General features: G+C 36.6%; 56 protein-coding genes and 1 pseudogene (2 of these 57 only partly in view). 31 read left to right on the top strand and 26 right to left on the bottom strand.

Annotated features, from left to right (window positions below):
• Positions 1-103 carry the end of a DUF5686 family protein gene (locus G530_RS17920; RefSeq protein WP_340139851.1) on the top strand. 413 nt of this gene lie to the left of the window's left edge, so 103 of the gene's 516 nt are visible here — the last part of the coding sequence; its start codon lies off the left edge, out of view; its stop codon occupies positions 101-103.
• Between the two features lie 414 nt (positions 104-517).
• On the opposite strand, the gene G530_RS0107520 is transcribed toward G530_RS17920, so the two are convergent.
• From G530_RS0107520 to ruvX, 4 genes are read right to left on the bottom strand one after another with little or no spacing between them, the layout of a single operon-like run.
• A complete protein-coding gene (locus tag G530_RS0107520) occupies positions 518-955 on the bottom strand; it encodes a DUF5606 family protein (RefSeq protein ID WP_026933943.1) in 438 nt (145 codons plus the stop codon).
• A 57-nt stretch (positions 956-1,012) separates the two neighbouring features.
• Positions 1,013-1,603 carry a peptide deformylase gene (gene def, locus G530_RS0107515; RefSeq protein ID WP_026933942.1) on the bottom strand — a complete coding sequence of 197 codons (591 nt, stop codon included), beginning with the start codon at positions 1,601-1,603 and terminating at the stop codon, positions 1,013-1,015.
• Positions 1,604-1,633: 30 nt separating this feature from the next.
• Entirely contained in the window at positions 1,634-1,993 is a 360-nt protein-coding gene (locus G530_RS0107510; RefSeq protein WP_026933941.1) for a four helix bundle protein, read from the bottom strand.
• 40 nt (positions 1,994-2,033) lie between these two features.
• The gene (gene ruvX / locus G530_RS0107505; protein ID WP_026933940.1) at positions 2,034-2,441 is read right to left on the bottom strand and encodes a Holliday junction resolvase RuvX; all 408 of its coding nucleotides are present in this window, start codon (positions 2,439-2,441) and stop codon (positions 2,034-2,036) included.
• An 86-nt stretch (positions 2,442-2,527) separates the two neighbouring features.
• On the opposite strand from ruvX, the gene G530_RS0107500 reads away from it, so the two are divergent.
• The 4 genes from G530_RS0107500 (at position 2,528) to G530_RS0107485 (ending at position 6,666) form a co-directional block, all read left to right on the top strand.
• Positions 2,528-3,343, top strand: a complete 816-nt coding sequence (locus tag G530_RS0107500) for a 2,3,4,5-tetrahydropyridine-2,6-dicarboxylate N-succinyltransferase (protein WP_026933939.1) — start codon at positions 2,528-2,530, stop codon at positions 3,341-3,343.
• A 9-nt stretch (positions 3,344-3,352) separates the two neighbouring features.
• Positions 3,353-4,420: a glycosyltransferase family 9 protein gene (locus G530_RS0107495; protein WP_026933938.1), complete on the top strand. Its 1,068-nt coding sequence runs from the start codon at positions 3,353-3,355 to the stop codon at positions 4,418-4,420.
• The gene (locus G530_RS0107490) at positions 4,417-5,481 is read left to right on the top strand and encodes a CDP-glycerol glycerophosphotransferase family protein (protein ID WP_026933937.1); all 1,065 of its coding nucleotides are present in this window, start codon (positions 4,417-4,419) and stop codon (positions 5,479-5,481) included. Before G530_RS0107495 ends, G530_RS0107490 begins: the two co-directional genes overlap by 4 nt.
• A 195-nt stretch (positions 5,482-5,676) precedes the next feature.
• Positions 5,677-6,666: a Stealth CR1 domain-containing protein gene (locus G530_RS0107485; RefSeq protein WP_026933936.1), complete on the top strand. Its 990-nt coding sequence runs from the start codon at positions 5,677-5,679 to the stop codon at positions 6,664-6,666.
• A gap of 127 nt (positions 6,667-6,793) precedes the next feature.
• On the opposite strand, the gene G530_RS0107480 is transcribed toward G530_RS0107485, so the two are convergent.
• Positions 6,794-7,561 (bottom strand): lipopolysaccharide kinase InaA family protein, encoded by a 768-nt coding sequence (locus tag G530_RS0107480; protein ID WP_026933935.1) that lies wholly within the window; start codon positions 7,559-7,561, stop codon positions 6,794-6,796.
• A 371-nt stretch (positions 7,562-7,932) separates the two neighbouring features.
• Positions 7,933-8,691, bottom strand: a complete 759-nt coding sequence (locus G530_RS0107470; protein WP_026933934.1) for a hypothetical protein — start codon at positions 8,689-8,691, stop codon at positions 7,933-7,935.
• Positions 8,692-8,928: 237 nt separating this feature from the next.
• Between G530_RS0107470 and G530_RS0107465 the strand changes: the two genes are divergently transcribed.
• From G530_RS0107465 to G530_RS0107440, 6 genes are all read left to right on the top strand, one after another.
• Positions 8,929-10,053: a glycosyltransferase family 4 protein gene (locus G530_RS0107465; protein WP_051199730.1), complete on the top strand. Its 1,125-nt coding sequence runs from the start codon at positions 8,929-8,931 to the stop codon at positions 10,051-10,053.
• A complete protein-coding gene (locus G530_RS0107460) occupies positions 10,040-10,609 on the top strand; it encodes an L-threonylcarbamoyladenylate synthase (RefSeq protein WP_026933932.1) in 570 nt (189 codons plus the stop codon). The genes G530_RS0107465 and G530_RS0107460 overlap by 14 nt, the downstream gene beginning before the upstream one ends.
• A gap of 4 nt (positions 10,610-10,613) precedes the next feature.
• Positions 10,614-12,056, top strand: coding sequence for a CCA tRNA nucleotidyltransferase (locus tag G530_RS0107455; protein WP_026933931.1), 1,443 nt, complete (start codon positions 10,614-10,616; stop codon positions 12,054-12,056).
• Positions 12,049-13,065 (top strand): COX15/CtaA family protein, encoded by a 1,017-nt coding sequence (locus tag G530_RS0107450; protein ID WP_026933930.1) that lies wholly within the window; start codon positions 12,049-12,051, stop codon positions 13,063-13,065. Before G530_RS0107455 ends, G530_RS0107450 begins: the two co-directional genes overlap by 8 nt.
• A 33-nt stretch (positions 13,066-13,098) precedes the next feature.
• Positions 13,099-13,611, top strand: a complete 513-nt coding sequence (locus tag G530_RS0107445) for an IS1096 element passenger TnpR family protein (protein WP_026933929.1) — start codon at positions 13,099-13,101, stop codon at positions 13,609-13,611.
• Positions 13,612-13,709: 98 nt separating this feature from the next.
• Entirely contained in the window at positions 13,710-14,768 is a 1,059-nt protein-coding gene (locus G530_RS0107440) for a nucleoid-associated protein (protein WP_026933928.1), read from the top strand.
• A 61-nt stretch (positions 14,769-14,829) separates the two neighbouring features.
• Here the strand turns inward: G530_RS0107440 and G530_RS0107435 are convergent, their stop codons facing one another.
• Complete coding sequence (locus G530_RS0107435) at positions 14,830-15,894, bottom strand: hypothetical protein (protein WP_026933927.1); 1,065 nt, start codon at positions 15,892-15,894, stop codon at positions 14,830-14,832.
• Positions 15,895-15,987: 93 nt separating this feature from the next.
• Between G530_RS0107435 and G530_RS0107430 the strand changes: the two genes are divergently transcribed.
• From G530_RS0107430 to G530_RS0107410, 5 genes are all read left to right on the top strand, one after another.
• Positions 15,988-16,893 (top strand): ABC transporter ATP-binding protein, encoded by a 906-nt coding sequence (locus G530_RS0107430; RefSeq protein ID WP_026933926.1) that lies wholly within the window; start codon positions 15,988-15,990, stop codon positions 16,891-16,893.
• Complete coding sequence (locus G530_RS0107425; protein WP_026933925.1) at positions 16,893-17,729, top strand: ABC transporter permease; 837 nt, start codon at positions 16,893-16,895, stop codon at positions 17,727-17,729. Before G530_RS0107430 ends, G530_RS0107425 begins: the two co-directional genes overlap by 1 nt.
• Before the next feature lie 21 nt (positions 17,730-17,750).
• Complete coding sequence (locus G530_RS0107420; protein ID WP_026933924.1) at positions 17,751-19,349, top strand: T9SS type B sorting domain-containing protein; 1,599 nt, start codon at positions 17,751-17,753, stop codon at positions 19,347-19,349.
• Positions 19,350-19,505: 156 nt separating this feature from the next.
• A complete protein-coding gene (gene uvrB, locus G530_RS0107415; protein WP_026933923.1) occupies positions 19,506-21,509 on the top strand; it encodes an excinuclease ABC subunit UvrB in 2,004 nt (667 codons plus the stop codon).
• A gap of 90 nt (positions 21,510-21,599) precedes the next feature.
• Positions 21,600-22,817, top strand: a complete 1,218-nt coding sequence (locus G530_RS0107410) for a hypothetical protein (protein ID WP_026933922.1) — start codon at positions 21,600-21,602, stop codon at positions 22,815-22,817.
• A gap of 53 nt (positions 22,818-22,870) precedes the next feature.
• Here the strand turns inward: G530_RS0107410 and G530_RS0107405 are convergent, their stop codons facing one another.
• Entirely contained in the window at positions 22,871-23,314 is a 444-nt protein-coding gene (locus G530_RS0107405) for an Hsp20/alpha crystallin family protein (protein WP_026933921.1), read from the bottom strand.
• Between the two features lie 194 nt (positions 23,315-23,508).
• On the opposite strand from G530_RS0107405, the gene G530_RS0107400 reads away from it, so the two are divergent.
• On the top strand, positions 23,509-24,804 hold the full coding sequence (locus G530_RS0107400) for a DUF2254 domain-containing protein (protein ID WP_026933920.1): 1,296 nt from the start codon (positions 23,509-23,511) through the stop codon (positions 24,802-24,804).
• Between the two features lies 1 nt (position 24,805).
• Positions 24,806-25,042, top strand: coding sequence for a DUF1456 family protein (locus G530_RS0107395; RefSeq protein ID WP_026933919.1), 237 nt, complete (start codon positions 24,806-24,808; stop codon positions 25,040-25,042).
• A gap of 77 nt (positions 25,043-25,119) precedes the next feature.
• On the opposite strand, the gene ettA is transcribed toward G530_RS0107395, so the two are convergent.
• The 3 genes from ettA to G530_RS0107380 form a co-directional block, all read right to left on the bottom strand.
• Positions 25,120-26,811 carry an energy-dependent translational throttle protein EttA gene (gene ettA / locus G530_RS0107390; protein ID WP_026933918.1) on the bottom strand — a complete coding sequence of 564 codons (1,692 nt, stop codon included), beginning with the start codon at positions 26,809-26,811 and terminating at the stop codon, positions 25,120-25,122.
• 67 nt (positions 26,812-26,878) lie between these two features.
• Positions 26,879-27,358, bottom strand: coding sequence for a DinB family protein (locus G530_RS0107385; protein ID WP_026933917.1), 480 nt, complete (start codon positions 27,356-27,358; stop codon positions 26,879-26,881).
• A gap of 10 nt (positions 27,359-27,368) precedes the next feature.
• A complete protein-coding gene (locus G530_RS0107380) occupies positions 27,369-27,548 on the bottom strand; it encodes a CAL67264 family membrane protein (protein WP_026933916.1) in 180 nt (59 codons plus the stop codon).
• A gap of 186 nt (positions 27,549-27,734) precedes the next feature.
• On the opposite strand from G530_RS0107380, the gene G530_RS0107375 reads away from it, so the two are divergent.
• From G530_RS0107375 to G530_RS0107360, 4 genes are all read left to right on the top strand, one after another.
• Entirely contained in the window at positions 27,735-29,363 is a 1,629-nt protein-coding gene (locus G530_RS0107375) for an acyl-CoA carboxylase subunit beta (RefSeq protein ID WP_026933915.1), read from the top strand.
• 3 nt (positions 29,364-29,366) lie between these two features.
• Positions 29,367-30,248, top strand: coding sequence for a hypothetical protein (locus G530_RS0107370; RefSeq protein ID WP_026933914.1), 882 nt, complete (start codon positions 29,367-29,369; stop codon positions 30,246-30,248).
• Positions 30,241-31,878 (top strand): M1 family metallopeptidase, encoded by a 1,638-nt coding sequence (locus G530_RS0107365; protein ID WP_026933913.1) that lies wholly within the window; start codon positions 30,241-30,243, stop codon positions 31,876-31,878. The genes G530_RS0107370 and G530_RS0107365 overlap by 8 nt, the downstream gene beginning before the upstream one ends.
• A gap of 90 nt (positions 31,879-31,968) precedes the next feature.
• Positions 31,969-32,391, top strand: coding sequence for a DoxX family protein (locus G530_RS0107360; RefSeq protein ID WP_026933912.1), 423 nt, complete (start codon positions 31,969-31,971; stop codon positions 32,389-32,391).
• Positions 32,392-32,403: 12 nt separating this feature from the next.
• Here G530_RS0107360 and G530_RS0107355 read toward each other — a convergent pair whose 3' ends face one another.
• The 8 genes from G530_RS0107355 to holA all read right to left on the bottom strand — a co-directional run bounded on the left by G530_RS0107355 (position 32,404) and on the right by holA (position 40,187).
• Complete coding sequence (locus G530_RS0107355; protein WP_026933911.1) at positions 32,404-33,735, bottom strand: M24 family metallopeptidase; 1,332 nt, start codon at positions 33,733-33,735, stop codon at positions 32,404-32,406.
• Positions 33,736-33,762: 27 nt separating this feature from the next.
• Positions 33,763-34,248: a CIA30 family protein gene (locus G530_RS0107350; protein ID WP_240472137.1), complete on the bottom strand. Its 486-nt coding sequence runs from the start codon at positions 34,246-34,248 to the stop codon at positions 33,763-33,765.
• Positions 34,249-34,302: 54 nt separating this feature from the next.
• Entirely contained in the window at positions 34,303-35,400 is a 1,098-nt protein-coding gene (locus G530_RS0107345) for an AMP-binding protein (RefSeq protein ID WP_026933909.1), read from the bottom strand.
• Between the two features lie 143 nt (positions 35,401-35,543).
• The gene (locus G530_RS0107340) at positions 35,544-36,458 is read right to left on the bottom strand and encodes a CPBP family intramembrane glutamic endopeptidase (RefSeq protein ID WP_026933908.1); all 915 of its coding nucleotides are present in this window, start codon (positions 36,456-36,458) and stop codon (positions 35,544-35,546) included.
• Positions 36,459-36,465: 7 nt separating this feature from the next.
• The gene (locus tag G530_RS0107335; RefSeq protein ID WP_026933907.1) at positions 36,466-37,500 is read right to left on the bottom strand and encodes an o-succinylbenzoate synthase; all 1,035 of its coding nucleotides are present in this window, start codon (positions 37,498-37,500) and stop codon (positions 36,466-36,468) included.
• 3 nt (positions 37,501-37,503) lie between these two features.
• Positions 37,504-38,184: a metal-dependent hydrolase gene (locus G530_RS0107330; RefSeq protein ID WP_026933906.1), complete on the bottom strand. Its 681-nt coding sequence runs from the start codon at positions 38,182-38,184 to the stop codon at positions 37,504-37,506.
• Between the two features lie 92 nt (positions 38,185-38,276).
• Positions 38,277-39,179, bottom strand: coding sequence for a 1,4-dihydroxy-2-naphthoate octaprenyltransferase (menA, locus tag G530_RS0107325; RefSeq protein ID WP_026933905.1), 903 nt, complete (start codon positions 39,177-39,179; stop codon positions 38,277-38,279).
• Between the two features lie 3 nt (positions 39,180-39,182).
• Positions 39,183-40,187: a DNA polymerase III subunit delta gene (gene holA / locus G530_RS0107320; protein WP_026933904.1), complete on the bottom strand. Its 1,005-nt coding sequence runs from the start codon at positions 40,185-40,187 to the stop codon at positions 39,183-39,185.
• 83 nt (positions 40,188-40,270) lie between these two features.
• On the opposite strand from holA, the gene G530_RS0107315 reads away from it, so the two are divergent.
• From G530_RS0107315 to G530_RS0107300, 4 genes are all read left to right on the top strand, one after another.
• Entirely contained in the window at positions 40,271-40,717 is a 447-nt protein-coding gene (locus G530_RS0107315) for a type I restriction enzyme HsdR N-terminal domain-containing protein (protein ID WP_026933903.1), read from the top strand.
• Positions 40,717-41,715: a glycosyltransferase family 2 protein gene (locus tag G530_RS0107310; protein ID WP_026933902.1), complete on the top strand. Its 999-nt coding sequence runs from the start codon at positions 40,717-40,719 to the stop codon at positions 41,713-41,715. Before G530_RS0107315 ends, G530_RS0107310 begins: the two co-directional genes overlap by 1 nt.
• A gap of 92 nt (positions 41,716-41,807) precedes the next feature.
• Positions 41,808-42,653 carry an OmpA/MotB family protein gene (locus G530_RS0107305; RefSeq protein WP_026933901.1) on the top strand — a complete coding sequence of 282 codons (846 nt, stop codon included), beginning with the start codon at positions 41,808-41,810 and terminating at the stop codon, positions 42,651-42,653.
• 130 nt (positions 42,654-42,783) lie between these two features.
• Positions 42,784-43,884, top strand: a complete 1,101-nt coding sequence (locus tag G530_RS0107300; RefSeq protein WP_026933900.1) for a neutral zinc metallopeptidase — start codon at positions 42,784-42,786, stop codon at positions 43,882-43,884.
• 51 nt (positions 43,885-43,935) lie between these two features.
• Here G530_RS0107300 and G530_RS0107295 read toward each other — a convergent pair whose 3' ends face one another.
• The 4 genes and pseudogenes from G530_RS0107295 to G530_RS0107280 form a co-directional block, all read right to left on the bottom strand.
• Positions 43,936-44,772 (bottom strand): alpha/beta fold hydrolase, encoded by an 837-nt coding sequence (locus G530_RS0107295; RefSeq protein WP_026933899.1) that lies wholly within the window; start codon positions 44,770-44,772, stop codon positions 43,936-43,938.
• A gap of 105 nt (positions 44,773-44,877) precedes the next feature.
• On the bottom strand, positions 44,878-45,498 hold the full coding sequence (locus G530_RS0107290) for an L-threonylcarbamoyladenylate synthase (RefSeq protein ID WP_026933898.1): 621 nt from the start codon (positions 45,496-45,498) through the stop codon (positions 44,878-44,880).
• A 62-nt stretch (positions 45,499-45,560) separates the two neighbouring features.
• Positions 45,561-45,731, bottom strand: a pseudogene (locus G530_RS16660) (HVA1 family protein); the annotation flags it as partial.
• A 330-nt stretch (positions 45,732-46,061) separates the two neighbouring features.
• Complete coding sequence (locus G530_RS0107280; RefSeq protein WP_026933897.1) at positions 46,062-48,383, bottom strand: ATP-dependent helicase; 2,322 nt, start codon at positions 48,381-48,383, stop codon at positions 46,062-46,064.
• Positions 48,384-48,538: 155 nt separating this feature from the next.
• Between G530_RS0107280 and G530_RS0107275 the strand changes: the two genes are divergently transcribed.
• The 4 genes from G530_RS0107275 to G530_RS0107260 are packed head-to-tail and all read left to right on the top strand — an operon-like array spanning position 48,539 to position 52,489.
• Entirely contained in the window at positions 48,539-49,075 is a 537-nt protein-coding gene (locus G530_RS0107275; protein WP_026933896.1) for a DsrE family protein, read from the top strand.
• Positions 49,076-49,086: 11 nt separating this feature from the next.
• Positions 49,087-50,361 carry an amidohydrolase gene (locus G530_RS0107270; protein WP_026933895.1) on the top strand — a complete coding sequence of 425 codons (1,275 nt, stop codon included), beginning with the start codon at positions 49,087-49,089 and terminating at the stop codon, positions 50,359-50,361.
• Positions 50,361-51,956 carry an FMN-binding glutamate synthase family protein gene (locus G530_RS0107265; protein ID WP_026933894.1) on the top strand — a complete coding sequence of 532 codons (1,596 nt, stop codon included), beginning with the start codon at positions 50,361-50,363 and terminating at the stop codon, positions 51,954-51,956. Before G530_RS0107270 ends, G530_RS0107265 begins: the two co-directional genes overlap by 1 nt.
• A gap of 11 nt (positions 51,957-51,967) precedes the next feature.
• Positions 51,968-52,489: a DUF7935 family protein gene (locus G530_RS0107260; protein WP_026933893.1), complete on the top strand. Its 522-nt coding sequence runs from the start codon at positions 51,968-51,970 to the stop codon at positions 52,487-52,489.
• Here the strand turns inward: G530_RS0107260 and G530_RS0107255 are convergent.
• From G530_RS0107255 to G530_RS0107245, 3 genes are read right to left on the bottom strand one after another with little or no spacing between them, the layout of a single operon-like run.
• Positions 52,473-53,396: a patatin-like phospholipase family protein gene (locus tag G530_RS0107255; protein WP_026933892.1), complete on the bottom strand. Its 924-nt coding sequence runs from the start codon at positions 53,394-53,396 to the stop codon at positions 52,473-52,475. The genes G530_RS0107260 and G530_RS0107255 overlap by 17 nt on opposite strands.
• Entirely contained in the window at positions 53,396-54,298 is a 903-nt protein-coding gene (locus tag G530_RS0107250) for a patatin-like phospholipase family protein (protein ID WP_026933891.1), read from the bottom strand. The genes G530_RS0107255 and G530_RS0107250 overlap by 1 nt, the downstream gene beginning before the upstream one ends.
• A gap of 1 nt (position 54,299) precedes the next feature.
• Positions 54,300-56,414: a M1 family metallopeptidase gene (locus G530_RS0107245; RefSeq protein WP_035715996.1), complete on the bottom strand. Its 2,115-nt coding sequence runs from the start codon at positions 56,412-56,414 to the stop codon at positions 54,300-54,302.
• A 126-nt stretch (positions 56,415-56,540) separates the two neighbouring features.
• On the opposite strand from G530_RS0107245, the gene recG reads away from it, so the two are divergent.
• Positions 56,541-57,671: the 5' portion of an ATP-dependent DNA helicase RecG gene (gene recG, locus G530_RS0107240; RefSeq protein WP_026933889.1), read on the top strand. Its footprint extends 969 nt past the window's final position; only the first 1,131 of its 2,100 coding nucleotides appear in the window; its start codon is at positions 56,541-56,543; the stop codon falls past the right edge of the window.

Genomic DNA, 57,671 nt, shown 5'->3' with positions numbered 1-57,671 from the left:
CAATATTGGATTTGGCAAATACAGATTTTTAAGACTGGATTATGTAGTTTCAGAAATCAATGGTCAGCGTGATGGAGCTTTTATTTTCGGACTTAAATTCTAGAAAAAACCTTCCCAATAAAAGAGATCTCTCCCTTTGGTCGAGATGACGATGCATTATAAAAAGTTTTCATGATTGGTCATTTCGAAGAATCGAAGTGACCGAGAAATCTCAATATTTGAAAACATATTCTCGTGTTTAAGTGGAAAAAAACCTTGAAATAAATTCAAGGTAAAAATTCCGCGTCATTCTGAACTTGTTTCAGAATCTCATTTATAAAATGGAGAAATTGATAGACCCTGAAATAAATTCAGGGTGACGATCCCAGCAAAATTTCATAACGTTAAGCTGAACTGATTTCAGCATCTCAATTAAAGACCCTGAAATGAATTCAGGGTGACGATTGAAAAATATTGAACATAAAAAAGCCGGAATCATGCGATTCCGGCTTTCTATATATTAAAACGAATTAGATATCTATTCCTCTTCGTCCTTTTTATCATCAGTTTTTTCTACGTTTTCTTCTTCCTTAGAAAAATCGGTGAAACCATTTTCTATTAAAAGATTATACCACTGGAAGATCTTTTTCATATCACTTGCATATACTCTGTCTTCGTCATAGTCTGGAAGTACTTCAGAAAAGTAAGCTTCCATCTCCTTTTTAGAAGATTTGTGACTTATTGCTGCTCCACCATCTTCTTTTTCCTTGATCTTCTGGAAAACTTCCCCAAGCGGAATTTCTTCAGTATAAGTATAAATAGCGATCTCGCTTAAAATACTCACATTATGACGCATATTAACTGCGATCTTCTTTCCATCAAGCATAGACTTTGCAACAAAGCCACCTCTGGTTTGAGCCGTAAGCTCATATAATCCAGGTTTTCCAGAAATAGCAAGAATTTTATCTAATCCCATAGTATTTTTTTATTTAGGTTGGCAAATATCAATTCCCAGAATCAATTATCAAAGCCTTTAACGGGCTTTTTTTGCCAAAGGAAAACGCATTCTATATTCCACATCAATTTTCCCTTTCGAAATATTGGCCAGTTTGCCTTTTATCAACCTCTTCTTCAGGCTGGAAAGCTTATCTGTGAACAATATTCCTTCAATATGATCATATTCATGCTGAATCACCCTTGCGGCTAATCCGGAATAAGTATCAGTATGTTTTTTCCAGTTTTCATCGTAGTACTCGATAGTAATATCTGGTTTTCTAAAAACATCTTCACGAACTTCAGGAATACTAAGGCATCCTTCGCTAAAGGCCCACTCTTCCCCTGTCTCTTCAGTGATCTTAGGATTAATAAATACCTTGCGCATATCTTTTAATGCTGCCTGTTCTGCCTCATCTAATTCCTCATCTTCTGCAAAAGGCGCGGGATCTATCATGAACATCCTAATTGGCAATCCAATTTGTGGAGCAGCAAGACCAACACCGTAGGCGTTATACATGGTATCCCACATATTGTTGATCAATTCCTCCAGTTTTGGATAATCCTTATCTATATCTTTGGCTTTCTTTTTTAAAACCGGATCTCCGTATGCTACAATTGGTAATATCATTTCTAAGGTTTATCGTTTAATATTAAAGGTTTAAATTCTCTTTTCTGTTTTTTCCGCTGTTTTCCTTGAAGAAACAAAAATGGCTGTTAATTCTTTAGCTTCGTTTAGCACTTCACTACAAAGTTCATAAGTCATTAATTTTTCTTCTATTAAAAACTCTAACCAGAAAATACATTCATCTGCCTCCTCTATAACTATACTTAATTTCGCAATGAAGGACTTTTTAGTTTGACCTAGTAATGCTGCCCGATAATTAGCGGCTACAGAAGTTGTACATCGCACCAACTGGTTTCGAATATGGTTCCCTAAATATGTTTGAGGCAACGAAAGAGCAATTTTTACACATTCATGTGCAAATTTATTAGAGCGCAATTTTAAATTTCTTTCCATTAAAGAAAACCTTTAAACTTTATACCTTTAACATTTAGCATTAATCATAAAGCCAGGTCTGCAAGATGATCGTTGCGCTAATCTCATCTACCAGGGCTTTATCACGACGTTTCTTCTTTTTCAGTCCGCCATCTATCATACTCCGCACCGCCATTTTGCTGGTAAAGCGTTCATCTACCCTCTCCAAAGGCATCTCTGGAAACTTCTTAGAGAATTCTTTTAAAAATTCCTGGATATGAACCTCACTTTGAGATGGAGTATCATCCATCCTTTTGGGTTCACCGACCAAAACACGTTCCACTTTTTCGTTTTTGAAATAGTCTTCAAGAAATTTTATAAGATCTGGAGTGAGTACAGTAGTTAGACCTGAAGCGATCATCTTCAGTTCGTCGGTAACGGCTACTCCCGTTCTTTTTGTTCCGTAATCCAGGGCTAAAATTCTGGGCATTTCAAAAATTTACGCAAAGGTAAGGTTTATATTCGTTTGTCCATAAATATTGCCGTATAGCTGTTATATTTGAAAAAAATTAGAATATGGATCAGCTTAAATCGAAAATCGAAGAGGCCTGGGAAAATAGAGACCTTCTTAAAAACACAGAAACTATAGATGCCATTAGAAAAGTAATTGAGCTTTTAGATAAAGGTGAATTACGTGTTGCGGAGCCAACAGCAAATGGCTGGCAAGTAAATGAATGGGTAAAGAAAGGGGTAGTACTATATTTCCCAATTCAGAAAATGGAAACTCTGGAAGCAGGAATTTTTGAATATCACGATAAAATACCTTTAAAGAAAGGCTATAAAGAAAAAGGAATCAGGGTAGTACCCAATGCTGTTGCCAGACATGGAGCCTATATATCTTCCGGCGTGATCATGATGCCAAGCTATGTAAATATTGGCGCTTATGTAGATGAAGGTACTATGGTTGATACCTGGGCTACCGTTGGAAGCTGCGCTCAAATTGGTAAAAATGTGCACCTTAGTGGCGGGGTTGGAATTGGCGGTGTTTTAGAACCATTGCAAGCCGCACCTGTTATAATTGAAGACAATGCCTTTCTTGGATCAAGAAGTATTGTAGTTGAAGGAATCAGGATTGAAAAAGAAGCTGTACTTGGAGCAAACGTTGTGCTTACTGGGTCCACCAAGATCATCGATGTCACCGGAGATGAACCGAAAGAATTTAAAGGTTACGTACCGGCAAGATCTGTAGTGATACCGGGGAGTTATACCAAGAAATTCCCAGCAGGAGAATTCCAGGTACCTTGTGCATTGATAATAGGTAAACGTAAAGAGAGCACTAATAAGAAGACATCTTTAAATGATGCTCTGCGTGAATATAGCGTAGCTGTTTAGAACTAAGAATTGAAAATACTTGTAATACAAATGAAAATGATTGGGGATGTACTTACATCCTCAATCCTCTTTGAAGCTCTTCGAAAGAAATATCCGGAAGCTGAATTACATTATTTAATCTATCCTCATACCAGGCCAGTAATAGAAAATAATCCTTTTATAGATAAGGTCATTGAATACGCGCCCGAGAATGGGAAAAATCCCGTAAAATTCATTGAGTTTTTAAATTTTATTCGACGTGAGTCTTACTCTGAAATAATTGATATCTACTCTAAAATAAGTTCAGGTATTATAGCTAGCTACTCTGGTGCATCTAGAAGACTTGGTTTTCATAAAAATTATACCCGCCCGTTTTATACCCAAACGTTCATTTACAAAGAGAATCCAGATTCACGGGCAGGCCTTGCCATAGAAAACAGAATGCAGGTTTTAAAAGGTCTGGATCAAGATTTTCCTTTAGCTTTAAGACCAAAAATTTATATTTCTTCCGAAGAAAAAGAAGTTTACAGGAACAAACTTCAAAATAAGGGCATCAATTTAAACCAGCCCATAGTTATGTGCGGCGTAATGGGTAGTTCTGATATAAAAAGTTATCCTGAAAATTATATGGCGACCTTATTGGACATGCTGGTGCAAAAAGTACCAAACGCCCAAATCCTCTTTAATTATTTACCCAGCCAAACTTCTCGTGCTAAGAATATTTATGCTCTTTGTAACTCTGAAACCCAATCGCGGATTTTCCTTAATATCTATGAAAATTCGTTAAAAGGTTTTATACTAAATGCTGCAAACTGCGATCTTTATTTAGGGAATGAAGGTGGTGCAGCAAATATTATGAAAGCACTTGAAAAACGAACATTTTCTATTCATTCCCCGATAATTAAAAAGAATTATTGGGCCATCTATGAAGATGATGTCAAACACGCTTCAATACATCTGGAAGACTTTGAACCCACACTTTTTGAAAATTTACCGGCTAGATTAAGTAAACGCAGGAATGCCGAGTTATACCAGAAATTAAAACCTGAACTCATAAAATTAAAATTAGATGAGTTTTTAAAAAATCTAGAAATATGAATTATCGGTTTCTAATATATATCAGTTATACCTACGCATTTCCAATTGGTGAACCTTTGGAAAAGGAAATTCAAAGCCGCGGTTTCCAGGTTAAATGGTTTGCTGATGAACCAGAAACTCAAAAGAAATTCAGTAAAGACAAGGTTGTTTTAAACAATATTCAGGAAGCCATTGATTATGATGCTCATATAATCTTAAGTATAACCAATAGTATAGCCGATTTCCTTCCCGGCTTAAAAGTGCAGGTATTTCACGGGATAGCACCTAGTAAGCGTAATTTCAAAAAAGGTCATTTTAGAATTCGAGGTTTCTTTGATCTATACAGCACCCAGGGACCTTTTACCACTAAGCCTTTTAAGAAACTTCAAAAAGAACATGAACACTTTGAAGTTGTTGAAACCGGCTGGCCAAAGCTAGACCCGTTATTTCCAATAGAGGAAATTCCGCGGGAAAAACCTGGTATTTTGATTTCATCAACTTTTAGCAAAAAACTGAGTTTAGCATATAACGATGAAGTTATTAAAGAAATACAACGAATTTCTGAAACAGGAAAATGGGATTTCAAAGTGGTTCTGCATCCCAAAATTCCACAGGAGCGAATCCAGAAATTCAAAGATATTCAGGGAGAAAATCTCACTTTCTATAATACCACAGATTTGATTCCTTTATTCAGGGAGTCTGATATTTTATTAGCTGACTCCACATCTGTAGTAACCGAATTTTTGCTTCAGGATAAACCGGTCGTAACCTTTAGAAATACACAACCCGGGCCGCATTTAATTAACGTCACCGAAGTTGATGAAATTGAAAATGCACTTGAAAATGCTCTGGATCCAGATGTTCGTTTGCTTGAAGAGATTCAGCAATTCAATGCAAATATGCATCCTTATAAAGATGGGAAATCAAGTGAACGGCTTATTGATGCTTCCATCCAATTTCTACATGCTGATAAAAGCCACCTTAAACCTAAACCCTTAAATCTGGTTAGAAAATTAAAGGTGAGAAAAAAACTTGGTTTCTATTCTCTTAAAACCTTTAGAAGAACACCTAGAATAAAATAGTCTCAGCTAATTTTATAATTATCACAATTTAAATGTAGAAATTATTTTATCCTTTTAAATTTGTAATAAAATTTTAGGTTTTTTAAAATTTCTTCAGGGAAGTATAATTAGGCTATCGAACACCTAAACATTTTTCTGAGTTTTTAATGAATTATTGAAATTGAATCCTTTAGTCCCGGGTTAAACTTATATTGAATGAAAGAAGGTTTAGAAAATTATCCAGTTGATGCCGTTATAACATGGGTAGATGGAAACGATAAAAACTGGCAAGAAAAAATAAATACTTATTCTGAGTCTAAGATAAATTTCTCTTCTAAAAAACATCTTAAGCGATACAATTCCATTGGAGAAATTGAGATTGCAATTAGGTCTATAATCAAGTTCGCACCCTTTATTAGAAATATTTTTTTGGTAACCGATGATCAATCGCCAGAGTCTTTTGATTCTCTAAGATTATTAGCAGAAAAGAAGGGAATGAACTTAAAATTAGTAGATCATAAAGTTATTTTTAAAGGGTTCGAAGAATATCTCCCAACCTTCAACTCGTGCTCTATTATATCTATGTTATTTAAAATCCCCGATTTAACTGAGCATTTTATCATTTTTAACGATGATACTTTTATCATGAAAGAAGTATCGGTGGATGATTTTTTTATTAATGGAGAACCAATTATAAGAGGGGAATGGCAGGAATTTAATGAAAATAAAACCTTAAGAAAATCCTATCATGAAGTATTAAGCTTTTTAGATATTTCCGTTAAAAAAGACAAAATTAGCTTTAAGAAACTACAACAAAATAGTGCCAAATTAGCGGGTATGGAAAAGTATGTTAGACGATTTCATACTCCCGTAAGTGTAAGAAAATCAACCCTGACGAACTTTTTTGAGAATGACTCTCTACTTAGAGAGAATATACGACACAGGTTTAGAAACCAAGATCAGTTTCTTTTATCTTCCTTATCTGAGCATCTGGAAATTAAAAATGAGACTTATCATTACCGGAATTATTCCCAGTTAACCTACTTCAGGTCTTATAAAAACTTATCCTCTACCAGGTTAAAGTTGAAGTGGTTTGAGAAAAATTACAGGAAATTGTTCCTCACATTTCAAACCCTGGATATGGCAGATGATAGAATATTAGATTATATACTGGGTTGGATAGAAAAACGATTAAGGGAAAACTAATTATTTCTGTTTATTAAGCAAATACATATATACATCCTTCAAACAATATATAGGCTTTGGGAAAGATTAGCTTAAGTGAATTACGAAGAAGATTCTAACAGCTAGTAAATTTCAAAGTCGATTAAAATTATTTAAGACCGACCAAGTTTTTAAATTTCTGTTTTCGCTTTCTGCTCTTACCACGATTCACAAAAAAAGAATTCGCGTAAAACCACATTTTCTCGAAAACTTCGTTTTCAGATTTACCGATGAGTTGGGCATACTCTTCAGCCATAATTACAATAATTTCCCTATCCGGGCTTAGGCGGGCAAAATTTTTCATCCGCTGATTAAAATTAAGCGGTTTAAAATTCATTCTATTTAAATCTACGAGATAAAAGAGGTAATCGCCATTATTTATCTGAATAAGAGTATTGCCGGGGCTATGGTCTAAAAACTCTATATTATTTTCGTGAAGTTTAAATGTGAAACGGCTAAATGCACGCAAAATATCCTCGTGCGCTGGTTCTTTCAGGTCTAAATCCCTAAAAGTTAGATCATAATCTAAATGTTCACTAACATAAAAACTTTTGGTAAGTGCAGCCTTATTAGTTTCCTCTGCAAAAGCAATTGGTTTAGGGGTCCCTATTCCCTTTTTAATAAGTTCCTCTGCAAATTTAAATGATCGTTCCGCTTTAGATTGTCTAAAAAACACATAAACATAACGGTTGATGAAATTAGGCTGCTTAAAAGATTTGATATTGAACTTCCTACCCTTTTGTTCAACCACTTTTATATGATTCCTTCTATGTTTCCTACCCGCAAAAAAAGATTGACCTAAAGAATTGAAATTCAAAAGAATTTCTTCAATATTCTTTTTAGATATTTTATGATATTTTGAAATGTATATCTTCATCAACATTTAAAATTATAGCTATTTTATAGAATCCTGACTGCGTGAAATAAATTCGTTTAACACTAAAATATCGCAGTGTAATTTATTATGCGATAGTTTTAAAACTACCTTTTCAAAAACTTAGGTTTATTGTAATTGGCAAATATAACTATTGCATTAACTAAAAAAAGAGAAAGACCAGATGAAAACCCATTAAGGATCGGCAATATACAGGGAGAGAAAATTAAAGCCCCAAATTGTACTGTCTTAGAATTTTATATGTGGTTCTTCCGCATTGATTCAGGAAAAACAATTTTTAATTGAAGTCCTTCATTAGGGATTAGACATACTATGTTTCACTATTCGAAGACCAGGATCAAAAAGAGATCAAACTATTTTTTCCAGAATTTAAATATCTTCTTTAGCTTCTTCTTTCTCTTAAATTTCTCCTGAAATTGGTTCGTATGAAACCACATTCTTTCAAACACTTCAGCTTTAGGCCTTTCAATTAGCGAGGCATATTCATCTGCCATAATCTTTACCATCTCCCTTATTGGAGTTAAACGGGAAAAATTCTGCATTCTTTGTTCAAAAGACAATTCACCGAAATTCATTCGGTTTAGGTCTACCAGATAAAAACGATACTTTTCAGAATCTTTAGCTATTAGAGTATTTCCAGGAGAATGATCTAAAAATTGAATGTTATTCTCATGCAATTCAAAAGTAAACCTTGTAAAAGCTCTAAGAATATTTTCATGATCGGGATAATCGGGGTCCTTCACAAGCTCCCGGTAGGTGAGATCGTAATGCTGATGCAGGCATGCGTAGTAACTATCTCCAAATACTACTCCTCTATTTTCTTCGGCAAACGTCAAGGGATAAGGAGTGCCAATATTTGCACTGAGTAATTTTTGAGCATAGAGAAAAGATCTCTCAGCCTTAGATTTACGAAAATATTTATAGGCAATCTTATTAATTAGGTTAGGCCTTTTAAAGGACTTAACATTAACGGTATAATTATTAATATCAAATATCCTTAAACTGTTTCTGGCTCCTTGTTCAAAAGACCTCCCTTCAGATTCAAAATTTTTAATAACGCCGCTTAACTCTTCCCTGATCTCTTCGCCCTTTTCTGAAAATATATATTTCATTTAGATATTTCTATTATTCTCAATCGTAAAAGACTTTTTATAATCTCCCTAAAATTTTTTAAGTATCTACAGGAAACAATATGCCAATTGATTTATCTTATTTTTGTTGTCTTTAAAGATTATTCTAGAGCTTGATATCACCAATTAGCAACAAATATGCAAATTTCCGATAATTCTATTTCGAATAGGATTCAAAAATAAAAATGGTATATAAATTAAGAAATTCGTCTTTTTTACATGGATAAATGCCAAATTAGAATTCTTCATCTTTCAGCTACAAAAGACTGGGGTGGTGGTGAAAACCACCTTCTCAATTTAGTAACTCATGATATTGCAGACTCACAAGATGAACATTATATACTATGCCCTAAGAATTCTATTGCTCATGCACGATTCAAGGACAAGGGACTCCGGGTATATTCAGCGTTGATGCTGCATAAGCTAAGTTTAAATTATATTCTGAATATTATTTCCCTATGCAAAAAACATAAAATTAACCTTATACACATACATGATACCACGGCTTTAACTTTGGCCGTATTAGCCTCGAAGTTCAGTGATTTACCAAGTTTCATTTTTAGTAAAAAAACCTCCTATTTTATTAAAAACAGAAAAGGTACACTTCATAAGTACAATCATCCCAATATTTCGAAAATCCTTTGTGTATCCAGTAAGACAAAAGAAAATTGCAAAATTTCTATACAAGATCACTCTAAGCTGGAAAAGATTTATCATGGCACGAATATAGAAAAGCTTACAGTTAGAGATGATTATAATATAAGAAAGGAATTAGGCTTTACTGAGAATGACATTATAATAGGGAATATTGCAAATCACTGGAGATCTAAAGATCTCGCGACTTTTCTTGAAACCGCCAATCATGTAGTGAATATTTCAGGGCGTAAAGATTTTCATTTTGTACAGATAGGGCAGTTTACGAAGTACACACCGGCTTTTTTTGAACTTCGGAAGAAATTAAACCTGGAGAAAAACGTGCATTTTTTAAACGAGATCGAAAATGCTTCAGGGCTTATTCCCCAGTTTCAAATAAGCCTTATCACCTCCCAAAGTGAAGGTTTACCACAGTTTATATATGAAAGTAGTTTTCATAAAGTCCCAGTAGTTAGCACAAATGTTGGGGGAATTCCGGAATTTATAGAAAATGGGGAAAATGGAATGCTAACCAATCCTTATGAATCGCAAAGTTTAGCAGATAAATTGATAGCTTTGTCCCGGGATAAAGAATTATGTGAAAAATTCACTGAAAGATCATATCATAAACTGATCGAAAACTTTACTTCCAGGAATATGGCTGAACAAACTTTAGCTGCATATAAAAAAGTGCTTTATGGAAAGAATTGAACAGGAAGTTAGAAATTGTATTGATATCCTTAAAAAAGGTGGTGTCATCTTATATCCTACAGATACTGTCTGGGGAATAGGTTGCGATGCTACAAATGCAAATGCTGTAGATAAGGTCTATCAGTTAAAGAAACGAGAGGAATCTAAAGCACTGATTTGTTTGGTTTCCAATTTTAAGATGCTGGAGCAATATGTTGAGGAAGTTCCGGAAATGGCCTATGACATTCTAAAATATGCAAAAAAACCAACCACAATTATTTATGACAAGCCAGTGCATATAGCTGAAAACTTAGTAGGCGAAGATGAATCTCTAGGAATTCGTGTGGTAAGAGATACATTTTGCTCAGACCTTATAAAAAAACTTAAACGTCCATTGGTTTCTACTTCAGCAAATATTAGTGGTCAACCTACGCCTCAATCCTTTGATCAAATCTCTCCTCAAATTTTAAAAGGTGTAGACTATGTAGTAAATTTGGACCGAAAAAGAAAGTCACCTCGACCTTCTGCCATAATCAAGTTGAGTAATGATGGTCAGGTGAGTGTGATACGCAAATAGACAGATGCCGAAATACCACAATTACAGCAAAGCTTTACATCATAAAATTTTTAATGTTATTTCAGAAGCTGCAGATGAATTATCTGTAGACGCATATGTAATTGGAGGATTTGTACGTGATCATATTCTTGATCGAGGTGATCATAAAGACATCGATATTGTAGCCGTGGGCAGTGGAATTGAACTCGCGCAAAAGGTTGCAGAAAAACTTCCGAACAATCCAAAAGTACAGGTATTTAAGAATTTCGGTACAGCAATGCTACGCTCAGATGATATCGAAATCGAATTTGTAGGAGCCCGTAAGGAAAGTTATCGAAAAGACAGTAGGAAGCCTATCGTGGAAGACGGAACTCTGGAAGACGATCAAAACCGTCGTGATTTTACGATCAATGCGTTGGCCCTCAAATTGAATAAAGATGGATTTGGAGACCTGCTGGATCCTTTCAATGGTTATGAAGATCTCAAGAACAGGGTCATCAAAACGCCTTTAGATCCAGATATTACATACTCTGATGATCCTTTAAGAATGTACCGGGGAATCAGGTTCGCTACTCAGCTTAATTTCATGATCGAAGCTGAATCTTTAGAGGCAATCTCAAGAAATAAGGATAGAATAAAGATCATTTCGAAAGAAAGGATCCTGGACGAACTGAATAAGATCATGCTAAGTGAGAAGCCATCTAAAGGCTTTGCTTTATTATTCAAGACCGGATTACTAAAGAAAATACTTCCTGAGCTTACTGCTCTACAGGGAATAGACGAAGTTGAAGGTCAAACTCATAAAGATAACTTCTGGCATACCCTGGAAGTAGTAGATAACATTTCCAAAAATACAGATGATCTTTGGTTAAGGTGGGCTGCCCTTTTGCATGATATAGGTAAAGCTCCCACAAAGAAGTTTCATAAGAAGATAGGATGGACTTTTCATGGTCATGAATTCGTTGGGGCCAAAATGGTTTTTAAACTTTTTAAACGACTTAGATTACCATTGAATGAAAAAATGAAGTTCGTTCAAAAAATGGTTTTGATGAGTTCCAGGCCCATTGTTATAGCTGATGATAGTGTGACCGATTCTGCCGTGCGAAGACTTATTTTTGATGCCGGTGATAATATCGAAGATCTTATGACCCTTTGCGAAGCCGATATCACTACTAAGAACCCGAAAAGATATAAGAAATATCACAATAATTTCAAGCTTGTCCGCAAAAAGATTGAAGAGGTTGAAGAACGGGATCATGTTCGAAATTTTCAACCACCGGTTAGTGGTGAAGAGATCATGGAAACCTTCGGAATAAAGCCAAGCAGGGAAGTTGGAATGATAAAAGATGCGATAAAAGAAGCAATTCTTGAAGGGGAGATCCCAAATGAATATCAGCCTGCCAGAGATTTCATGCTAGAGAAAGGTGAAAAACTTGGTCTTAAGAAAACTGATAGTAAAGATGTATAGAAGATCTGTAAAAATATCCCTGATCCTGGTTTACCTCGTAATTATTGCGGGTGCTGTAGTTAGAATGACCGGATCTGGAATGGGTTGTCCAGACTGGCCTAAATGTTTTGGCTACTACATCCCTCCTACTGAGGTTTCAGAATTAGAATTTCAACCAAACCGGGAATATAAGGAAGGACAGGTTATTATTGTTGATGAAACCCTGAAGGTTGCAGCCAGCACTTTTACTACAAAAGAGGAGTACAAGCCTTCAAATTGGGTTAATTACGAGAAGCACGATTACTCCATCTTTAATCCAACCCATACCTGGGTGGAATATATCAACCGCCTCTTTGGTGCCCTGGCCGGATTAGCGGTATTAATAATGGCTTTTCTTTCTATCAAAAAATTCCGTTTTCGTAAAAGGATCCCTATCCTGTCCTGGATATGTGTTTTTCTAATGGGATTTCAGGCATGGTTGGGAGCCACGGTAGTATATTCGGTATTAGCACCGGCTAAGATCACTATTCATATGGTTATGGCGCTGGTTATAGTCGCTGTTCTACTTTACCTGCTCAGCATCTCTGCAGAAAAGAGAACAAACCAGTATAAAACAAAAAGCTTTCAGATCTTACTTGGTCTTGCAGTTATTCTTACCCTAATCCAGGTAGTTATGGGCACCCAGGTGAGACAGTTCGTAGATGAACAGATTCGGAGCTTAGGATACGATTCCAGAGATATGTGGCTGGAAGATCCAAATATCACCTTTTATATTCACCGGTCGTTCTCAATACTTGTCTTATTACTCAATTTATTTTTGTGGTGGAAAAACAGAAAACTTAACCTGAACCTCAGCAAAATAAATACTGTAATCATTTTAATTCTTCTGGAAGTCGCTACCGGAGTGGCTATGTATAATTTTGATTTCCCATTCCTTTCACAACCAATGCATCTAGTGATCGCATCCATACTTTTCGGATATCAGTTTTACCTGTTAATGGAAAGTAATTATGCTACAGAGAAGATTTAAAAATTGTAACTTTGACCTCCAAATTTTTTAGATATGGTTTATAGATTCCGAGTAATTCTCGATGCAGATGAAGATGTTTTCAGAGATATAGAAATGCTTCAGGAAAGCACCCTGGAAGACCTACACAATACTATCGTCCAGTCTTTTGGGTTTGATGGTACAGAGATGGCTTCATTTTATATTAGTGATGGAGAGTGGAACCAGGGAGAAGAGATCCATCAGTTCGATATGAGTGGTCATGATACTTCGATCAAATTAATGAATGAAACTACCCTGGATAGTGTACTTTCAGAAAAACAGACTAAACTAATTTACGTTTACGACTTTCTAAAAATGTGGACCTTCTTCGTAGAATTAGGTCAGATAGCAGAAATTGAAGAAGGACGTGATTATCCTAATCTTATGTTCGTACACGGACAGATCCCGGAAAGTGCACCCGAGAAAGAATTCAAAGGTGAGGACGAAGGAATGCTGAACGGTGATTATGATGATGATTTTGATACTGACGGTTACGACGATTTCGAATTTGACGAGAACTGGAACTAATTCTCACACCGGGATTTACTTTTAGTTAATTTCTTCTGATAAAACTTCTTTCAGAAGTCACATTTTTCAACTTTATTTAGTCAAAATTTCAGATATAGATGATCAATCTTTTTAATGCCCAAATTGAATCTCTTTCCATACATCGTGTTGGAAATAAAAATCGTGGCGAGAACATGTTTGTTTCTGCCTCAACTTTTCATTTGAATGATGAAATAAAACCTTTGATCAAGGAATATTTTCTGAAGCCTTTTCGAGAAAAAGAAGAAACTTATTATCGTTTTCATCATGAAAGTGATGTCGAATTCAATGAGTTATACAATTTGGCGAATCAAATTTTTGATGATCCCTTCAATACTCATGAGTATTCAAAAAAGATAGCCACTTTACTATACGAACAATCCACGCATCCTCATATTAAGAGCGGGGAAGTTTATGTGGTGTATTTTGAAGGCATGCAGCTGGATAATGAAAAAATGTCGGCTATTGGAATTTTTAAATCTGAATTGAAACATGAATTCCTTCAGTTCGAGCAAAACCAGAGCAATCTGGAAATGATCGTACAGCAGGGAGTAAACTTGCAAAAACTTGATAAAGGCGCTATCATTTTCAATAAGCATCGAGATGAAGGCTATAAGATACTTTCGGTAGATTCTAATCGTTATGATACAAAATACTGGCTGGAAAACTTCCTGGGAGTAGACGTACTGGCAGATGAGAACTATTTCACAAAGAACTACCTGAATTTCGCTAAAAACTTCGCAAAAGACGTGGTTTTACCTGCTGAAGATAAGAAGCAGGAAGTGATGTTCATGAACCGTAGTATGGATTACTTCGCGAAAAACGATGATTTTGAGGAGAGCAATTATATCAATTCAGTAATTGACAACCCTGCTTTAATTCCTGAATTTCAGAATTACAAAGTTGAAAAAGCTCCAAAATATAAGGTAGAAGATCTTACCAATTTCCCCATTGCGAACAAGGCTGTTACAGATGCTCGTAAGAAGATCAAAAATGTGATCACGCTAGATACGAATATCCAGATAAAGATGGATTTTGTAAACGCCGAATCTGCAGAGAAATTTGTAGAGAAAGGATGGGATGAAGAAAAGCAGATGTATTACTACCTGGTCTATTTCAATAAAGAAGAGAAAAAGTAATAGGATTAAAATTGAATAAAAAAGGGAAGTACATTTATTACTTCCCTTTTTATTTTATAAACTATTCCAGCAATCGCTGCATGTTCACAGTGTCATAGTTACGCTTCACAAAGTCCAGTGCAGTTCTTAAGATCTGCCCCATGGTGCTCGCACGCTTGAACTTCATATCTTTCGAAAAAGCATAAAGGTCGTTTCTTAGCTCTTTCACATTATCTTTAGTAGAAACATGATCGTTGATCATACATCTTATTAATTCCTTATACCTGCTTTGTGTATTTATCATCCTTTTAGCCAGTAGCGATCGCTCCTCTTTTCGATACTGCTCTATAGAAGACTCTTCCAGCTTATCTGAAACCAGCTTTACCATCTTATAATTCTCTTTAAAGAATTGTGGACGATATACTTTTAAATTCCCTTCAAAACACTGCTGATCAAAATCTATAGCCCTTATTTGATATTCTACGTGATCAAAATCATGTGTAGGGATTACCACATAGTTGTAAGATCTCATATCTCCCAGTAACCTTACCGTACAACGTTCGTTGAATTTTACAAACTGTTTGGCTATTTGGGTTTGCGCTCTCAGGTCACATTCCGGCAAATGATCTTCGATAAAAACATCACCCGGAATTCCCGCAATATGCTCTTCTATCAAAGTGTCTTTATAAACCAGAAAATTAATACGGTGAGGAGATAATAAATGTTCGAATTCCAGGCCATAAAGTCTCGAGGCATCTGCTTTTTTCACATAGAAATAAGTAAAACTATCATTTAGAATATTTCGGACTTTTACCCGGAATGGTTTCGAATTACCAAAAGTACAGTAGTCGATCGCATCAACATTCAGGTATTCCAGAGAGTCATCACTACCATCTGAATGCAGAATGGTATAAACCTTTTTAAGGCTATTATCAATCTCTATCCTTTCATGGTCTGGATAATAACAGCGCACCCAGAAAGTATCTTCATCGTGCTGGTCGTAAACCACTATAGAACCTGAAAAACGTAGCAGATCGTCATAGAAAACCGGGATTTTTGTATTGCGATTATATTTAGCAAGATATCTATTGAAGCGTTCATTTACAGGAAATGCAGGCTTCTTCTTTGACATCAGTTTTTCATCCATAGTTATCCTCGTTTGCTCAAAATTAAGGTTATTATAGGGAAACCTGTAACAAAATCCTATTTTAGACGTCGTATTTTAAACACTTAACCAATCTTGGAAACAATTTTAAGTTTAAATAACCTGACCAAAAAATTCGGCAGGATCACCGCTGTCGATGATTTAAGTTTTAGTATAGAAAAAGGAAATGTTTATGGCATCCTGGGCCCTAACGGAAGTGGTAAATCCACCACCCTGGGAATGGTCCTGAATGTAGTAAACAAAACTTCCGGAAATTTTCAATGGTTTGATGGGAAAATGTCAACTCATGAAGCTTTGAAAAAAGTAGGAGCTATTATAGAGCATCCTAATTTCTATCCCTATATGACTGCAGAGCAGAACCTTGCATTGGTTTGTAAAATAAAGGGAACCAATAAAAGTAAGATTCTTGAAAAACTTGAAATTGTAGGGCTTTTAGACAGAAAAGACAGCAAATTCAAAACGTTTTCTTTGGGAATGAAACAACGGCTTGCCATCGCCTCTGCCCTTCTAAATGATCCTGAAATACTTATTCTAGATGAGCCAACTAACGGACTGGATCCTCAGGGAATTCATCAAATTAGAGAGATCATCAGGAAGATCGCATCTGGAGGAACTACTATTTTGCTAGCTTCTCACCTTCTTGATGAAGTTGAAAAAGTCTGTTCTCATGTAGTGATCATTAGAAAAGGTGAGAAATTATATAGTGGGCCGGTAGACCAGATAATTAATAGCTTTGGGTTCTTCGAATTGAAGGCAACAGATATGACAAGACTGGAAGAACTGCTGCAAACTCACCCTAAAATCGGAAAGATCACCACGAATGAAGGTTTTATTACTGCTATACTGGACGATCCTATGGAAGCAGATGAGATAAATAGCTTTCTTTTTGAAAAAGGACTTTCTCTATCGTATTTGAATAAACGTAAAGAGAGCCTGGAAGAACAATTCCTTCAATTAACCAACCAAACTGCCCAAAACTAATGCTACGTTTACTCGAAATAGAATACAATAAATTACGCTATAGCAGATCTGCCAGAATATTAATAATCACCTATTTTATCCTTATCACATTTATCGCGCTTATAGCATCGATAGAATTCAATATTGGACAAATAGAATTCAGAGTTGCAGATCAGGGAATTTTCAACTTTCCCTATATCTGGCACTTTAATAGTTATATCGCTGCGATATTAAAATTATTCCTGGCCATCGTTATAGTTTCAATGATGTCTAATGAATACAGCAACCGAACAATAAAACAGAATCTTATTGACGGGCTAAGCAAAAAGGAATTTATCCTATCCAAATTCCTGACCGTAATTGTATTCTCAGGTATTTCCACTTTATTCCTTTTTGTAGTTACTATGATCCTGGGCTTGTCATTTTCAGATTTTAATGAAGCCTCCATCATATTCTCAGATCTAGAGTTTTTACTGGCCTATTTCGTAAAACTTACTGGCTTTTTTGCTTTCTGTATGTTCCTTGGAATTCTTGTAAAAAGATCAGCTTTCGCGCTTGGTTTTCTAGTGGTATGGGCAATTCTGGAAAAGATCCTCTATGCATTTCTTAATTTCAAGGTTTTCAAGGGTACTGATATTGCTACTGAAATAATGCAGTTCTTTCCTTTAGAAAGCATTAGCAACCTTATTGTTGAACCATTCTCAAGATTGAATGCTGTTCAAACAGCGGCCAGCCAGATTGGAGGCGAATTAGATAAGGATTACGGGATCCACTGGTACCAGCTTTTAATAGTGATTGTATGGATTGTTATTTTTGTTTACGCTTCACTAATTCTTTTAAGAAAAAGAGACCTTTAATCTCACTAGCCATATTATAAAATGAGATTCGTATCGGTTTTAATATTTTTACTCGTCAACATAAATATTATCAACGCCCAGGGTGGTGTCAATGATTGTTCCGGTGCAATTAAAATATGTGGCGACGGAGCAATTTCAAGTAATGCCAATGGCGTAGGAAGTCAGGAATTAACAGGCAGAAATAATTGTTCCAGCCAGGAACATAATAGCCTTTGGCTGGAGATAGAGATCACCAAAGCAGGAACGCTTGGGTTCAACCTTAAACCTACCAGTGGAGCACTGAATATTGATTATGATTTCTTTATATTCGGTCCAAATGCCAGTTGCGGAAATCTGGGTAATGCCATACGCTGTTCTACCACGAACCCTCTAGCATCCAATGCTACTTCCAATCACACCGGCATGAACGATTCTGAACTCGACACCAGTGAAGGACCTGGACCTAATGGCAATAATTTTATTAAATCATTAGATGTTCTTCCCGGTGAAACCTATTTTATTGTAATAGATAGACCCATTGGTAACAGCCCTTTTGAAATCGAATGGACCGGTACTTCTACCGTAGGCAGTTTTCCATTTCCAGAAGGCCCTGAAATAAGTAAACCGGGTGATCTTGAAGCTTGTAATTCTAATGGAGTTTCAGATTTTGATATTTTCAGCACTTCTGCAGAAATTGTATCCCAGAATAATACCAGTTTAACTTACCACGAATCTCTTGCCGATGCTTCAGATAATCAAGGAGCTATCCAGGGAACTTATACAAGTACGCAAGCTCTTAAAACTATATATGCCCGGGTTGAAAATGATTTAACAGGTTGCGCCAGGATCACAGAATTTGACCTGATAATTAATGATGGACCTATAATAAATCAGGATAACTCTATTGAACAATGTGATCTGGATTTAAACGGAAATGAATACTACGTTCTATCAGATCTTAATTCTTCCATTCTTGACGGTAAGGATCCTTCTGATTTTCAGATCCAGTTTTTCAGCAATTTGAATGACGCAAACACAAATCAAAATTCAATTACTTCAGGGTATTCTTCAGAAGGAAATGAAACCGTTTTCACCAAAGTTTCAGAAATCAATAATCCCGACTGCTTTAATATTGCAGAAATAAACCTGATCTTAAATGAACCACCACAAATAGAATCCTACTCTGTGGTTCAGCCTCAAATAAATTCAAACAGTAATACGATAACTCTGGACATCGAAAATGTATCAGATTATGAGTTTTCTTTGGGAAATATAGACGGGCCTTTCCAAACCAGCACCACATTTAATAATGTAAATTCTGGTTTTCAAACCATTTACATCAGAGACCTTAAAGGTTGCGCGATCGTAAGTTCAGAAATTGTCGTTTTAGGTTATGATAATTTTTTCACTCCAAATAATGATGGTGTGAATGACTTCTGGAAATTGAGAGGTATTGATACTGCCGGTAATCTAATCCATATTTTTGACCGTTATGGCAAACTTCTAATCAAACTTCAGGCTTCAGATAAAGGTTGGGATGGAACCTATAACGGTACAGAAATGCCAGCCGATGATTACTGGTTCAGAGTTTCTCTTCAAAACAAACAGGAATTCAACGGGCACTTCTCACTTGTTAGATGATTCCTAAAAAATTGATTTAAGCTGGATAATTGCTTAATTTCGTGAGGCTATGAAATGAGCCTTTATAAATCTCATATAATACTGATTTATAATGGCGAAATATATCTGATCGCTTTTAAACTAGTTTTAGATTAGATGAAAAAGAAAACCTGCTGAATGAAATTCGAAATTAAATCTGATTATAAACCTACAGGAGACCAGCCTAATGCTATTAAGCAATTGGTTTCAGGGATAGACAAAAACGAGCAATACCAGACACTTTTGGGTGTAACTGGCTCTGGAAAAACTTTTACTGTGGCCAATGTCATAGAGGAAGTTCAAAAACCTACTCTGGTACTGGCTCATAATAAGACTCTTGCAGCCCAGCTTTATTCGGAATTTAAGGAGTTTTTTCCTGAAAATGCAGTAGAATATTTTGTTAGTTATTATGATTACTATCAACCGGAAGCATTCATACCATCCTCTGGAACTTATATTGAAAAAGATCTTTCTATTAATGAAGAGATCGAAAAATTACGGCTTAGTACCACCTCTTCTCTTTTAAGCGGAAGAAGGGATGTGATTGTGGTCGCTTCAGTTTCCTGTCTTTATGGTATTGGTAATCCAGTAGAATTCAGGAAAAATGTGGTTTCTATCGAAAGGGATATGCAAATTTCCAGAACCAAGTTTTTACACAGATTGGTTCAAAGTCTATATTCCAGGACCGAAGCAGAGTTTAACCATGGTAATTTCAGAATAAAAGGTGATACAGTAGATGTTTTCCCTAGTTATGCTGATAACGCTTTCAGAATTCACTTTTTTGGAGATGAGATCGAAGAGATCGAAGCTTTTGATCCCGGAACCAATGATATTATTGAAAAATACGATCGGTTAAATATATATCCGGCGAATATGTTTGTGACCTCTCCGGATGTCCTCCAGGGTGCAATTCATGAAATCCAGGATGATCTGGTAAAACAAGTGAGTTATTTTCAGGATATTGGTAAAAACCTGGAAGCAAAACGCCTTGATGAAAGAACCAATTTTGACCTGGAAATGATCAGGGAACTTGGTTATTGTTCAGGAATTGAGAATTACTCCAGATACCTGGACGGTAGAAAACCAGGAACCAGGCCTTTCTGTTTACTGGATTATTTTCCAGATGACTATCTTATGGTAGTTGATGAATCACACGTTACCATCCCTCAGGTTCATGCTATGTTTGGCGGTGACCGTTCAAGAAAAGAAAACCTGGTAGATTATGGTTTCAGATTACCTGCGGCGATGGATAACAGACCTTTAAAATTTGAAGAATTTGAGGCTCTTCAGAATCAAGTGGTATATGTAAGTGCAACCCCGGCAGATTACGAACTTCAAAAAAGCGAGGGGATCTATGTTGAGCAGGTAATACGACCAACTGGTTTACTGGATCCGGTTATTGAAGTAAGACCTAGCTTAAATCAGATCGATGATCTTATAGAAGAAATACAACTTCGAGTTGAAAAAGATGAAAGGATCCTGGTAACTACCTTGACTAAAAGAATGGCTGAGGAGCTTACGAAATATCTCACCAGAATCGATATTCGCTGCCGCTATATACATTCAGATGTAGATACTCTGGAAAGGGTTGAAATTATGCAGGATCTTCGAAAAGGAATTTTCGATGTGCTCGTTGGAGTCAACCTTCTTCGTGAAGGTTTGGACCTACCTGAAGTATCCCTTGTAGCTATTATCGATGCCGATAAAGAAGGTTTCCTTAGAAGTAATCGTTCGCTTACTCAGACCATTGGTCGTGCCGCCAGACACGTAGAAGGAAAAGCAATTCTTTATGCGGATAAGATCACAGATAGTATGCAAAAAACTATCGATCAGACTGAATATAGAAGGAGTAAACAAATAGAATACAATAAAGAGAATAATATTACTCCTACAGCGCTGGTTAAAAAATATAACAATGCCCTCATAAAGGAGAAGCTTGACATCTATGATCACGAAAAACGTCCTGACCTGAAAGCCGCGGAAGAGGAAGCGGAATATCTAACAAAACCTCAGATGGAGAAGAAAGTTAGGGAGAAACGAAAAGCGATGGAGACTGCTGCTAAAGAGCTTGATTTTATGCAAGCTGCGCGACTTCGGGACGAGATTAAAGTTTTACAGGGAAAAATTAGCGAAATGGCCTAATTAAATATCTGAGGATAAATATTTTAAACTATATTTACCTGAACCTAAAGCATTTAACAATACTTGAATGTCAAACTAAATCTGTTTGTCATGAGAACTTTTTATGCTTTTATTCTATTATTCTTCAGTTTTTCACTTACTGCGCAGGTAGGAATAGGAAACTCAGATCCCAAGGCCCAACTTGACATATCTGCAACAAATAAGGACGATCCGGCCAATATTGATGGTATTCTAATTCCACGAATAGAAAAATTCCCGATACAAAATCCTGGAACTGATCAGCATGGAATGCTGGTATTTTTAAGCAAGAACGTTACTGGTTTTAATACAGGATTTTATTTCTGGAATGCTTCAGAGATGAAATGGAAATCACTTGGTTCAGAAATCACAGGTTCAAATTTTTACAAAGCTGGAACAACACAAAGTCCTAATAATATAGTAGACAATATCTTTCGGGAAGGCAGTATTGGAGTTGGCACCGATCTAATTTCTTCCAGGTTGCAAGTTGCGATCGCACCTGGTAAGGATCTCACATTGAAGAAGGCATTTGAGGTGGATAATGCAAATTCAGCCACAGACAATCTTACTACCTATGGAATTGTAAATGATAATCGCAGTCAAACAAATGGCAATAAATACGGGATCAAAACCAATGTAGGCGGAGTTGGAAATGGCATTCATTATGGGATTTTTAATGAGACCTATCAAAATACAGGAACTAACGATATCTACGGAATATTCAACCGTGTTGGCCGAACCTTTGGCGCAAAAAGTAACAATTTTGGTATCTATAGTGAAATAGGAAGTATCCAGGGAGTAGGAAATATATACGGAATCTATAGCATAGCGCTGGGCGACGCTAATAGTAATGTTTTTGCCGGTTATTTTGCCGGTCGGGTGGGAATAGGCAATACACCCGATACCGAATACATACTACCTTCATCCCGTGGAACTGAAGGACAAATTTTAATGACCAATGCTACGGGACAGGTTTCCTGGACAAATGCCAGTGTTGAAAACTACTCTTCTACAACGAGTGCCACAGGGGATTTTGTGATCACAGATGAAATTGGCACATTAAGAATCAACAACCAGGTCACCGGAATTGTAATTCCTGCATCGGCTTCGAATAAAGGAAGGATAATTAGATTAATAAACTGGCCAGGCAATTCAGAAAAGAATTTGGTTTTTCTGGGTGGAGATGATCTATTTGATGTAAGAACCAATTCAAAAGTACTTAGTATTAAACCGCAACAGGTATTAACCATTCAAAGCGCTGGGAACAGATGGATACTTTTAAATCAATAAAAAAAGCACCCGGTTTGGGTGCTTTTTCCTTTAACTAATCAAACTAATCCAGGTTACGAAATATCTATTAATCTTTTCGCCTGAACCTTCGCATCTTCTTTCTTAGGAAGTGCGATCTCCAGAACTCCATTATTATATGAAGCTGAAATTTTTGAATTATCTACCGAATCTGGTAGGCTAAAAGCACGCTTAAAAGTGCGATAGCTAAATTCTTTTCTGGTAAATCTTCCATTCTTATCGGTAGATTCGTTCTCTTTTTTTTCTTCAGAAGAAATCGTTAATACATCATTGTCTAATTCTATATTAAAATCTCCTTTAACCATTCCCGGTGCAGCTACTTCCACATTAAAACCATCTTCAGATTCCATAATATTCACAGCAGGAATACTGGTTCCTATACTGTTTACATTAGTAGTTCCACCAAGCCAGTCAGTTTTGAACATATCATCAAAAACTGAAGGCAACCAATTTGTCTCGTTTCTTTTAATTAAACTCATAGCTTTATGTTTTATGTTAATATATTTTGTTTTCATAAATTCTATAGCAATTCAAAGGCCAGATCAAAATACATGTCTTTTTGTCTTATTTAATTGTTTTTAATCCGACATTTTGTCTCGTTAAGCTAAATAAATATTAAATACTTCCGGCAACCACCAGATTCATTAACTTTAATCTTTGAATTCCCTACTGAATGAAACAACTACTAAATCGCTTTATTTCCTTTTTTAATGTTCTTGAGAGTAAGATTGCTTTCTACCCAACACTACTGGCATTTCTAGGCTTCAATTTTGCATTTTTCATGCTCTATCTTGAAAACAAAGGAGTTTCACGGTATTTAATTGAACATTTTCCTGTTCTGGTCGTTGATAATGGTGATACGGCAATGACCATTCTGAGCTCACTTATTTCCGGTCTTATTTCGATGGTTGTATTCAGTTTTTCCATGGTAATGCTTTTATTAAGCCAGGCTTCTAGTAATTTTTCACCAAGATTGCTTCCGGGTTTAATCAGCGATAAACGACACCAGGTAATCCTGGGGATCTATCTTTTTACCATTCTTTACTGCATTTTTATCTTATTCTCTATCCAACCAACAGGAGATCAATACCAGATACCTGGATTTGCAGTACTGCTGGGAATTTTACAAACTGTGGTTAGTATATATGCCTTTATATATTTTATCCATAATATTTCCCAAAGCATACAAATAAGCAATATCCTTCAGAACATATTCAAGGTGGCTAAGAGAAGATTAGATGAACTTATTGATAATGAAGAACAACAGTTCAACGACTTCCCTACAACTGAAGATTGGGCTGAATACCATAGCGAGAAGAGTGGATACCTCCAGAATATATCTTTTACTAATCTGGTAGGGATTTGCGAGGCAGAAGGTATACAACTACACATTCTCCCTGTAAAAGGAATATTTGTTTTAAGCGGAATTCCTCTTTTCAGATCAAGTAAAGAACTGGATAAGAACACAATCAAAAAGATTCTCACAAATTTCAATTTCTCAAGAGAAGAATTGGTTTCAGATAATTACACTCTTGCCTTTAAACAGATCACCGAAATAATCGTAAAAGCAATGTCTCCTGGTATTAATGATCCCGGAACAGCCATTAATGGAATCGACTATATGACCGAACTCCTCGCCCTAAGAATGAGGAAAAAAGATACCAGTGTAATAGTTCGTGATGATAAAACATACATTAAGCTGAATACAGTTAGTTTTGAGGATTTGCTTCATAACATTATGGCATCCATTCGTACTTATTGCAAGCATGATATTATCCTTGTTCAAAAATTATTACTCATGTTTTATTATCTGGAAAAACAACAGACAAATGAATATTCTTATTCAAAAACTTTAAGACATGAAGCAGAAAATTTACTCAGGGACGCAAAAGAATCAATCAAAAATGAGGATGATATAGAAACTGCAGTTAACTTAGCGGCAAAATTTAATCTTCAGACAGAAAACTAGTATGGCACTAACCAACAATGATATATTCAAAAAATTACGAGTTGCTCATAAACTCACCAATGAAGACATCGTAAAGATCTGTGAACTGGTTGATTTTAAGGTTACCAAAAGTGAGCTGGGGGCAATCTTCAGAAGAGAAGATCATGAAAAATATGTAGAGTGCGGAGATCAGTTCCTGAGAAATTTCCTTGATGGTCTTATTATACACCTTAGAGGCCCAATGCCGAAAAAGAAGTAGAACGTTTGACGTTAATAAAAAAATAAAAAGGAGTTGAAAATAAATTCAACTCCTTTTCTTTTTTCGAATTTTGATTCTTATCGAACCAGTTTCTTGTATTTAATACGCTTCGGCATAATATCTCCACCAAGACGTTTCTTCTTATTTTCTTCGTAATCAGAGAAGCTACCTTCGAAGAAATAAACCTGTGAATCTCCTTCAAAAGCAAGAATATGAGTACAAATCCTATCAAGGAACCAACGGTCGTGAGAAATAACCACCGCACATCCAGCAAAGTTATCCAAACCTTCTTCCAGAGCTCTTAATGTATTTACATCCAGGTCGTTCGTTGGCTCATCCAGAAGCAGTACGTTTCCTTCTTCTTTCAGGGTCATAGCTAAATGCAGTCGGTTTCTTTCCCCACCAGATAGCATATTAACTTTCTTATTCTGTTCGCTTCCGCTGAAGTTAAAACGACTTAAGTATGCTCGTGAATTTACCTGACGGCCTCCCATCATGATTAATTCCTGCTCATCGCTAAAGTTCTGCCAGATAGTTTTTTCCGGATCAATATTCGAGTGACTCTGATCTACATAAGCGATCTGAGCGGTTTCACCAACATTGAAACTTCCTTTATCTGGTTCCTCTTCTCCCATGATCATTTTGAAAATAGTGGTTTTACCAGCACCGTTAGGCCCAATAACACCTACTATTCCAGCCTGCGGAAGGTTGAAATTAAGATCTTCATAAAGCAATTTATCACCAAAGGCTTTACTTACTCCGTTAGCATCGATAACATTGGTACCTAAACGAGGTCCGTTTGGTATATAGATCTCCAGCTTTTCGTCCATCTGCTTTTGATCCTGACTAAGAAGTTTATCATAGTTCTTAAGACGAGCCTTTTGCTTGGACTGTCTTCCCTTCGGACTCATTCTGGACCATTCCAGCTCTCGCTCTAAAGTCTTCTGGCGCTTACTCGCCTGCTTCTGCTCCTGGGCAAGTCTTTTAGATTTTTGATCTAACCATGAAGAATAATTCCCTTTCCAAGGAATTCCTTCTCCTCTGTCTAGTTCAAGGATCCATCCCGCAACATTATCCAGGAAATAACGGTCGTGAGTTACGGCGATCACCGTTCCTTTATATTGCGCTAAATGATGCTCTAACCAATGAACAGATTCTGCATCAAGGTGGTTGGTAGGCTCATCCAATAGTAATACATCTGGCTCCTGAAGCAAAAGTCGGCATAATGCAACTCTTCTTCTTTCTCCACCTGAAAGCACTGAAATCTTTTTATCTGAATCTGGAGTTCTTAAAGCATCCATTGCTATTTCCAGCTTCGTATCAAGTTCCCAAGCATTAGAAGCGTCGATTTTATCCTGAAGTTCAGCCTGCTTATCCATAAGCTTCTGCATTTTGTCTGCATCTTCATAAACTTCCGGAAGACCAAACATATCGTTGATCTTATTGTATTCGTCAAGAATTCCAACAGTTTCAGCAACTCCTTCTTTTACAACCTCGAGAACCGTCTTTTCTTCATCAAGTTCTGGCTCCTGTTCTAACATCCCCACGCTATAGTTAGGTGAAAAAACAACGTCTCCCTGGTAATTTTGATCTTTACCGGCTATGATATTCAATAATGTAGATTTTCCAGAGCCATTAAGACCCAGAATTCCAATTTTAGCCCCATAAAAAAAGCTGAGGTATATATTCTTTAAAACCGGCGTATTTGCATTTTTAAATGTTTTGGTAACTCCAGACATGGAAAAAATTACCTTATTATCGTCTGCCATATATTTTTAGAATTAAAATTTTTATAGATTTTACGAGATTGCAAATATCCTGAATTTTTCACAGAATTCAATTATCATAAACTCCCAATAATCTTTGAATTATCAGTAATTGACCAGTATGATAGGCGGTATGCTCAACAACAAGAAGAATCTCTCTAAATAAGCTGTGCTTTTGAGAATTTATAACAGGTTTACTGAGGTCGTTCTTTTCATCTAAAATAAATTCTTTCAGTAATCTTCGATCTTCAAAGTAATCAGATTTTAGATCTTCCCACGCTTCTTCGCCTGGTGGCTCTGGAGCTGAAGGCCAATAATCTTCTGGCCAGTTGCTCGCCTTATAGTCGCTAGAAACTGAATACTCCAGGATATCCTTTTGCGCAAAGGCCATATGAAAAAAGATCTCATAAAAGGAATAGGGTAAATCGCAAGGCCTCTGCCCAATTTTTTCAAAAGGAATAGCATCAAGAAAACTTTCTAAAGAACCATAAGCAGCGCCTCCTTCTAAATGTTGTACCAATTGATCCCTGTGTTCTTTATTTGAAAACATATATTGAGAATTAGACCCTTCCTTTTAGGGCATTGAAAACCCAGGAGATGAAGAAGAACCCGATCCCGGTTACAGAAAAACCAATTGCATAATCCTTATACTTAAGAACTCCCAGTAACACCAGTGCTGCACCTACAAGAAAAGTTAGAAAAGATGCCCAACCAAAAATGGTATTTTTATTCATCGACATAAACGCTGTTTTTATACAAATATCGGTTAATTTTTAATGCAGCATTTCAAGCCGAGAATTGTTGTGTTTTTGTATTTTAGCCAAAAGCCAATTCTGAGTGAAAATTCACAATATTTATTCAGAAATTAGATTAATTTAAAATTAATCACATTAAAATAAACAAATTATTGTAAAAAGCTCAATATAATGGATATCAACTTCAATAAAAATGAAGATCATAATAAGCTACTGGTTTCTTCTATGAGACAGAAGCTTGCCAAAATAAAATTAGGAGGAGGAGAAAAACGAATCGAAAAGCATCACTCCAAAGGAAAAATGACGGCTAGAGAACGAATTGATTTCCTTCTTGATGATAAAGAAAAGTCTATTGAAATAGGTGCTTTTGCCGGTGATGGGATGTATGAGGAGCATGGCGGATGCCCTAGTGGTGGTGTAGTGGTGAAAATTGGTTACGTTTCTGGCAAACAATGTATAGTGGTCGCTAACGATGCTACTGTTAAAGCAGGTGCCTGGTTCCCAATTACCGGGAAAAAGAATCTAAGAGCTCAGGAAATTGCTATTGAAAACAGGCTGCCAATCATTTATCTTGTAGACAGTGCAGGTGTATTTTTACCCATGCAGGATGAGATCTTCCCCGATAAAGAACATTTTGGAAGGATCTTTAGAAATAATGCCGTGATGAGTAGTATGGGTATTACCCAGATAGCTGCAGTGATGGGAAGTTGTGTTGCTGGTGGTGCCTATTTACCAATTATGAGTGACGAAGCTCTTATAGTTGAAAAGACCGGAAGTATATTTTTAGCCGGTAGCTATTTAGTTAAAGCGGCAATTGGAGAGTCTATAGACAATGAAACTCTTGGTGGAGCAACTACGCACAGCGAAATTAGCGGAGTTACAGATTATAAGGCAAAAGATGATAAGGATGCTTTAACCCGCATTCAGAATATCATGGATAAGATCGGTGATTTTGATAAAGCCGGATATAGCCATAAAAAACCCGCTAAACCAAAGGAAAAACCTGAAGAGATCTACGGAATACTTCCTAAAAAGAGAAGCGACCAGTACGATATGCATAAGATCATTGAAAGACTGGTAGACAATTCAGAATTCGAAGAGTATAAAGAAGGTTACGGTCAGACGATCATTACCGGTTATGCTCGAATTGATGGATGGGCAGTTGGGATCGTTGCAAATCAACGAAAGATCGTTAAAACTAAAAAAGGAGAAATGCAGTTTGGGGGAGTGATCTATTCTGATTCTGCCGACAAAGCAACCCGATTTATAGCAAATTGTAACCAAAAGAAAATCCCTTTGGTATTTCTACAGGACGTTACAGGTTTTATGGTTGGAAGTAAAAGTGAACACGGCGGTATCATTAAAGATGGTGCTAAAATGGTAAGTGCAGTTAGTAATTCTGTGGTACCAAAATTCACGATTATTATTGGTAATTCTTACGGTGCAGGAAATTACGCCATGTGTGGTAAGGCTTATGATCCACGCTTAATTGCTGCCTGGCCAAGTGCTGAGTTAGCTGTTATGGGAGGAACCCAGGCTGCAAAAGTTCTGGCTCAGATCGAGACTGCGTCTATGGAAAAGAAAGGTGAGAAAGTAGATGAAGAAAAGGAAAAAGAGGTTTTTGAAAAACTAAAAGCGAAATACGACTCACAGACTTCAGCCTATTATGCTGCCGCAAGAATCTGGACAGATGCTATCATAGATCCACTAGACACCCGGAAATGGATCTCTATGGGAATTGAAGCAGCAAACCACGCTCCTATTGAAAAGAACTTTAATCTTGGTGTGATTCAAACCTAATCTATGAGATTATTTTTATTGCTATTCATATTTATTCAAGCTGCTCAATTATATAGTCAGGATACCATAAATCCTCGAAATAGTCACCGTTATTTAAACCTGAAAGATTATAAAAAACTGCTTGGAAAGACTTCAGATAGCACCGAATTTATTTACAGAAATGGTGATACCCTGGTAAAGATCCCAAATGATTTTGAACTATTTGGAACTGGATACAGAGTTGAAGTTAAATATAAATATAAAGATTCAGCATTTTTATCCATTTACAAAAATGTAGTTTTTAACCTTGGAAAAGGAAGCAGCGATGCCGAACGCATGAGGTATTGGAAGGATGATGTGAAAATTTTCTTCGATGAAAGTGTCCCTGCCCAACATGCAAATGAATTAATGCAGTTTGCAAAAAAAGCCTCCAGCGGTATAGATTCTTTGAATATTTCAAGAAACTTTCTTCGAGATAAGGCCAATTATATTGTGTATTACCTAAATCGGGAAAATCAAACAGATTATGAACCCAGAATTGCGAATGCTAAAGGTGGTTACTATATAAGCTGGAATAACAAACAACAAATTTACGACGGCAAACTAAAGATTAATACCTCTCTGGTTAAGACCGAAAAATATCAATTAGAGCTTTTAAAATATCATTTTTTAAAATCCCTTGGGCATTTTAAATCTTCAAAAAAGTTGGATTGCAAAAGCTACTTTTCATCCTGTAATTCCACTCGTGAACTTACAGATATAGACCTGGAATTACTTAAATATCATTACTCTTATGGTGTTTGTAAAGGAACAGATTTAAAAAGTTTCACCGAGCTTACCAATTCAATGAATAAAAAACTTGAGGCAGATCCAAATGCTCGATTATACGTAGTTCATTATGAATAAACTCCTTTTCACATTAATCCTCCTATTTTCTTTAAACCATATAAATTCACAGGTAGTTGGATCAAATCACTCTAATTATACTGAAGCTGACACATTAAGAGGCTCCTTAAGGCCCGAAAGGAATAGTTTTGATGTTCAAAAATATCATTTAAAACTTAAGGTGGAACCTGAAAAGAAGTCTATTTCCGGATCCAATGTAATAAGCTTTGAGGTATTAGCGAATATGCCTGTGATGCAACTGGATCTGTTCGAGAATATGCAGATCGACTCAATAATTCATGGTGAAAAAAACCTAATATATGAACGTAGACATAATGCTGTATTTATAGACTTCGAAAAGGAATTAAGTAAAGGAACAACAGATTCTATTGAGTTCTTCTACCATGGAAACCCTGTGGTGGCAAAAAACGCTCCCTGGGATGGAGGTTTTGTTTGGGACGAGGACAAAAATGGAAATCCTTGGATAGGTGTTGCGGTTCAGGGAACGGGAGCGAGTTTATGGTATCCCAATAAAGATCATCAAAGTGATGAGCCAGAGGAAGCACAAATGGACATAGCCGTTCCAAACGGACTTATGAATGTTTCTAATGGTAGATTAATTAGTGAAGAAGATCTTGGAAATGGTTTTACTAAATGGAGCTGGAAAGTAGTTAATCCAATCAATAATTATAATATTATGATCAACATTGGGGACTACGCTCACTTTTCTGAAAAATACAATGACCTGGACCTGGATTATTATGTGCTTTCATATAACCTAGAAAAAGCTAAGGAACATTTTACTGAGGTAAAGGATATGATGGCTTGTTTCTATGAGAAAATGGGACCATACCCATTTGAAGAGGACGGTTTTAAACTTGTAGAAACACCTTACCTGGGAATGGAACATCAAAGTGCTGTGGCCTACGGAAATAAATACTTAAAAGGTTACCTGGGAAATGACCTTTCCGGAACCGGGATCGGGTTAAAATGGGATTTTATAATTATCCACGAATCTGGCCATGAATGGTATGGAAACAGTATCACATCCAGGGATATTGCCGATATGTGGATCCATGAAGGATTTACAAGTTATACCGAAGCTATTTATACCGAATGTCGCTGGGGTAAAGAAGAAGCATTAGAATATATAAAAGGCATAAGGCAAAATATCAGCAATAAAAGTAAAATTATTGGCGACTACGGAGTGAATTCTGAAGGTTCTGGAGATATGTATTATAAAGGCTCCAATCTTTTAAACACTATCAGAAGTATTTATGATGATGATGAATTATGGTGGAACACTTTGAGAGATTATACAAAAACTTTCAAGCATCAAACGATTTCAACTGCAGATACAGAGAATTTTTTCAATAAAGCGACTCAAGTAGATCTTGAACCTGTTTTTGACCAATATCTTAGACATTCAGCTCTACCAGTACTTCAACTAAGGCAGGCTGACGATCAGATTTTATACAGGTGGAAAGCTGATGTGCCGGACTTTAAAATGCCTGTGGATGTTATTATCGATGAAGAGGAAATAAGATTTTATCCTACTTCAGAATGGCAGTCTTATGAGACTGGTGAAGAACTGGACGAACTATCTGTAAACGACCTGGAGTTTTATATTGAAACCGAGATCTTGAAATAGATACTTTTCAGTTGCTTAACTATTTACATTTTCGGTGACATTATTTATTTAATAATCTGATTTTTAGTAACTTAATATAAATTTACCGTTATGTTAAGCATAAAATCACTTAATAAATGGGCCAATGCACATACTTACTACTGGTTAGATCTTTTGAGAGTTGCTCTGGGCGTTTTCTTTTTTATAAAAGGAATCGGCTTTATTTCTCAAACTGAAACGCTGGTAGAATTAATAGAACCTCTTAGAGGTTTTGGAGGTGTCATGCTGGTAGTTCATTATGTTGCTCCCGCACATCTTGTAGGTGGAATCCTGATCGCATTCGGACTTCTTACCAGATGGGCATTAGTCGCACAACTACCCATCCTTTTAGGTGCAATCATCATCAATTTTGTTGGAATCATGAATGCTTCCAGCCTGATCCTCGCACTTTTAGTATTAGCATTTACTATTTTCTTTATTTTCTATGGATCTGGCAAACACTCCGCAGACTATATGATGAAAATGGGATATTAGGCCCTGTAAGCTTCAGTTTTCAGCTTTTTCCCCTGGAATTAGCATTAGATTTCTTTGTCTTTTATTTACATATCTAAATCCATCTTCTCCCCAGAAACCGGCTTCTTCCAGCATAATTCTAACACTTTTATCCCATTCAGCAATCTCGACCTCTGTATTAAGTTCGATCGCATACACCGTATTTTTGTATAAAGGATAATCACCTGTTCCAGAAACTCCTCCCTGTTGATCCCACATACCAATAGTTGGACCGGCAGAATGTCCATAAAGACCTAGAGGATGTGTATAGATCGAAGCTTTTAAACCTTCCTTTTTTGCCTGATCCAGGCTTTTTGAAAGGATCTCATTTCCGCTTAAACCAGTTTCAAAATTTGATGTAAGTATATCCTGTAGTTGATTGCCTTTCCCAAATGCTTCTACAAGATACTCTGGTGCCTCATCTTCATCTGCCTTTAAAACGTAAGCCATTTGTTGACAATCTGTATTCAATCGTAAATATGTAATGCCGAAATCGCAATGAATAAGATCTCCAGGAAGAATTACACTATTCCCTTTCTCATCTGAAAATGCCGTGATATGGTCCACTAGTTTTTCATTGCTTCGCTGGATATCTACGGTTGGATGAAACCAGGTTCCCAACCCCAATTCAGTAACTTTTTGACGCATCCACCACACTACATCATCTGTAGTGGTAACGCCAGGCTGAATGACTTTCGTACTAAAAGCTTCTTCAATAATATCATGAGTCATTTCTACCAGGTCGCTATAAATAACCATTTCTCGAAGGGTACGTGTTTCTATCCAACCTACTGCTAGTTCTTCAGCTGAAACTATTCTTTCTTCAAATTCGTCAGGTAAGACACTCATGAACTCATCGAAATCTGTTTTCACCAATCCATCGGCAATTCCATAATTTTCAGAAATATTAAGCCCGATCTTTGAAGGCTTTCTATCCCTAATAATATCTACCAATGCTTTCCATTGATCTGGTTGTTTTTCTTTATCCCAGGCAGACTCGATATTATCACCAATATTATATCTGGCGATGGCGAGTTTTTCTAAGTTATCCTTTTCCTTATCTCTATAAAACACAAGGATGGTCCTTCTGCGGGCATTGAGCCAGGTAGAAGGCAACATGGTTTTTAAAACCGGATCTTCATTATATTCCCGGGAGATCAATATCCACATATCAATTTCTGAACGATCCATAAGTTCTGGAAGAAGTTCATCAAACCGCTCCGCCAGAATCTGGTCGGTAATTTTAGATCTTTCTCTTTCGGCAAGGATCTGGCTTTGCGCTAATGATGTAACTAATATCAATACAGCAATTAGAATATTTTTCATGAGTTATTCAGGGAATTTCGAATTAGTTTATTTCAATTCTATCTTGTCTATCAGTAATTGAAATACTTCGTTTTTCTTATTGGCTATAAGGAAGCTGACCTCATCAATTTGAGAATGATTAAAATCTGGCTTATCAAGTTTGCGACCTCTGTAGGAAGGATACATATCTTCCAAAGGGAAATTTACATCCTGCCACTCGCCGTTGGTCGAAAATTCGGTAATATAAGAGAAGTAATCCCGGTCGTTATTCTTAACCCGAAACTGGTAATTCCTGCCATCTCCTTTCAATCGTATGGAGACAATCTTATTATTTAATATCTTCATTTTAGGCATGTCATACCTTACAGATGAAAATCCTCCATTATTCTCTAAAGAGATGAGTCCTTTGAACAAACCATGTCCATCCTCATTCAACTGAAAATCTCCGGTAGATTCTCCTCCCATCACTCCATCTACAACCACATTCCATTTGGATATATCGACATTGTGTTGAAAGTCAAAAATTGTTTGCAAATTGGAGTAAATTAAAAAAATAGAAAGAAACACAATAATACCGCATAAAAAGGTTTAGGACACTTTACTTTTCAAAGTATTCTCACGGTGAATCTTACCATTGGGTGTTTCCTCAAATTTCTCGATAAGATATATTTTCTTCGGCTTTTCGTATTTATCCAGGGCTTTGATATTATCTATCTGTTCTTTAAGCTCTTCAAGAGTATTTTCAGAAAAATCATCCTCTACAAATAATATTAATCGTTCACCTAAAGATTCATCTGGCATGGAGGTTACAAAAAAACGATGATCGAGTACAGAATTTAGTTTCTGCTCGATCTGTTCAGGAAATAATTTAACCCCGCCTGAGTTGATAACATTATCATATCGTCCTTTCCAAAGGAACTTTTTATAAGTAACAATTTCAACAACATCATTTGTAACAATTTCCTCGTCAAGAACATTTGGAGCCTTAACTACCAGGCATCCTCTATCATCCTGGGAAATACTAACGTTAGGCATTAATTTAAATGGACGTGCTTTTTTAAACTTTTTCTTAGGGTTAAGTCTTTTTGCAGCTATATGACTTGATGTTTCGGTCATACCATAGGTTTCGAAAATTTTTGAATCTACATCTATAAGCATTTTGCGTAACCTTGGCGAAACTGCACCCCCACCTATAATAAGCTTTTTAACCAGATGTAATCTGGCAATAGAATTATCTAACTGGAAAGGCGTCATAGCCGCAAAATCATACACCTTGAATAAGTTATCTAAAGGAATAGCAGATGGCGGAATTGTATCCAGATCCCATCCTAGAAACATAGCCCTAACAAGCATCATTTTACCGGCGATATATTCAGCTGGAAGACATAATAACGCAGTTGTGGTGGCTGGAAGTTCAAAGAACTTTGAAGTCGCCATTGCTGAGTTTATCATGTGCTGCTTCTTTAATCTAAGCTTTTTAGGAGTACCTGTAGACCCTGAAGTTTGCACCTCTATATAGGAAGTTGGCTTTAACCAATCTAAAAGAAAGCTACCAATCTGCTGCTCATATGGTTCTCCTTCCTTGATATAACTTAAGGCCACCTGCTTTAACTCTGCATTTGTAAAATGCCTTTTATTCAGCCTGAATTCTGGATGAGTTTCCGGTATTTTATACGTGTTCGGCATATTTAGACAAAGTTGGTCAATAACTTAATACTGAAAGTTAACGAATTGAAATGAAATTCTTAAATATGTTCAGAAACATTTAAGAATTCCAATACGTCTTTGGCACTTCGTCAATTATAAACCGATAAATTATATTCTGAATTCTATTCAGCTTGAACAGCTACAGGTCTTTCAACTTTCCCGAAAAGCTTTTCTTTCCAGTTTGTCCACTTATATTTCCTGGCCATGATATATAAAAATATAGGATAGATAACTAAAACTGGAATAAAAACATCCCAACCTGCAGAAGGTTCAGAAATATCTTTAAAAATAGAATGGGTTTGAAAAGCTGTCCAGTCTGCTGTGACCAGGAGTGCAGTGATAAGGTTATTAGCGGCATGGAAACCAAGGGCTAGCTCCAGACCTTCGTCCATAAGCGTCATGATTCCCAGCATAAACCCTGTACCTATATAATGCACCATGATGATATCCCCTAGTTTTCCCACTTCCGGATTAAAATAATGCAACCCTCCAAAAATCACTGAAGTTAAAACCAGCGGAATCCATCTATTTCTGGCCAGAATTCCAATTCCCTGCATTAAATATCCTCTAAAAAAATATTCTTCAAAACTGGTTTGAATAGGTATTAGTATTACTGAAATTAGTACCAGATAAAGAAATGGCTCTAACTGAAAATTAATTGTAAAATCTTCAGGATTAGAATAATAATCCAGCAGAGTTAATCCGATATTGAATACCGCCACTAACATAAAAGCGAACCAAAATCTACTCCAGTCTACCTTCTTACGTGATGTGGTTAATGCCTTTATAGGCTGATGATGTACATACTTTACCCATAAAAATAACCCAGCCAGGAATATCACAAAGGCGATAAGATTTTCTAAGAGTACACGATTTGATCCTTTACGGGCAATCTCATCCTGCATAAGCTGGTTCACATCCAGCTCCATCCACTCAATAAAAACATAATTGAGGGTCATCAGGCCGAAAAATAAAATTGGAATAACTAAATATCGCCAGAATGAATGCGAGTATTTGAAAGCTTGTGCGATGTACATAAATTACCTATAAATTAAATTCCCAGTCTTTGGAGCTATTGTATTGAATTTCCCCCATTTTTACTTCAAGAGGGCTTTCGAAGTTATTGGTATAAAGACCGCCTGTTCCAAGGCCCTGAGGTAAATCAGGATTTAAGGTGTAGGTCCATTGCGCGATAGCATTAAGACCAATATTGCTTTCTAAGGCACTGGTGATCCACCAATCCACATCATGAGCTTCACAGATGTCCTTCCATTCCCCTGTACCTTTAAAGCCTCCAATAAGGCTTGGTTTAAAGATCGCGTATTGAGGATTTATTATTTGTATAAGCTTTTCCTTTTCTGTTACATCTATAACTCCAATAAGTTCTTCATCCAGAGCTATCGGTAATGGAGTATTTTTGCAAAGATCGGCCATTTCCTCTATTTGGCCTTGTTTAATAGGCTGTTCAATACTATGTAGCTGAAACTTAGATAGAGCCTCCAGTTTTTCTAATGCATCCTGCGGTGAAAACGCTCCATTGGCATCTACCCGGAGTTCGATTTCCTTTTCAGAAAAATTGCTTCTGATTGATTTTAGGAGCTCCAGTTCGGTTTCAAAATCTATCGCTCCAATCTTAAGCTTAATACAGTTAAAACCAGCTTCGATCTTTTCTGAAATTTGTTTTTTCATGAAGGCCTTATCGCCCATCCAAATAAGTCCATTAATGGGAATTGCTTTTTTTCCTGCTGTAAATTCCGAAGGAAAAAGAAGAAAAGGATCTTGTGAACTCAAACTTTGAAAGGCCATTTCAACTCCAAACTGAATACTAGGGAATTCTCTCAATTCTTCCCATAGCATTTCACGGCCCATATTTATATTTTCACAAACCCATTTAAGTTTATCTTCATAATCTGGACGATCGTCATAGCTAAGACTTCTTAAAATTCCGCATTCGCCAATTCCAAAATTATTACCATCAGAAATTTTTAAAAACCAGGTTTCCTTTTCAGTAAGAACGCCCCGGGATGTTCCGCTGGGGCGTTTAAATTTGAGTATATACTTTTTATAATCTGCCGTCATTTATTACAATTCTATAGCTTCGCCAATATCCAGTAGCATTAGATCTTTTCCCTTCTCATAGAATTTTCTTTTCGCCTCTTCGTGATCAATTTCAATATATCCGAAGGTATCATAGTGACAACCTAGAATTTTATCACAGGCTATAAAGTCACTAGCGATAATAGCGTCGTCTACGCCCATCGTGAAATTATCACCTATTGGCAATACAGCGAGATCTAATTTGGTTTGCATAGGGATCAATTTCATATCCATTGTAAGTGCGGTATCCCCAGCGATATAAACATTTTTATGCTCCCCTTCAATCACAAAACCTCCAGGCTGGCCTCCATAACTCCCGTCTGGAAATGAACTGGTATGTATTGCATTTACATATTTTACTTTTCCGAATTCAAAATCCCAGCTTCCGCCGTGATTCATAGGATGCACCTCAAATCCTTTAGCTTCATAATGATTAGCGATCTCAAAATTGCTTACGATTACGGCTCCGGTATTTTTTGCAATAGCTTCAGCATCTAAGATATGATCCTGATGTGCATGAGTAAGTAAAATATAATCTGCTTTTAGATCCATGATATCCACTTTGTCTTTAGAAAGGTCATTTCCGGTGATAAATGGATCTACAAGTACGTTAATTTCTCCTATTTTCAATGCCAGAGTATTCTGGCCGTAAAATGTAATTTTCATAATCTAAAAATGTTGGTTTTTATAAAATTAAGGATTCAGATAAAAACCTTAAAACAGACGCAAGATATAATTTTGTTAAACCTGGCTACATATTACCAAATAAGGCCCAAAGCGAAAAGCAATGAGATCCCAAATGTAGAAAGTGCCACTATTTTTAATTCTGGATCCAGTAGTTTTGGATCCTTGTTATTTCCAACCCTTAGCAAGTGAAAAATTAATGGAATAAATGCCAGGACATATATAAAGTCGTTAAGATCCAAAGCTGTTATAACTGAATATATCAGGAAACAAAATAAGGCGCCAAAAATTAAAATATAATGATAAGTTTTAGCTTTTTTCTCTCCCAGCTTTACAACCAGAGTGATTTTGTTTGCCTTTTTATCTGATATTCTATCCCTGAGATTATTCAAATTCAACACGGCAACACTTAATAAACCAATAGATATCGCGGGAAAAATACTGATGATCTCATGATCGTGACTGTATAGATAGTACGACCCGTAGACTGCTACAAGACCAAAGAAAATAAATACAAAAATATCCCCCATTCCTCTATAACCATAGGCGGAATTACCAACAGTATACTTTATGGCAGCAACGATCGCAGCTACTCCCAGAAGAAAAAATATTAAAGCCGATAATAATTGCTCACTGCTAAAAGACGCATAGATCAATAAAATGGCCAGAAACAACGTACAAACAGCAGTTATTACCATCCCCATTTTCATTTCTTTCTGAGTAATCAATCCGCTTTGAATGGCTCTGGCCGGACCAATTCTATCCTCATTGTCTGTTCCTTTAACCCCATCGCCATAATCATTGGCGAAATTTGATAAGATCTGTAAGCCCAGGGTTGTCCCCAGAGCGAGGCTGAAAATAGCAATATCAAAATAACCTGTATGGGCTGCAATACTGCTACCTACAATAATTCCTGAAATGGATAGTGGAAGTGTTCTTAGCCTGGCCGCGCTAATCCATGAAGTAAAGTTACTCATAAATCAATTCATTATTTTCACTAACAGTTCCTTAAGTAAATCTCCCTGGGATACATTAGTAGCCCCTACCCCTTTACTTTTTACGTCAGTTTCCTGAAGCAGACTTATGGCATGACTTACTTTTTTCATGGGATAATTTCGTGCGGCTGTTACATAATCACTCACAAAGTATGGATTTACCTTAAGCTGCTTGGCTACGACTCCCTTTGATTTATCAGCCAAACCATGATATTGAAGTAGCTGTGAGAAAAAAGAAAATAATAAGGACACGGTTACCACCATAGGATTATCCTTAGGGTTCTGGGCGAAATAATTAATTATTCGATGTGCTTTCAAAGAATCTTTTTCGCCAATGGCACTTCTCAGCTCGAAATTATTGAAGTCCTTACTTATACCTATATTCTGTTCTATGATCTCCGGACTTATTGTAGTTCCCTCAGGACAAATAAGCTGAAGTTTCTGGAGTTCATTATCAATTTTACCAAGATCGGTTCCCAGAAATTCTACCAGCATTTGAGCTGCTTTTGGTGAAATTCCAAAACCTCTACTCTTGAGAGTTTTAATGATCCAATCTCCAACCTGGTTCTCATACATTCTTTTTCCTTCGAAGATGACCCCAGTTTTGGCGATGGTTTTATGTAGCTTTTTACGCTTATCTATTTTCTTATACTTGTAACAAACCACTAGCACCGTCGTAGGCTGAGGATTTTCGGCATAATCAACCAGTTTTTCGATCGTTCTGGCAAGATCCTGAGCTTCCTTAACGATCACCACCTGTCTTTCAGCCATCATGGGATATCGTTTGGCATTACTTACAATATCTTCGATATTGGAATCCCTGCCATAGATTACCATCTGGTTGAATCCTCTTTCCTCTTCCGTAAGGATATTTCCTGCAATAAAATCTGAAATCCTGTCTATATAATAAGGCTCTTCCCCCATCAGAAAATAAATAGGCTTAATATCGCCTTTCTGAATATCGGTTACGATTTGTCTAGCTTCTTCCATATAGAATTTAGTGCAGATTAAAATGAAGGGAATTCAAATAAAGTAAATTGCAGTGCTGTAATATTCTTTATTACTTTTGAATCATGCAAAAATTGAACTTTCCTTCTTATTCGTTTCGGTTCAAAAATAATCAAAATAAAATAGCAGTTTTTGACGAACTCAGGAAAAAATTCATAATCCTTACCCCTGAAGAATGGGTAAGACAACATTGCGTGAAATTTTTGCATAAAGAAAAAAATTATCCGCTGAGTCTCATCAATGTAGAGAAGCAACTTAAAATCGCCGGACTCACTAAGAGATATGATGTAGTTGTTTTTGAGCCAGAGGGAGATATCCAGATAATTGTGGAATGTAAATCTCCAACTATTAAAATAAACCAGGATACTTTTGATCAAATCGCCAGATATAATTTAAGTTTGAAGGCGAATTATCTCATGGTAACCAATGGTATAGAACATTTTTACTGCAAGATGGACTATGAAAATGAAAATTATATCTTTTTAAAGGAACTCCCGGAATATACCCGCTAATGAATGTAGCTGTAGTAATATTAAACTGGAATGGAAGACATCTGTTAGATCAGTTCCTACCTTCAGTAGTAAAATTTTCTCAAGAGGCTAAAATATATGTAGCAGATAATGCTTCTACAGATGACTCAATCGCCTATCTGGAAAAGCACTACCCATATATTAGCATTATTAAAAATGCAGAAAATGCGGGGTATGCAGGAGGCTATAATCTGGCTTTGAAATCTGTACCGGAGGATATCCACATCCTTCTAAATAGTGACGTCGAAGTCACTGAGAACTGGCTCGTGCCGTTAATGGAAGTATATAGAAATGAACCAAAGACTGCTGCGCTTCAGCCAAAAATTCTAGATTATAAGGAAACAGACCATTTTGAATATGCTGGAGCTGCAGGCGGATATTTAGACAAATTTGGTTATCCTTTTTGTCGGGGCAGGATATTTCAGCATCTGGAAGAAGACCATGGTCAATATAATGATGATCGGTATATATTCTGGGCCAGTGGCGCCTGTTTAGCTATTCGGAAAAATGCCTATGAAGAGATCGGTGGCCTGGATGAAGATTTTTTTGCCCACCAGGAAGAAATAGATTTGTGCTGGAGACTACAGAATAAGGGTTACAAAATAAAATATGTCAGTGCATCCCGGATTTTCCATGTGGGAGGAGCCACTCTTCAGGATATGAATCCTAAAAAAACTTTTTTTAATTTTAGAAACAGTCTTTTTATGCTTCTGAAAAACGTAGAACCTAATAAAGTGTTTATAACGATCTTTGTTAGAATGATCCTGGATGGAGTTGCGGCCTTCAAGTTCATATTTGAAGGAAAATTCAATCATTTTTTTGCAATTATGGACGCCCATCTTAGCTTCTATCGACATTATAGGAGAATTAGAAAAAAAAGACCGAAAGAATTCATTTTCAGGAAATACTACCTGATTTCCTCCGTTGTATATGCTCATTTTGTACTGCGCAAAAATAAATTTAGTGATCTTAAAAAATAATTAAAAAAGGAAATGTTAAAATACCCTTCCGTCTTATTATTTTTTTGATATTTTTGGGCATTCTAACAATATAAAATTATAAGAAACCTATTATGAAAAAAATCATGCTTTTGTCGGCAACTGCTGCCATTTTGCTATCTTCATGTGTTTCACAGAAAAAATACAATGAGCTGGAAGCGAAGCAAAGAGAAACTCAGGATCAGTTAAACACTGCTACTGTTAAGTTGAATTCTTGTCTTGATGAAAAAGGTAGAATGGGTGAGCAAATCACTCGTCTAAACAATACTAATGCTGCCCTATTAAATAATGTTGGTGATCTAGCCACTCTTTCTAAGAAAGAGGCTGAAAACCTTGAACGTTCTTTAGAGAGCATCAAAGAAAAAGATCTTGCAATTCGTTCTATGCAGGATGCAATGAACAAAAAGGATTCAGTTACTCTTGCTCTTGTTACAAGTCTTAAAGGTGCTCTGGGTAATATGAGTGATGAGGATATCGAGATCAACGTAGAAAAAGGAGTTGTTTACGTATCTATTTCAGATAAATTATTATTTGATAGCGGTCGTTACAACATTACTCCTCGTGCTAAAGAGGTACTTGGAAAAGTAGCTACAGTTGTAAAAAACAAGCCAAACATCGAATTTATGGTTGAAGGTCACACAGACAACAAGCCAATTAGTACTTCAATGTTTGAAGATAACTGGGATCTAAGTGTGAAGCGTGCTACATCTGTAGTTAGAGTTCTTCAGGATGACTTTGGTGTTGAGCCTGCTCGTATGACTGCTGCAGGTAGAAGTTACTATATTCCTGTAGCTACTAACGAAACTGCTGAAGGTCGCGCTAAAAACAGAAGAACAAGAATCGTAGTTCTTCCTAAACTTGATCAATTCTACAGTATGATCGAAGAAGGAATGGAAAAAGCAACTTCTGGAGAGGAGTAAGCATCCATTAAAATATATTTTTAAAAAGCCCTGCAATTGCAGGGCTTTTTTATTTTTAACACTTAAAATACTATAAATCAGTATTTTATATTATTTTAGTCACAACCGACCACACCTAAATTTTGATGCTATGAAGAAGACAGATGCTTATATCTGGTGTTTTGGTGCGCTCCTATGTGCTAACGCCTTTCTCTCCTGTACCAGAGATGAATTTAAAAATCCTGAATTTGAATCAACACGGCAGTATTCCATTGATGAAACCAGCAAAGCTTATTCACAATATTATACAAAGCCGGAACCAGTATCTTTCGTGATAAGCGAATTATTTTCAGATGAAAAACTACTGGCTGAACCCTGCGACTTAACCGATTTTGGAGAAGTGCTTCAGGGTTATTTTCAAGACCTAATGACCGATCCAAATTTTGACTTCGAACTCATCAATTATTACTCAGAATTAAACCGCAAATATGTAACCTTCTACGAGGGGGAGAATTATTATGGAGCAAATGGAGAGTATGACCAATTAGCTAAAAAAAGAATTCGTGATCTGGAAAAATTCTGGGACCTCAACCGTGAAATCCGGCTAAATGGACAGCATACTTCTACTTTAAATGACCGGGAAATCCTTACAGATATGATAGAAAGTTTTGACCGGACCGTACGTAATAGAGAACAGGCCTATAAAAAAGCAGATGAACTTCTAGAATTAAACAGGCAATCAGCAAACATACCTGAAAATCCTTATTTTGCCCTGGATGCTTTTACCAGGTCTAACGGCCTTCTGGTTATTGGTGACGGTTTACTAGAAAGTCTCATTGCAATAGGTATTGATGAAGAAGTAGCTTTTACAGCTATCCTATCCCACGAATGGTGGCATCAGGCACAATTTGAAAATGATGAAAAATGGGATTATATAGATCAATTACCTTCTCAAGCAGAAAAATCCAGATTTTCTGAATTGGAAGCAGATTTTGCGGCAGCCTACTATATGACCCATAAACGAGGAGCAACTTATAACTGGAAGCGAATCGAGGATTATTTCAATTTATCATTCAATGTGGGGGATTGTTTAACCAGTAGTGATCAACATCATGGTACATCGGAACAAAGGCTAGCGGCAGCTAAACTGGGTTATGCATTGGCAGATTCAGCTCAGAAAAAAGGTTTCATTTTGACTCCCGATGAAGTTCATGAGGCCTTTCTAGAGGTTTACGAATCAAAGATCCTATAAACACTTTCAGACAATAAAAAAAGCCCTCAAAAGAGGGCTTTATTAAGGTTTTTAGGACTTCAGAAATTCCAGTAGAATTTTATTAAACTCTGCTGTATGAGTTAACACTAAGCCGTGAGGAGCTTCTTCTATTACATGATACTCATTGTCCGGAATCAGGTCTGCACTTTTCTTACCAGAGATCTCAATAGGAACAATCTCATCTGCATCTCCATGAACAACCAATGTTGGAACATCAAATTTCTCCAGATCTTTTCTAAAATCTGTATAACCGAAAGATTCTATACATTCTAATGTAGCATTAGGAGAAGCTTTGCAAGCTACTGCCCAGTAGTAATCGGCCATTTCCTCACTAATACGATCTCCAACTTTATCAAAATTCACAAATTGTTTTCCAAAGCCTTTTAAGAATGCAGGCCTGTCCTTTTTAATTTCCTTTTTAAATCCTTCAAAGGTTTCTTTTTCCAAACCATCTGGATTATCATCGGTTTTAAGCATAAATGGAGGTACTGCCGAAATAAGTGCTGCCTTCGATATATTAGCTGTTCCGTATTTCCCAATATACCTGGCAACTTCTCCTCCACCCATTGAAAATCCAACTATGGTAACTTCAGAAAGCCCAAGTTCAGTAATTATATCATTTAAGTCGTTTGCCAGGCTATCATAGTCATAGTTTGTCCAGGGTTTATCGCTATCTCCAAAACCTCTTCTATCGTAGGCGATGCATCTAAAACCAGCCTCAACTATTTCGTTGATCTGATATTCCCACATTCTATGACTCAATGGCCAGCCGTGAATTAAGATCACGGGCTTACCTTCACCATAATCTTCATAAAAAAGATTGATATTCTTTCCTTTTTCTTTACTCGTCGTCTCTATAAAACTCATAACAATTCAATTTTTTCTTAAAATATGAATGTTCGGTTCTATTTAAAATTATAAAGACTACTTTAATATGTAATTAACTGAATGGAGCCAAAATTTGGAAGATTTTTACATAATATCAATACTACCTTTTCCTTCACGAATAACTTCTGGTTCGTGAGTTGTAAGATCTATTACCGTAGAAGGAATATTATCCCCGTAACCACCATCTATGACAATATCCACTAGATGATCCCATTTTTCCAGGATCAGTTCGGGATCTGTACTATATTCAAGAACTTCATCATCATCTTTTATAGATGTTGAAACAATTGGATTTCCAAGTCCGTTCACTATAGCCCGGCAAATATTATTATCTGGCACCCGAATACCAACAGTCTTTTTCTTTTTGAAAACGTTAGGTAAACTATTGCCTCCCGGAAGAATAAAAGTATATGGTCCGGGTAAACAACGTTTCAATATTTTAAAAGTGGCTGAATCTATTTGCTTCACATAATCTGAAAGATTACTTAAATCTTCACAAACAAAAGAAAAATTGGATTTCTCAAGTTTTACATTTTTGATCTGGGCTATCTTCTCTAACGCTGCTACATTGGTAATGTCACAGCCTAATCCATAAATAGTATCTGTAGGGTAAATAATAAGCCCCCCTTTTCTAAGGGTTTCAACTACTTTATTAATATGTTTTGGAGCCGGGTTTTCATCATAAATTCTTAGTAATTCAGCCATAATAATAATTTTTAAAACCTATTAATAATTATAAATTTTCAAGTGCAAGATAAACACTTTCCTTAATCTGATTTTTCTACTTCGCTCTCTAGCTTCAATACTTTACTGCCATCTTCCTGTTCAATATACAAAGCTTTATTCCCTTTTTCACCTTTTCTGGTTATATCACTGCCTTCAACTTGTTTGGTCACTTCTTTGCTATAAGTTGAGATCACTTTTCCAGAGGCAGTACCGTTTCCCCATTTCTATTTCACCTGGCTTCCTTCTCTAATCATATTTTTATTTTCAAGTTAAAGAATACTCGTAAATCTTATCCTTAAACCGCATGGCTTGCCTTCATTTTTAGATGATTTTTAACAAACGTAAACTCATGTTTAAAGTTTTATAGCACATCCTTTAATCAATATTTGGAATTGCGATGAATACAGACAAAAAAAAGAGACCTAAAAAAGGTCTCTAAAAAATTATTTTTTGTTTGGTGTTGAGATCCAGATTATTGTAGGGTTATATCTAACTCTCTTAGCTAATATATGTAAAAAATACATAGTATATGCAAATTCATTTTAAGACAGTACTTTTAGTTTAGCGAAACGAAGCAATAGCTTCTTGATTCCGCCTTGTTCAAAATCAATTTCTGCCTTTTTATCCTGTCCCATTCCTTCTATTTTCAAAACCTTCCCTTTACCAAATCTCATATGCTCAACCTCATTCCCTGCAGAAAGGTCTATAGTATTTTTCGCTTTATCAGGTTCGGGAGCTGCCGGCTTTAGCTTTCTAAGCTTGCGCAGTTGTTCTTCAGAAGGTTTATGCGCCGGTGGCGGAGTTCCACCTTTTGGCTTGGTTTGTCGTAATTTGCTCTTATCTACCTCATCTCCAAAAATATCAGTATCTATAAGCGGTTTATACTTATAATCATCCTGAGGCACCATTAATTCTAAATACTGATCGTCTATCTCATCTATAAATCTACTAGGTTCAGCATCTACTAATTTACCCCATCTGTATCTCGATAATGTATACGTAAGGTAAGCCTGTTTTTCAGCACGCGTCAGCGCCACATAGAATAACCTTCTTTCTTCTTCAAGCTCACTACGAGTATTCATACTCATTCCTGAAGGGAAAAGATCTTCTTCCATTCCTACTATATAAACGTACGGAAACTCCAGCCCTTTGGCGAGGTGTATAGTCATCAAAGCTACACGATCTTCGTCACCTGTATCATTATCAAGATCTGTAGCCAAAGCTACATCCTCTAAGAATTCTGAAAGAGATCCGGTAGCGTCTGCCAGTTCTCGCTGACCTTCTACGAAATCACGAATACCATTCAGTAATTCTTCAATATTCTCAATTCTGGCAATACCTTCTGGAGTACCATCCTTTTTGAGTTCCTGGACCAAACCAGTTTTCTTGGTAACAGTTTCAGCCACCTTAAAGGCATCATTAGTTTCGTTCATGATCGCGAAACTCTTGATCATGTTTACGAAATTCTCAAGTTTCGTTTGAGTTCCACGATTAATATTCAGATTTAGATGCTGAATATTTTCCATCACTTCAAATATGGACCTGTTATGCTCTCTTGCGGCGATAGATAAACGATCCATTGTCGTCATTCCGATTCCTCTGGACGGATAATTGATCACCCTTTTCAAGGCTTCTTCATCCTTAGGATTCAGTATTAACCTTAAATAAGAAAGTACATCCTTGATCTCCTTCCTCTGGTAAAATGAAAGCCCTCCATAAATTCTATAAGGAATATCCCTTTTTCGTAAAGCATCCTCCATCGCCCTACTCTGGGCATTGGTTCTGTAAAGAATCGCAAAATCACCATTGTTGAGTTGATTCTGCATCTTGTTCTCAAAAATAGAACTGGCTACATACCTACCCTCCTCACCATCGGTAAGCAATCTATTCACGATGATCTTGGGACCATCATCGTTAGCCGTCCAAACTACTTTATCAAGTTTCGTCTGGTTTTTATCAATTATGGAGTTGGCTGCACTTACGATATTTTTGGTAGACCTGTAATTCTGTTCCAGCCTGTACATCTGTACATCGTCATAATCTTTCTGAAAATTCAGAATATTATTAATATTAGCTCCACGGAAAGCATAGATACTTTGCGCATCATCTCCTACCACGCATATATTCTGAAATTTATCTGATAATGCTCTAACTATTAAATATTGAGAGTGGTTTGTATCCTGGTACTCATCTACCAGAATATATTTGAACCTGCTTTGGTATTTATGCAGAACATCTGGAAAACGATTTAAAAGCTCATTTGTTTTCAACAGTAGATCATCAAAATCCATGGCTCCTGCCTTAAAGCATCTATCTACATATGCCTTGTAGATCTCTCCCAATCTTGGCTTTTTAGACATTGCGTCAGCTTCCTGCAGTTCTCCATTCTGGAAATATGCCTTGACAGTGATCAAACTATTCTTATAGGATGAAATTCGGTTATAAACCTGTTTATATTTATAAACATCCTTATCCAGTCTCATATCCTTGATAATAGCTCGAATAACCGAGTGCGAATCCTGAGTATCGTAAATCGTGAAGTTAGAGGGATAACCAAGCTTATCTGCCTCAAATCTCAACATTTTCGCGAAAATTGAATGGAATGTTCCCATCCATAGATTCTTAGCCTCGCTACTACCCACAATTTGAGAAATACGATGTTTCATTTCTCTCGCGGCCTTATTAGTAAAAGTAAGTGCAAGAATGTTAAAGGCATCCACCCCTTGATTCATCAAGTAGGCGATCCTAAAAGTAAGTACCCTGGTTTTCCCGGATCCTGCTCCGGCAATTACGATCATGGGTCCATCTTTTTGCAGCACCGGAGCCCTCTGTGCATCATTTAATCCAGCTAAATAAGCTTCCAAATTTTCTCCTTTTTTAAAAGCTGAAAGGTAACTAAAATGCTTAAAAAAGGAAACCAGATCACTAGCGTTTTTTGAAACAATTGGTATCACTGTCCGCCCAGTGTATTATATTTTGATATCTTTAAAATCCTGGAATTATATATTCGAAATTATACATGAAAAATTCACTTTTACTCCTATTATTTTTTTCCTCCTCCCTTATCTTTTCTCAAGCACCTCAACAGGGAAAAGTAATTCCGGAATACGGCAAAACATTTCACATTGAATCTCCAGGTTTTAAAACAGATACTAGCTCGACCTTAAAAGTTGTCTTTGATGTGGATAGAAGTTTTGATGAAGCAGAACCAAATAAACTTATTGAAACCGCTGCGAGATACCTCAACATGCATGAGAATGCAGGGGTAGACCCAGGTAATATGAACATCGCCCTGGTACTTCATGGAAAAGCCGTTCAGGATGCTTTAAAAGATGAATATTATACCGAAAGATTTCCTGAGGTTTTAAAAAATCCAAATTCACCGCTTATAGAAGCTCTGGTAGAAGAGGGTGTAGAAGTCATAATTTGCGGTCAAAGTGCTACTTATTATAAGGTAAATAGAGATAACACAAATGAGAATTCAAAATTTGCACTTTCGGCAATGACTGCCCTGGTACAGCTTCAGAATGATAATTACAGATTAATAAAATTTTAAACTCCATGCATATGAAATTGAAATTATCCCTGCTAAGCATTTTGGTCTGCGGAATAGGCTTTGCTCAAAATACGGTTTCGGAAGAAGAGTTCAATAATATAGAAGAAAAAGTCATAGAATGGCGCAGGGACTTCCACGAACATCCCGAATTATCCAACCAGGAATTTAATACTGCCGAGAAGATCGCTTCGCATCTTAAATCTCTTGGAATTGAAACTAAAACCGGTATTGCCAAAACCGGAGTTGTGGGAATATTGAAAGGAGATAACCCTGGAAAGACTATCGCCTTGAGAGCTGATATTGATGCGCTACCGGTTACTGAAAACAATGACCTCAAATTCAAATCTGAAGTAAAATCGGAGTTTTTAGGCACAAAAACAGGAGTAATGCACGCTTGTGGTCACGATACTCATATCGCAATTTTGATGGGCGTAGCACAAATACTTTCAGAAAATAAAGATAAGATCAATGGTACGGTAAAATTCATTTTTCAACCGGCTGAGGAAGGCCCGCCACCAGGAGAAGAAGGAGGCGCTAAATTAATGATCAAAGAAGGAGTTCTGGAAAATCCCGATGTAGATGCTATTTTCGGTTTACATATAAATGCGGCCACTCCCGTTGGAACCATAAAGTATAAACCTGAAGGGACTATGGCAGCTGTAGAACGATTCGTGATCAATGTCAAGGGAAAACAAGCCCACGGATCGGCTCCATGGAGCGGAGTAGATCCAATATTAATTTCAGCAAAGATCATAGACGGTCTTCAAACTATTATTAGCAGAAATGCAGATCTTACTGAATCTGCCTCTGTAATTACGGTAGGTAAGATCACCAGCGGAGTGAGGTTCAACATAATTCCTGAAACCGCGGAAATGATTGGTACTGTAAGAACATTAGATCCAAAAAATAAAGAATTGATTATTAATCGAATGACAGATATGGTTTCAACCATTGCTAAAGCTTATGGCGGAGAAGCCACGATCGATTTTCAGAATAACACAGCTATAACCTTTAACGATCCTGCTCTTACCAAACAAATGCTTCCTACCCTTAAAAATGTCGCTGGAGCAGGAAATGTAAATTTGATGAAAGCGACCACAGGTGGTGAGGATTTTTCATTTTTTCAGGAAAAAGTGCCAGGATTCTACTTCTTCCTGGGCGGAATGCCAAAGGGGGCTGAACCAACAAGGCATCATACCCCAGATTTCATTATAGATGAAAGCGGACTGTTGCTGGGAGTAAAAACGATGACGCAATTAACATTTGATTATTTAAATCAAAAGTAATGGAAGATTTCATATTCTTTTTAGGGGGAATTCCCTGGTGGGCATGGATATTAATACTGCTGCTCATCATTGCCTTCTCCGATATATTTTTCAATAAAAAGCACACTATAAAACACAATTTTCCGGTGGTAGGCCATATAAGGTATTTTCTGGAAAGCATTGGTCCCGAGTTACGCCAGTATATTGTGGCAAATAATCGCGAGGAATTACCATTTAACAGAAGAGAAAGAGGATGGATCTACGCCTCAGCAAAGAATGAAAACAACTATGAAGGTTTTGGAACAGATCAGGATATTTTTTCCACGCATTATATTTTCATAAATAATGCGATGTTACCCTATAAACTACCAGAGGGACACCCGAATATAAAAAATTCTGGATTAATTCCGTCTGCCAAGGTCATGGGAGCATGGAACAACCGAAAAAGACCTTACAGGCCGGCTTCGGTCATTAATGTTTCGGCTATGAGTTTTGGGTCCCTATCAGCAAAGGCAATAGAATCCCTGAATGAAGGCTGTAAATTATCTGGTGCTTACCATAATACCGGTGAAGGTGGTTTTTCTCCGTATCATAATAAAGGAGCTGATGTAGTTTTCCAGATCGGCACCGGTTATTTTGGAGTAAGAGATGAGTATGGAAATTTCTCCCTGGAGAAGCTTGTGAAAATGGTTCAGGAAAATCCTCAAATTAGAGCGATCGAATTAAAATTATCCCAGGGTGCCAAACCTGGAAAAGGCGGGGTTCTTCCTGCAGCAAAAATTTCCAAAGAAATCTCTGAAATCAGAGGAGTGGTAATGGGAAAAGATGTAATCTCTCCATCTTATCATTCAACTTTTAACGATTTGGAAGGAATGGTAGATTTTGTAGAATCTATTGCTAAGGCTACAGGATTACCAACAGGTATAAAATCTGCTGTTGGAAAATTACAGGACTGGGAGGATTTAGCCCGAATCATGCAGGAAAAAGATTATGGGCCCGATTTTATTAGTATTGATGGTGGTGAAGGAGGTACAGGCGCTGCTCCGCCTAGTTTTGCAGATCATGTTTCTTTGCCATGGATCTATGCTTTTTCTGATGTCTACAAAGTATTTCAGAAATATAAATTAACCGAGAGGATCGTTTTTGTAGCTGCGGGTAAACTTGGTTTTCCTGCAAAAGCGGCAATGGCTTTTGCATTAGGCGCAGATATTATTAATGTTGGGCGGGAAGCCATGATGAGCATTGGTTGTATACAGGCTCAAAGTTGCCATACGAACACCTGCCCTACTGGTGTTGCCACTCAGAATAAATGGCTCCAATCTGGGATCAATGTAAAAGATAAGGCTATGCGAACGAATTTCTATTTTGTGAAATTCAGAAAAGAGCTACTGCAAATAAGCCATGCTTGCGGTTACGAACATCCCTGCCAGTTTAAAACAGATGATGTAGATATTAACCTAAGCGACAAGAATCTTGCAAAAACTCTGGCAACCACTTTTTCTTACCATAAAGATGAAGTAAATTTCGCCTCTGTTAAGCAACTTCTGGATTGTCCTCATTTAGGCGGAAACTTAAATTTAAAGCATATGAGGAAGACCGAAGAAGCAATTGACTAATTATTATACGAATGAACGATACTGAAATTCTTGATTTTATCTACGCCATTTTACCCGCCATTGTAATTGGGCTTTTGTCTTTTTATTTTTTTCATACTTATTTTAAAGGTGAGGAAAACCGAAGACGATTTTTGATACTTCGGGAAAATCAAAAAACAGCATTACCTATAAGATTGCAGGCATATGAAAGATTTGCCCTTTTCCTGGAAAGGATATCACCGGGTAAGATCTTATTCAGAGTAAAAGCAACTTCTGAAGATCTTGATATGTATTCAAATTTATTAATTGCAAGTATCGAGCAGGAATTTGAGCATAACATCGCTCAGCAAATTTATGTTAGTAATGAATGCTGGGATTATGTAAAAACAGCTAAAAATGCAACTATTAGCATGATTCGAAATGCTGCCGGAAAGGAAAGTGTCACTAATCCTGATGAACTTAGAGAGTTAATTCTGAAAAGTTTGATGGACAGGCAACCGCCAACAGATGCAGCTTTGAGTTATATCAAGAAAGAAGTTAAAAGCCTAACTTAAACCAGGAAGATTTAGCGGCCTTCTTTTCCATATCTTTTTTCTCGGCATATTCATAACCTTGCTGCCACCACTCGGTCATCGCTTTTTTATTGAAAACGAGCGAATTTTCTGTTAGTTTGGTTGGTGTATAAAAAATATTAAGTTTCACCTTTTTATTCATTGCCGCGAGCTTTCCTTCCACAATATCATGATATTCTACCTGGTCCAGTAAAAATCCAAATAGATTTACCATTAACGAAAATGGATTTTTACCAAGGATCTTGTTATACTCCATATTCTCTGCCTCTAGAATAATAGCATCAACTTCGGTGGCTCCTCTTTTAATAGCTTCCCGTATTGGAACTACACAGCCCAATCCTCCATCTGCATATTCAAATCCATCTTTCTCAGCCAGACTCATAAAAGGGATATAATTGCAACTAATCCAAATCCAGTCACAAAAATCATCATATTCAAATTCATGGATAGACTTATACTCCACCCTATTTTTGGAAAGGTTAGATACTGTAACTACTACATCCTTCACCTTACTTTTAAGCTCATTAAAATCCTGTCTGGAAAAGTTCTTTCTAATATTTCTTCGTAGCGCTTTACTTTCTCCAAAAGTTCTTCTAGATCTTATAAATTGCCATACGGTGTTCAAATAATTAATAGTTACATATTCCCGGCCATCTTTTTTCTTTACTACAAATGGGTTTACGCTAAAAATTTTGCGTTGATTCACATTTGTATAGATATCATAGACCTTCTGTATATTTCCAGCTGCCAGGTGCGGAATTAAAAGACTACCTGTAGAAGTCCCCAAGAACAGATCGTAGTTCTTCTTTTGTTCCTGGATAAGGTGTTGTGCTACACCACCGGCAAAAGCCCCTTTACTTCCTCCTCCAGATATTACCAATGCTCGCATTAAGGTTCAATTTGATTTAACTCTTCGTTTCTGTATTTCGCAAATTCATAACCACTCTCCCACCATGCTGTCATTTGCTCTTCATCAAAAATAAGAGAATTAGTGGTTAACACACTTGGGGTATAATAAAAATTAAGAATGGCATCCTTGTGAGATGCTGCAAATTTACCGATGGTAATATTTTGTTTTTCAATACGGTCTAACATGAAAGCAAAAAGATTCGTGATCAATGAAAATACATTTTTTGAGGGCATCCTGTTAAAATAGGTTACTTCTGTTTGTAAGATGATCGCGTCAATTTCAGTAGCTCCACGCTTAATCGCTTCCTCAATAGGCACCATAGAACCAAGTCCTCCATCGGCATACTCACAACCATTTTTCTTTACCAGGCTCATAAATGGTGTATAATTGCAAGAGATCCAGATCCATTCTATAAAATCTTCATATTCGTAATCCTTAATAGATTTATATTCTACTTCATTCAGCGAAATATTAGATACCGTAGTGACTATATCTTTTTTACCAGCTTTTAATTCTTCAAACTCCTCCCGGGTAAATGTTTTTTCAAGTAGTTTCTTTAAATTATAACTACTCCCAAAGGTTTTTTTGCCTTTCAGGAAATTTTTAAGAACATTAAAATGGTTGATAGTTATATTCTCATGCCCATGTTCTTTTTTGATCAAAAAGGGCCGACTACTAAATATGCTGGATTGGTTTACCGAGGTAAATACTTTTTTAACCTTTTCAGCTTTTTTAAGGGCCATATGCGAAATGAGAAGACTGCCTGTAGAAGTGCCGATAAATATATCGTAGTCTCTCTTGAGAACTTCAGTAAGATACTGGGCTACGCCACCTGCAAATGCGCCTTTACTCCCTCCTCCTGAAATTACTAATGCCCGCATATCATTCTGAAATTTTAGACCTCAAATACGTTGTTTCTTCGTCACTCATATTAGCAGAAATATCGATCAATTCTTTTCTATATTCCTCATTTTTCAGTAATTCTAATAGCAATTGTCTACAGTAGTTCCTAAAACTATAAGTATGATGCTGAGTTCCTTTTATAAGACTGCGTAAACTGCTATCGTTGAATGCTCCAAGTTGAAAAAGATAACTAAAAGCATTTTCTCGTATTTGAAATGGTTGCCATGCTTCAGCATAATCTGCAAGTTCCTGGTAATGTTTCTGGTTAAGTTCAGCCTCAAATCCTGGTGTGACCAGATTTAAAGTTAACCAAAGCATACGAATATTCTTGTTATAAAAACCATCCAGGTTTTGGGTTTGTTCGAGATATTCTGGTCGGTCATCAGGATACTGCTCCCAAAGTTTATAGAGCGCAGCTTCTATGGTTAAATAGGATTCATCTTTGAGAAGTGATTCAAATTCAGATTTAAGCCCTTCTGGAATTCTCTGCATTGTTAGAGCTATAGCTTGTCTTACGAAAACATTATTAGATTCAAACGCCTTTTTATACAATTCATTGGCTTGTTGAGACTGAAGTCCGGCAAGCTGGTGTACTACTTCCTGCCCTATATAATCGTTGACCGGGAACTGTAAGGCTTTTTCTAAATACTCATATTTCCGATCTAAAGAGGTGTCTCGTAAAGCAGCTATATTGAGATAGTTGGTTATAAACTCAGATCTTTTCAGGGATTCGAGAGACTGGTTTGCTTTAAAAGCAGATTGCTCCAACCAGTCTGTCTTAAACTGAGAAAGATCCTTACCAGATGAAGATTCAATTTCAGCAAGGAAATTATCTGTATTTACACTTTTATAACTGTATAATTCGAGGTAATTCTTTACACCCTCCTTAAAGGCTTCCTCACCTACCTTTTCTCTCAAAATATGCAAAGCCCAGGCTCCTTTTTGATAAAAAGTCAAAGAACTGGCCTTCGGGTTTAATAATGACTCCCCTTTTCCGGTATCACTAAGTTCTTTAAGAGTTTCAGCAGTTTCATATAATTTCCAGTAATAGTAATCTTCCCCGAAGATCTCTTTTTCTACCAGCAGGGCATAATATGTTGCAAAGCCTTCATGCAACCAATGGTGTTTTCCAGATTCCTCGGTCACTAAATTACCAAACCACTGATGGGCCAGCTCATGGGCATTTACATTAACATAATTCCTGTCTTTGAATCCAATAGAATCTGTAACGAACGAACTGGAAAATATGGTAGCACCGGTATTTTCCATTCCTCCGTAAAGAAAATCCAGTGCCGGCGCCTGACTGTAATTTTGCCAGGGATAAGGCAAACCGATCTCTTCTTCTAAAAAATCAAAGAGCTCTTTAGAATATCTATAAGTCGATTCAGCCTTTAGAGAATCATCGGGTTTGTAATAGAGTGAAATTTTATCACCAGACGTAGATTCTATATTATGTGAATTAAACTTCCCAGCCGCCAATGCCACAAGGTAGCTACTCATAGGCTTATCCATATCAAACTCCCAAAGTCTTATAGAATCATTAAGTCTTTTATTGGAAATTAAGGCACCATTCGAGACCAGTTGAAAATCTGCCGGAAACTCAAAACTAAGATCGAACTCGATCTTATCTTTCATATCGTCTAAACTTGGCAACCAGGTAGAAGTATATTTTCCCTGCCCCTGGGTCCACACCTGTTTTTTAGAGTCGTCAAGTTCCGGATATTCCCAATTGATAAAATACATTCCTGATTTTGGCTGAACTGTATAATTCAAATTCAGTTGATTTTTTTCTGAAGGAAGAAATTCAGACAGGATATAAATTCCATTTTCATTGCGTGAAAATTTAACAGGATCACCATTTAACATAACATCGGTAAACTGCATTTTTCGACCATCAATAAACAATGTATCCTGCTGAGCTAGTACTTCAAAATTAAAAGTAACCTCACCGATCACCATTTCCGTAGAAGGTAATATCCTCACATAGGCACTAATATTCTTGAAATCGAAATTTTCAGATTGAGAAAGACTTTTTTCCTGGGCCATTAAAAGTATCGACCAGAAACAGAAAAAGAAAACCAGGTTTTTTCGCATGTATTTAAGGGGAATAACTAATGCAAAATACAAATTTGAACGTTGAAACCATAAAATTTAAAGTTTAAACATCATCCAGCCCTGGCCAGTATATAAAAATCAAACTGTTTTAATATCTTCGTTTTTATGATCCAGAACCTGTTGCAAACCCCCATTGAGTATTTAAAAGGCGTAGGTCCCAACCGCGCCGAGGTACTCAAGAAGGAACTCAATATTAAGTCGTACAGGGATCTCATTAATTTCTTTCCGAACAGGTACATAGACAAGACCGGGTTCTATAAGATCAATCAATTACAAAGAAATTCATCTGATGTTCAGATCGTTGGGAAGATCGTTCATATGAGAATGGTGGAACAAAAAAGAGGGAAACGCCTGGTTGCAGATTTTGTGGACGATACCGGGAAAATGGAATTGATCTGGTTTCGGGGACATAAATGGATCAGGGAAAACTTAAAATTGAATACCCCTTATGTGATCTTCGGAAAAACGAATTGGTATAATGGCACTTTTAGTATGCCTCATCCTGAAATGGAATTAGTGACAGATTATAAAAAGAACCTGCGAACGGCTATGCAACCCGTATATCCTTCTACAGAAATGCTTTTGAAAAAAGGTATTACCAATCGGGTAATTATGAAGCTAATGCAGGAAGTGCTTCAGCAAACCGGATTAAAATTTTCAGAAAGTATATCGCCAGGCCATATCGAGGAGTTAAAACTTCTTTCTAAAGCCGAAGCCTTATTCAACATCCATTTCCCGAAAAACCAGGAATTACTAGCCAAAGCTCAATTCAGACTAAAATTTGAAGAGTTATTCTTTATTCAGCTACAGCTTATTAGAAGGAATATGCTGCACAAGCAGAAGATCAAAGGTTTCAATTTTGATCAGATTGGTGAATATTTCAATGATTTCTATCAGAATCATCTTCCTTTTGATCTTACAAATGCTCAAAAAAGAGTGATCAAAGAGATACGCAGCGATATGGGCAGTGGCGCTCAAATGAACAGGTTATTACAGGGAGATGTAGGATCAGGAAAAACAATAGTCGCATTAATGTCTATGCTTATTGCACTGGATAATGAATTTCAGGCTTGCCTTATGGCTCCAACCGAAATTCTTTCTATTCAGCATTATAATGGTTTAAAAGAATTATGTGAGAATCTGGATATTAGCATTTATTTGCTTACCGGCTCTACTAAGACTTCTAAAAGGAGAGAGATACATGAGAAACTTGAGAATGGAGAGATAAATATTCTT

Source organism: Christiangramia echinicola DSM 19838 (assembly GCF_000423065.1).
GTDB lineage: Bacteria > Bacteroidota > Bacteroidia > Flavobacteriales > Flavobacteriaceae > Christiangramia > Christiangramia echinicola.
The sequence above is the reverse complement of the archived record's forward strand: the minus strand, read 5'-3'. Positions and strand labels throughout refer to the sequence as shown.

Bases quoted from the DNA above. Each gene is read 5' to 3' on its own strand.
- G530_RS0107310 (WP_026933902.1), top strand. From the start codon at position 40,717: ATGAATGTAGCTGTAGTAATATTAAACTGGAATGGAAGACATCTGTTA.
- G530_RS0107485 (WP_026933936.1), top strand. From the start codon at position 5,677: ATGAAAGAAGGTTTAGAAAATTATCCAGTTGATGCCGTTATAACATGG.
- ettA (WP_026933918.1), bottom strand. From the start codon at position 26,811: ATGGCAGACGATAATAAGGTAATTTTTTCCATGTCTGGAGTTACCAAA.
- G530_RS0107450 (WP_026933930.1), top strand. From the start codon at position 12,049: ATGTATAGAAGATCTGTAAAAATATCCCTGATCCTGGTTTACCTCGTA.
- G530_RS0107245 (WP_035715996.1), bottom strand. From the start codon at position 56,414: ATGCGAAAAAACCTGGTTTTCTTTTTCTGTTTCTGGTCGATACTTTTA.
- G530_RS0107395 (WP_026933919.1), top strand. From the start codon at position 24,806: ATGGCACTAACCAACAATGATATATTCAAAAAATTACGAGTTGCTCAT.
- G530_RS0107445 (WP_026933929.1), top strand. From the start codon at position 13,099: ATGGTTTATAGATTCCGAGTAATTCTCGATGCAGATGAAGATGTTTTC.
- G530_RS0107440 (WP_026933928.1), top strand. From the start codon at position 13,710: ATGATCAATCTTTTTAATGCCCAAATTGAATCTCTTTCCATACATCGT.
- G530_RS0107345 (WP_026933909.1), bottom strand. From the start codon at position 35,400: ATGCCGAACACGTATAAAATACCGGAAACTCATCCAGAATTCAGGCTG.
- G530_RS0107300 (WP_026933900.1), top strand. From the start codon at position 42,784: ATGAAGAAGACAGATGCTTATATCTGGTGTTTTGGTGCGCTCCTATGT.
- G530_RS0107420 (WP_026933924.1), top strand. From the start codon at position 17,751: ATGAGATTCGTATCGGTTTTAATATTTTTACTCGTCAACATAAATATT.
- G530_RS0107255 (WP_026933892.1), bottom strand. From the start codon at position 53,396: ATGCGAGCATTGGTAATATCTGGAGGAGGAAGTAAAGGGGCTTTTGCC.
- G530_RS0107490 (WP_026933937.1), top strand. From the start codon at position 4,417: ATGAATTATCGGTTTCTAATATATATCAGTTATACCTACGCATTTCCA.
- G530_RS0107370 (WP_026933914.1), top strand. From the start codon at position 29,367: ATGAGATTATTTTTATTGCTATTCATATTTATTCAAGCTGCTCAATTA.
- G530_RS0107360 (WP_026933912.1), top strand. From the start codon at position 31,969: ATGTTAAGCATAAAATCACTTAATAAATGGGCCAATGCACATACTTAC.
- G530_RS0107500 (WP_026933939.1), top strand. From the start codon at position 2,528: ATGGATCAGCTTAAATCGAAAATCGAAGAGGCCTGGGAAAATAGAGAC.
- G530_RS0107455 (WP_026933931.1), top strand. From the start codon at position 10,614: ATGCCGAAATACCACAATTACAGCAAAGCTTTACATCATAAAATTTTT.
- G530_RS0107365 (WP_026933913.1), top strand. From the start codon at position 30,241: ATGAATAAACTCCTTTTCACATTAATCCTCCTATTTTCTTTAAACCAT.
- G530_RS0107290 (WP_026933898.1), bottom strand. From the start codon at position 45,498: ATGGCTGAATTACTAAGAATTTATGATGAAAACCCGGCTCCAAAACAT.
- ruvX (WP_026933940.1), bottom strand. From the start codon at position 2,441: ATGCCCAGAATTTTAGCCCTGGATTACGGAACAAAAAGAACGGGAGTA.
- G530_RS0107270 (WP_026933895.1), top strand. From the start codon at position 49,087: ATGAAATTGAAATTATCCCTGCTAAGCATTTTGGTCTGCGGAATAGGC.
- G530_RS0107480 (WP_026933935.1), bottom strand. From the start codon at position 7,561: ATGAAGATATACATTTCAAAATATCATAAAATATCTAAAAAGAATATT.
- def (WP_026933942.1), bottom strand. From the start codon at position 1,603: ATGATATTACCAATTGTAGCATACGGAGATCCGGTTTTAAAAAAGAAA.
- G530_RS0107385 (WP_026933917.1), bottom strand. From the start codon at position 27,358: ATGTTTTCAAATAAAGAACACAGGGATCAATTGGTACAACATTTAGAA.
- G530_RS0107405 (WP_026933921.1), bottom strand. From the start codon at position 23,314: ATGAGTTTAATTAAAAGAAACGAGACAAATTGGTTGCCTTCAGTTTTT.
- G530_RS0107295 (WP_026933899.1), bottom strand. From the start codon at position 44,772: ATGAGTTTTATAGAGACGACGAGTAAAGAAAAAGGAAAGAATATCAAT.
- G530_RS0107275 (WP_026933896.1), top strand. From the start codon at position 48,539: ATGAAAAATTCACTTTTACTCCTATTATTTTTTTCCTCCTCCCTTATC.
- G530_RS0107375 (WP_026933915.1), top strand. From the start codon at position 27,735: ATGGATATCAACTTCAATAAAAATGAAGATCATAATAAGCTACTGGTT.
- G530_RS0107400 (WP_026933920.1), top strand. From the start codon at position 23,509: ATGAAACAACTACTAAATCGCTTTATTTCCTTTTTTAATGTTCTTGAG.
- G530_RS0107425 (WP_026933925.1), top strand. From the start codon at position 16,893: ATGCTACGTTTACTCGAAATAGAATACAATAAATTACGCTATAGCAGA.
- G530_RS0107380 (WP_026933916.1), bottom strand. From the start codon at position 27,548: ATGTCGATGAATAAAAATACCATTTTTGGTTGGGCATCTTTTCTAACT.
- G530_RS0107465 (WP_051199730.1), top strand. From the start codon at position 8,929: ATGGATAAATGCCAAATTAGAATTCTTCATCTTTCAGCTACAAAAGAC.
- G530_RS0107315 (WP_026933903.1), top strand. From the start codon at position 40,271: ATGCAAAAATTGAACTTTCCTTCTTATTCGTTTCGGTTCAAAAATAAT.
- menA (WP_026933905.1), bottom strand. From the start codon at position 39,179: ATGAGTAACTTTACTTCATGGATTAGCGCGGCCAGGCTAAGAACACTT.
- G530_RS0107460 (WP_026933932.1), top strand. From the start codon at position 10,040: ATGGAAAGAATTGAACAGGAAGTTAGAAATTGTATTGATATCCTTAAA.
- G530_RS0107265 (WP_026933894.1), top strand. From the start codon at position 50,361: ATGGAAGATTTCATATTCTTTTTAGGGGGAATTCCCTGGTGGGCATGG.
- G530_RS0107410 (WP_026933922.1), top strand. From the start codon at position 21,600: ATGAGAACTTTTTATGCTTTTATTCTATTATTCTTCAGTTTTTCACTT.
- G530_RS0107520 (WP_026933943.1), bottom strand. From the start codon at position 955: ATGGGATTAGATAAAATTCTTGCTATTTCTGGAAAACCTGGATTATAT.
- G530_RS0107510 (WP_026933941.1), bottom strand. From the start codon at position 1,993: ATGGAAAGAAATTTAAAATTGCGCTCTAATAAATTTGCACATGAATGT.
- holA (WP_026933904.1), bottom strand. From the start codon at position 40,187: ATGGAAGAAGCTAGACAAATCGTAACCGATATTCAGAAAGGCGATATT.
- G530_RS0107305 (WP_026933901.1), top strand. From the start codon at position 41,808: ATGAAAAAAATCATGCTTTTGTCGGCAACTGCTGCCATTTTGCTATCT.
- G530_RS0107250 (WP_026933891.1), bottom strand. From the start codon at position 54,298: ATGCGGGCATTAGTAATTTCAGGAGGAGGGAGTAAAGGCGCATTTGCA.
- G530_RS0107335 (WP_026933907.1), bottom strand. From the start codon at position 37,500: ATGACGGCAGATTATAAAAAGTATATACTCAAATTTAAACGCCCCAGC.
- G530_RS0107355 (WP_026933911.1), bottom strand. From the start codon at position 33,735: ATGAAAAATATTCTAATTGCTGTATTGATATTAGTTACATCATTAGCG.
- G530_RS0107330 (WP_026933906.1), bottom strand. From the start codon at position 38,184: ATGAAAATTACATTTTACGGCCAGAATACTCTGGCATTGAAAATAGGA.
- G530_RS0107470 (WP_026933934.1), bottom strand. From the start codon at position 8,691: ATGAAATATATATTTTCAGAAAAGGGCGAAGAGATCAGGGAAGAGTTA.
- G530_RS0107435 (WP_026933927.1), bottom strand. From the start codon at position 15,894: ATGGATGAAAAACTGATGTCAAAGAAGAAGCCTGCATTTCCTGTAAAT.
- G530_RS0107340 (WP_026933908.1), bottom strand. From the start codon at position 36,458: ATGTACATCGCACAAGCTTTCAAATACTCGCATTCATTCTGGCGATAT.
- uvrB (WP_026933923.1), top strand. From the start codon at position 19,506: ATGAAATTCGAAATTAAATCTGATTATAAACCTACAGGAGACCAGCCT.
- G530_RS0107260 (WP_026933893.1), top strand. From the start codon at position 51,968: ATGAACGATACTGAAATTCTTGATTTTATCTACGCCATTTTACCCGCC.